This is a genomic window from Leptolyngbya sp. ST-U4, from assembly GCF_039962215.1.
Lineage (GTDB): Bacteria > Cyanobacteriota > Cyanobacteriia > Elainellales > Elainellaceae > Leptolyngbya_A.
The window spans coordinates 1-43,104 of the sequence record NZ_JAMPKZ010000030.1; the positions used below are offsets into that span (position 1 = coordinate 1).

The 43,104-nt window shown below is 50.1% G+C and carries 57 protein-coding genes and 3 pseudogenes; 41 read left to right on the forward strand and 19 right to left on the reverse strand.

Going from position 1 to position 43,104, the window contains the following annotated elements; genetic code table 11:
* Positions 1–151 precede the first annotated feature (151 nt).
* From NDA02_RS23515 to prfA, 17 genes and pseudogenes are all read left to right on the forward strand, one after another.
* Positions 152–1,003: a DUF4365 domain-containing protein gene (locus NDA02_RS23515; RefSeq protein ID WP_348248623.1), complete on the forward strand. Its 852-nt coding sequence runs from the start codon at positions 152–154 to the stop codon at positions 1,001–1,003.
* Between the two features lie 142 nt (positions 1,004–1,145).
* A complete protein-coding gene (locus NDA02_RS23520; RefSeq protein ID WP_199296798.1) occupies positions 1,146–1,661 on the forward strand; it encodes an acetyltransferase in 516 nt (171 codons plus the stop codon).
* Positions 1,658–1,819, forward strand: a complete 162-nt coding sequence (locus tag NDA02_RS23525) for a hypothetical protein (RefSeq protein WP_190794061.1) — start codon at positions 1,658–1,660, stop codon at positions 1,817–1,819. The genes NDA02_RS23520 and NDA02_RS23525 overlap by 4 nt, the downstream gene beginning before the upstream one ends.
* Positions 1,820–2,101: 282 nt before the next feature.
* Positions 2,102–2,434 carry a nucleotidyltransferase family protein gene (locus NDA02_RS23530; protein ID WP_190794060.1) on the forward strand — a complete coding sequence of 111 codons (333 nt, stop codon included), beginning with the start codon at positions 2,102–2,104 and terminating at the stop codon, positions 2,432–2,434.
* Positions 2,406–2,744: a DUF86 domain-containing protein gene (locus NDA02_RS23535; RefSeq protein WP_190794059.1), complete on the forward strand. Its 339-nt coding sequence runs from the start codon at positions 2,406–2,408 to the stop codon at positions 2,742–2,744. The genes NDA02_RS23530 and NDA02_RS23535 overlap by 29 nt, the downstream gene beginning before the upstream one ends.
* Positions 2,745–2,771: 27 nt before the next feature.
* Positions 2,772–3,113, forward strand: a pseudogene (locus NDA02_RS23540) (Uma2 family endonuclease); the annotation flags it as partial.
* Between the two features lie 265 nt (positions 3,114–3,378).
* Positions 3,379–3,603: a translation initiation factor IF-1 gene (infA, locus tag NDA02_RS23545; RefSeq protein WP_036002386.1), complete on the forward strand. Its 225-nt coding sequence runs from the start codon at positions 3,379–3,381 to the stop codon at positions 3,601–3,603.
* 121 nt (positions 3,604–3,724) lie between these two features.
* Complete coding sequence (rpmJ, locus tag NDA02_RS23550; RefSeq protein WP_190794058.1) at positions 3,725–3,838, forward strand: 50S ribosomal protein L36; 114 nt, start codon at positions 3,725–3,727, stop codon at positions 3,836–3,838.
* Positions 3,839–3,953: 115 nt separating this feature from the next.
* On the forward strand, positions 3,954–4,334 hold the full coding sequence (gene rpsM, locus NDA02_RS23555; protein ID WP_190794057.1) for a 30S ribosomal protein S13: 381 nt from the start codon (positions 3,954–3,956) through the stop codon (positions 4,332–4,334).
* Positions 4,335–4,511: 177 nt separating this feature from the next.
* The gene (gene rpsK / locus NDA02_RS23560; RefSeq protein WP_190794056.1) at positions 4,512–4,907 is read left to right on the forward strand and encodes a 30S ribosomal protein S11; all 396 of its coding nucleotides are present in this window, start codon (positions 4,512–4,514) and stop codon (positions 4,905–4,907) included.
* Between the two features lie 122 nt (positions 4,908–5,029).
* A complete protein-coding gene (locus tag NDA02_RS23565) occupies positions 5,030–5,977 on the forward strand; it encodes a DNA-directed RNA polymerase subunit alpha (protein ID WP_190794055.1) in 948 nt (315 codons plus the stop codon).
* Between the two features lie 69 nt (positions 5,978–6,046).
* Complete coding sequence (rplQ, locus tag NDA02_RS23570; protein ID WP_190794054.1) at positions 6,047–6,397, forward strand: 50S ribosomal protein L17; 351 nt, start codon at positions 6,047–6,049, stop codon at positions 6,395–6,397.
* A 21-nt stretch (positions 6,398–6,418) separates the two neighbouring features.
* Positions 6,419–7,342 carry a tRNA pseudouridine(38-40) synthase TruA gene (gene truA, locus NDA02_RS23575; protein WP_348256037.1) on the forward strand — a complete coding sequence of 308 codons (924 nt, stop codon included), beginning with the start codon at positions 6,419–6,421 and terminating at the stop codon, positions 7,340–7,342.
* 11 nt (positions 7,343–7,353) lie between these two features.
* Positions 7,354–7,809: a 50S ribosomal protein L13 gene (gene rplM / locus NDA02_RS23580; protein WP_190794052.1), complete on the forward strand. Its 456-nt coding sequence runs from the start codon at positions 7,354–7,356 to the stop codon at positions 7,807–7,809.
* Positions 7,809–8,222 (forward strand): 30S ribosomal protein S9, encoded by a 414-nt coding sequence (rpsI, locus tag NDA02_RS23585; RefSeq protein ID WP_190794051.1) that lies wholly within the window; start codon positions 7,809–7,811, stop codon positions 8,220–8,222. The genes rplM and rpsI overlap by 1 nt, the downstream gene beginning before the upstream one ends.
* A gap of 270 nt (positions 8,223–8,492) precedes the next feature.
* Positions 8,493–8,738 (forward strand): 50S ribosomal protein L31, encoded by a 246-nt coding sequence (gene rpmE, locus NDA02_RS23590; protein WP_190794050.1) that lies wholly within the window; start codon positions 8,493–8,495, stop codon positions 8,736–8,738.
* Between the two features lie 126 nt (positions 8,739–8,864).
* On the forward strand, positions 8,865–9,971 hold the full coding sequence (gene prfA / locus NDA02_RS23595) for a peptide chain release factor 1 (protein ID WP_190794049.1): 1,107 nt from the start codon (positions 8,865–8,867) through the stop codon (positions 9,969–9,971).
* Positions 9,972–10,070: 99 nt separating this feature from the next.
* Here prfA and NDA02_RS23600 read toward each other — a convergent pair whose 3' ends face one another.
* Both NDA02_RS23600 and NDA02_RS23605 read right to left on the reverse strand, forming a co-directional pair.
* Positions 10,071–11,027 carry a DUF6602 domain-containing protein gene (locus NDA02_RS23600; RefSeq protein WP_348256038.1) on the reverse strand — a complete coding sequence of 319 codons (957 nt, stop codon included), beginning with the start codon at positions 11,025–11,027 and terminating at the stop codon, positions 10,071–10,073.
* Between the two features lie 168 nt (positions 11,028–11,195).
* On the reverse strand, positions 11,196–11,417 hold the full coding sequence (locus NDA02_RS23605; RefSeq protein WP_190794700.1) for a DUF433 domain-containing protein: 222 nt from the start codon (positions 11,415–11,417) through the stop codon (positions 11,196–11,198).
* A 150-nt stretch (positions 11,418–11,567) separates the two neighbouring features.
* Between NDA02_RS23605 and NDA02_RS23610 the strand changes: the two genes are divergently transcribed.
* The 4 genes from NDA02_RS23610 to NDA02_RS23625 all read left to right on the forward strand — a co-directional run bounded on the left by NDA02_RS23610 (position 11,568) and on the right by NDA02_RS23625 (position 14,863).
* The gene (locus NDA02_RS23610; RefSeq protein ID WP_190794699.1) at positions 11,568–12,824 is read left to right on the forward strand and encodes a DNA repair exonuclease; all 1,257 of its coding nucleotides are present in this window, start codon (positions 11,568–11,570) and stop codon (positions 12,822–12,824) included.
* A gap of 65 nt (positions 12,825–12,889) precedes the next feature.
* Entirely contained in the window at positions 12,890–13,726 is an 837-nt protein-coding gene (locus NDA02_RS23615) for a tetratricopeptide repeat protein (protein WP_190794698.1), read from the forward strand.
* A gap of 348 nt (positions 13,727–14,074) precedes the next feature.
* Entirely contained in the window at positions 14,075–14,317 is a 243-nt protein-coding gene (locus NDA02_RS23620) for a hypothetical protein (RefSeq protein WP_190794697.1), read from the forward strand.
* A 402-nt stretch (positions 14,318–14,719) separates the two neighbouring features.
* The gene (locus NDA02_RS23625; protein WP_190794696.1) at positions 14,720–14,863 is read left to right on the forward strand and encodes a hypothetical protein; all 144 of its coding nucleotides are present in this window, start codon (positions 14,720–14,722) and stop codon (positions 14,861–14,863) included.
* On the opposite strand, the gene NDA02_RS23630 is transcribed toward NDA02_RS23625, so the two are convergent.
* Complete coding sequence (locus NDA02_RS23630; protein ID WP_347277936.1) at positions 14,849–15,694, reverse strand: TIGR01548 family HAD-type hydrolase; 846 nt, start codon at positions 15,692–15,694, stop codon at positions 14,849–14,851. The two genes, NDA02_RS23625 and NDA02_RS23630, sit on opposite strands and share 15 nt — an antisense overlap.
* 90 nt (positions 15,695–15,784) lie before the next feature.
* On the opposite strand from NDA02_RS23630, the gene NDA02_RS23635 reads away from it, so the two are divergent.
* A complete protein-coding gene (locus NDA02_RS23635) occupies positions 15,785–16,090 on the forward strand; it encodes a 30S ribosomal protein PSRP-3 (protein WP_190794695.1) in 306 nt (101 codons plus the stop codon).
* A 166-nt stretch (positions 16,091–16,256) separates the two neighbouring features.
* Here NDA02_RS23635 and NDA02_RS23640 read toward each other — a convergent pair whose 3' ends face one another.
* Positions 16,257–17,030 carry an ABC transporter permease gene (locus NDA02_RS23640; protein WP_190794694.1) on the reverse strand — a complete coding sequence of 258 codons (774 nt, stop codon included), beginning with the start codon at positions 17,028–17,030 and terminating at the stop codon, positions 16,257–16,259.
* Between the two features lie 163 nt (positions 17,031–17,193).
* Positions 17,194–17,730, reverse strand: coding sequence for a DUF4870 domain-containing protein (locus NDA02_RS23645; protein WP_190794693.1), 537 nt, complete (start codon positions 17,728–17,730; stop codon positions 17,194–17,196).
* Positions 17,731–17,864: 134 nt separating this feature from the next.
* Here NDA02_RS23645 and NDA02_RS23650 point away from each other — a divergent pair, with 134 nt between their 5' ends.
* From NDA02_RS23650 to NDA02_RS23665, 4 genes are all read left to right on the forward strand, one after another.
* A complete protein-coding gene (locus NDA02_RS23650; RefSeq protein ID WP_348256039.1) occupies positions 17,865–18,155 on the forward strand; it encodes a hypothetical protein in 291 nt (96 codons plus the stop codon).
* 277 nt (positions 18,156–18,432) lie between these two features.
* A complete protein-coding gene (locus NDA02_RS23655; RefSeq protein ID WP_190791350.1) occupies positions 18,433–18,726 on the forward strand; it encodes a hypothetical protein in 294 nt (97 codons plus the stop codon).
* A 112-nt stretch (positions 18,727–18,838) separates the two neighbouring features.
* Positions 18,839–19,273 (forward strand): heavy metal-responsive transcriptional regulator, encoded by a 435-nt coding sequence (locus NDA02_RS23660; RefSeq protein WP_190791349.1) that lies wholly within the window; start codon positions 18,839–18,841, stop codon positions 19,271–19,273.
* A 24-nt stretch (positions 19,274–19,297) separates the two neighbouring features.
* The gene (locus NDA02_RS23665) at positions 19,298–20,116 is read left to right on the forward strand and encodes an A24 family peptidase (RefSeq protein WP_190791348.1); all 819 of its coding nucleotides are present in this window, start codon (positions 19,298–19,300) and stop codon (positions 20,114–20,116) included.
* A gap of 154 nt (positions 20,117–20,270) precedes the next feature.
* Here the strand turns inward: NDA02_RS23665 and NDA02_RS23670 are convergent, their stop codons facing one another.
* Complete coding sequence (locus NDA02_RS23670) at positions 20,271–20,861, reverse strand: GNAT family N-acetyltransferase (RefSeq protein ID WP_190791347.1); 591 nt, start codon at positions 20,859–20,861, stop codon at positions 20,271–20,273.
* Positions 20,862–21,102: 241 nt separating this feature from the next.
* Between NDA02_RS23670 and NDA02_RS23675 the strand changes: the two genes are divergently transcribed.
* The 6 genes from NDA02_RS23675 (at position 21,103) to nadA (ending at position 27,044) form a co-directional block, all read left to right on the forward strand.
* A complete protein-coding gene (locus NDA02_RS23675; protein ID WP_190791346.1) occupies positions 21,103–22,377 on the forward strand; it encodes an MFS transporter in 1,275 nt (424 codons plus the stop codon).
* A gap of 81 nt (positions 22,378–22,458) precedes the next feature.
* The gene (locus tag NDA02_RS23680; RefSeq protein WP_348256040.1) at positions 22,459–23,460 is read left to right on the forward strand and encodes an SGNH/GDSL hydrolase family protein; all 1,002 of its coding nucleotides are present in this window, start codon (positions 22,459–22,461) and stop codon (positions 23,458–23,460) included.
* A gap of 128 nt (positions 23,461–23,588) precedes the next feature.
* A complete protein-coding gene (locus tag NDA02_RS23685) occupies positions 23,589–24,806 on the forward strand; it encodes a 4-hydroxy-3-methylbut-2-enyl diphosphate reductase (RefSeq protein WP_190791345.1) in 1,218 nt (405 codons plus the stop codon).
* Positions 24,806–25,456 (forward strand): TVP38/TMEM64 family protein, encoded by a 651-nt coding sequence (locus NDA02_RS23690; protein WP_190791344.1) that lies wholly within the window; start codon positions 24,806–24,808, stop codon positions 25,454–25,456. The genes NDA02_RS23685 and NDA02_RS23690 overlap by 1 nt, the downstream gene beginning before the upstream one ends.
* Positions 25,457–25,683: 227 nt before the next feature.
* Positions 25,684–25,896 (forward strand): hypothetical protein, encoded by a 213-nt coding sequence (locus NDA02_RS23695; RefSeq protein ID WP_190791343.1) that lies wholly within the window; start codon positions 25,684–25,686, stop codon positions 25,894–25,896.
* A 167-nt stretch (positions 25,897–26,063) separates the two neighbouring features.
* Positions 26,064–27,044 carry a quinolinate synthase NadA gene (gene nadA, locus NDA02_RS23700; protein ID WP_348256041.1) on the forward strand — a complete coding sequence of 327 codons (981 nt, stop codon included), beginning with the start codon at positions 26,064–26,066 and terminating at the stop codon, positions 27,042–27,044.
* A 47-nt stretch (positions 27,045–27,091) separates the two neighbouring features.
* Here the strand turns inward: nadA and NDA02_RS23705 are convergent, their stop codons facing one another.
* Positions 27,092–27,559 (reverse strand): TerB family tellurite resistance protein, encoded by a 468-nt coding sequence (locus NDA02_RS23705; protein ID WP_190792556.1) that lies wholly within the window; start codon positions 27,557–27,559, stop codon positions 27,092–27,094.
* A gap of 153 nt (positions 27,560–27,712) precedes the next feature.
* Between NDA02_RS23705 and NDA02_RS23710 the strand changes: the two genes are divergently transcribed.
* Positions 27,713–28,201 carry a hypothetical protein gene (locus NDA02_RS23710; protein ID WP_190792557.1) on the forward strand — a complete coding sequence of 163 codons (489 nt, stop codon included), beginning with the start codon at positions 27,713–27,715 and terminating at the stop codon, positions 28,199–28,201.
* Positions 28,202–28,237: 36 nt separating this feature from the next.
* Here NDA02_RS23710 and NDA02_RS23715 read toward each other — a convergent pair whose 3' ends face one another.
* Entirely contained in the window at positions 28,238–28,591 is a 354-nt protein-coding gene (locus NDA02_RS23715; protein WP_190792558.1) for a Spx/MgsR family RNA polymerase-binding regulatory protein, read from the reverse strand.
* 330 nt (positions 28,592–28,921) lie between these two features.
* Between NDA02_RS23715 and NDA02_RS23720 the strand changes: the two genes are divergently transcribed.
* From NDA02_RS23720 to NDA02_RS23730, 3 genes are all read left to right on the forward strand, one after another.
* On the forward strand, positions 28,922–29,347 hold the full coding sequence (locus NDA02_RS23720; protein WP_190792559.1) for a hypothetical protein: 426 nt from the start codon (positions 28,922–28,924) through the stop codon (positions 29,345–29,347).
* Between the two features lie 370 nt (positions 29,348–29,717).
* Positions 29,718–29,966: an Asr1405/Asl0597 family protein gene (locus tag NDA02_RS23725; RefSeq protein ID WP_190792560.1), complete on the forward strand. Its 249-nt coding sequence runs from the start codon at positions 29,718–29,720 to the stop codon at positions 29,964–29,966.
* A 104-nt stretch (positions 29,967–30,070) separates the two neighbouring features.
* Positions 30,071–30,757 (forward strand): (2Fe-2S) ferredoxin domain-containing protein, encoded by a 687-nt coding sequence (locus tag NDA02_RS23730; protein ID WP_199296621.1) that lies wholly within the window; start codon positions 30,071–30,073, stop codon positions 30,755–30,757.
* Between the two features lie 274 nt (positions 30,758–31,031).
* Here the strand turns inward: NDA02_RS23730 and NDA02_RS23735 are convergent, their stop codons facing one another.
* The 3 genes from NDA02_RS23735 to NDA02_RS23745 all read right to left on the reverse strand — a co-directional run bounded on the left by NDA02_RS23735 (position 31,032) and on the right by NDA02_RS23745 (position 32,989).
* The gene (locus tag NDA02_RS23735) at positions 31,032–31,475 is read right to left on the reverse strand and encodes a CAAD domain-containing protein (protein WP_348248607.1); all 444 of its coding nucleotides are present in this window, start codon (positions 31,473–31,475) and stop codon (positions 31,032–31,034) included.
* Between the two features lie 321 nt (positions 31,476–31,796).
* Positions 31,797–32,411 carry a glyoxalase-like domain protein gene (locus NDA02_RS23740; RefSeq protein WP_347277887.1) on the reverse strand — a complete coding sequence of 205 codons (615 nt, stop codon included), beginning with the start codon at positions 32,409–32,411 and terminating at the stop codon, positions 31,797–31,799.
* Between the two features lie 152 nt (positions 32,412–32,563).
* Complete coding sequence (locus NDA02_RS23745; protein WP_190792562.1) at positions 32,564–32,989, reverse strand: hypothetical protein; 426 nt, start codon at positions 32,987–32,989, stop codon at positions 32,564–32,566.
* Between the two features lie 770 nt (positions 32,990–33,759).
* On the opposite strand from NDA02_RS23745, the gene NDA02_RS23750 reads away from it, so the two are divergent.
* Positions 33,760–34,452, forward strand: coding sequence for a response regulator transcription factor (locus tag NDA02_RS23750; RefSeq protein WP_190792563.1), 693 nt, complete (start codon positions 33,760–33,762; stop codon positions 34,450–34,452).
* Between the two features lie 26 nt (positions 34,453–34,478).
* On the opposite strand, the gene NDA02_RS23755 is transcribed toward NDA02_RS23750, so the two are convergent.
* The gene (locus NDA02_RS23755; RefSeq protein ID WP_190792564.1) at positions 34,479–36,581 is read right to left on the reverse strand and encodes a serine/threonine-protein kinase; all 2,103 of its coding nucleotides are present in this window, start codon (positions 36,579–36,581) and stop codon (positions 34,479–34,481) included.
* Here NDA02_RS23755 and NDA02_RS23760 point away from each other — a divergent pair.
* On the forward strand, positions 36,580–36,774 hold the full coding sequence (locus tag NDA02_RS23760; protein ID WP_190792565.1) for a hypothetical protein: 195 nt from the start codon (positions 36,580–36,582) through the stop codon (positions 36,772–36,774). The genes NDA02_RS23755 and NDA02_RS23760 overlap by 2 nt on opposite strands.
* Before the next feature lie 47 nt (positions 36,775–36,821).
* Here NDA02_RS23760 and rnc read toward each other — a convergent pair whose 3' ends face one another.
* Both rnc and NDA02_RS23770 read right to left on the reverse strand, forming a co-directional pair.
* Positions 36,822–37,505, reverse strand: coding sequence for a ribonuclease III (gene rnc, locus NDA02_RS23765; RefSeq protein ID WP_190792566.1), 684 nt, complete (start codon positions 37,503–37,505; stop codon positions 36,822–36,824).
* A 69-nt stretch (positions 37,506–37,574) separates the two neighbouring features.
* Positions 37,575–37,790: an HNH endonuclease signature motif containing protein gene (locus NDA02_RS23770; RefSeq protein WP_190792567.1), complete on the reverse strand. Its 216-nt coding sequence runs from the start codon at positions 37,788–37,790 to the stop codon at positions 37,575–37,577.
* 515 nt (positions 37,791–38,305) lie between these two features.
* Here NDA02_RS23770 and NDA02_RS23775 point away from each other — a divergent pair.
* Positions 38,306–39,214: an alpha/beta fold hydrolase gene (locus NDA02_RS23775; RefSeq protein ID WP_348256042.1), complete on the forward strand. Its 909-nt coding sequence runs from the start codon at positions 38,306–38,308 to the stop codon at positions 39,212–39,214.
* Here NDA02_RS23775 and NDA02_RS23780 read toward each other — a convergent pair.
* From NDA02_RS23780 to trxA, 4 genes and pseudogenes are all read right to left on the reverse strand, one after another.
* Positions 39,198–39,451 (reverse strand): annotated as a pseudogene (locus NDA02_RS23780) (Uma2 family endonuclease); the annotation flags it as partial. The gene NDA02_RS23775 and the pseudogene NDA02_RS23780 sit on opposite strands and share 17 nt — an antisense overlap.
* A gap of 47 nt (positions 39,452–39,498) precedes the next feature.
* Positions 39,499–40,278, reverse strand: coding sequence for a class I SAM-dependent methyltransferase (locus NDA02_RS23785; protein ID WP_190791338.1), 780 nt, complete (start codon positions 40,276–40,278; stop codon positions 39,499–39,501).
* A gap of 38 nt (positions 40,279–40,316) precedes the next feature.
* Entirely contained in the window at positions 40,317–40,916 is a 600-nt protein-coding gene (gene dcd, locus NDA02_RS23790; protein ID WP_190791339.1) for a dCTP deaminase, read from the reverse strand.
* 410 nt (positions 40,917–41,326) lie between these two features.
* Complete coding sequence (gene trxA / locus NDA02_RS23795; RefSeq protein WP_190791340.1) at positions 41,327–41,644, reverse strand: thioredoxin; 318 nt, start codon at positions 41,642–41,644, stop codon at positions 41,327–41,329.
* 139 nt (positions 41,645–41,783) lie between these two features.
* On the opposite strand from trxA, the gene fabG reads away from it, so the two are divergent.
* The gene (gene fabG / locus NDA02_RS23800) at positions 41,784–42,548 is read left to right on the forward strand and encodes a 3-oxoacyl-[acyl-carrier-protein] reductase (protein WP_190791341.1); all 765 of its coding nucleotides are present in this window, start codon (positions 41,784–41,786) and stop codon (positions 42,546–42,548) included.
* Between the two features lie 104 nt (positions 42,549–42,652).
* A complete protein-coding gene (locus NDA02_RS23805) occupies positions 42,653–43,027 on the forward strand; it encodes a PepSY-like domain-containing protein (protein WP_190791342.1) in 375 nt (124 codons plus the stop codon).
* On the opposite strand, the pseudogene NDA02_RS23810 reads toward NDA02_RS23805, so the two are convergent.
* Positions 42,999–43,104 (reverse strand): annotated as a pseudogene (locus NDA02_RS23810) (IS630 family transposase); the annotation flags it as partial. The gene NDA02_RS23805 and the pseudogene NDA02_RS23810 sit on opposite strands and share 29 nt — an antisense overlap.

Consider the following 43,104-nt stretch of genomic DNA (forward strand, 5'->3'; position numbering starts at 1 on the left):
ACAGCTACATCGGTGAGCAATAGAGATTGCTTGAGCCGTGTACAGTGAAAGTTGTATGCACGGTTCTGAGGGGAGGGAGAAGGACATATCTAAAACCTTCTCTTTTACCCGACCTCTAGAACATAGTTAGACCTCTGGAACAATTCCTGACATGCCCAAGCGACCACGAGAACACATCATCGAAGACCTTGCTCGCGCGCAACTTCATCAGGTGTTTGCAAGAGCCGGTTGGTCGTCTGAAGATCTCAACCAAGACTATGGAGAGGATGTCCTTATTCGGATTTTCGATAACGGAACCGCCACGCCCTGGTCATTCTTAATTCAATCTAAGGGAACAGACAATCTGGAACGCTACCTTGCGAAGGATGGGAAAAACATCTCATTCCCAATCCGATCTACGCACATCGAACATTGGAATCGTTTTTGGGAGCCCGTCGTTCTCGCCATTTACGATGCAAGCACTGAAATAACCTACTGGGAGGTCATTCAAACTTTCCTTGACTCCATAGAAGATTCAAGCAAACCGAGGAAGTCGATTTCAGTACAGGTACCAACCGACAATCTGCTCAATGCCGAAGGGCTTCAGCGACTCAGAAATCGAACCAAGAATAGGTTTCAACGCTTCGAGGCGCAGAAAGAAGGTGCAAACATATTGATCGATGAACTGCGCAAACAATGGGGGGTCAATATTGAATATGAACCCGAATTCGGAGTTCTGATGTTGCCAAAAGGCGAATTCAAACCAGATCCTTCTAGTGGGCGCACCGTCACTGCGTTTGGTCAATTCGCTGCACAACTCGAACGCTTCAAGGACAAATACGGAATTGACCCGCAGAAGTCCGTCGCCGACAGCATCGATATCATGTATCAAATTATCATGGCCTACAAAGGCGGTGCCAAACTACAAGTACGCGACAAAGATGGAGCGGTTATCAATGAATGGGAGACTCTTGAAGACCTGGAACGCCATGTTGATCGTCAGGCGGAACTTGAGGATGATTGAAATCTAAAACGAGGTCTAACAACCCTGGTGCAGCGGATTTGCTCAAGTCACCTGCCGAGTTTCAAAGACGCTGGCAACCGCTGACCAGGAACGTTATAGGGCCAGAATTTACATGTTGCCAAAGAAGACAAGAGCTTAGAGAATGATGCAACTGCAAGAAGGAATTTCCCCAGTATCTTCCGCAGACTTTCGGCGAGTAGTTGAAGTGTGGGAAGCCTCTGTGCGCGCAACACACTATTTCCTCTCAGAAGCAGACATTCAGTTATTCAAACCGCTAGTGCTCGATGCGCTTCCCCACGTGGCAAAGTTGGACTGCGTGCGAAATGACCAAGGTCAAGTTGTTGGCTTCATCGGCGTGGTTGAGAGCAAAGTCGAGATGTTGTTCATTGACCCATCATGGCGTGGAAAGGGAATTGGATGCCAGCTGCTTAAATATGCTGTCAGGACACTTGGTGCTACAAAAGTTGATGTGAACGAGCAAAATGAGCAGGCAGTAGGGTTTTATCTGCGAATGGGGTTTGAAGTGGAAGGGCGTTCGGAGCTGGATAGCATGGGCAAGCCGTTCCCTTTGTTGCATATGCGGTTAGGGGATTTAGCGCAAGAGCGTGGCTCCGGGAAGGAGGTATATAACAAATCGCTGAACCGGAACGGAGTATGAGCTATCCATTAAGTTGCACAGGTTATCTCCGTCCGGTTATCTCAATCGTTGGACGGTGTGCGCCTTACCTTTACGAGCAAGAAGCTTTACCAGATAACCATGTCACGATTTTGAGAACTGATTTACTCGAATCCGGTTTACCTGTCGATTTACCTTAATAGCATTATTGGCAAGCTATTGGTTGAAAAGCATTTCAAAGGGTCATCCGAGCTGATTGAGCTATATCCCAACGAAATTGCTTAATTTTTAGTTTGGGAAGCGCCTGATTCCGTCCAACAAAAAATTAGAAGCAAGGTTGAAGCCTCTCACCAAAAGCGGGCGCAGTCGAAACAACTGCTAGAAATTGCTAAAACAGGAGTAGAACGGGCGATCGGAACTGATGAAGCGACGGCAGTAACCCGGATAAATCAGCAGTTAGAAGCCTTGGGGGTAGAACTGACATGACGATTAGGGCGATCGAACTACCAATGGAGAAAATTGCTGAGTTTTGTCACAAATGGCAGGTCACGGAACTCGCCCTGTTTGGCTCTGTCGTGCGCAATGACTTCCGACCCGACAGCGATATTGATGTAATGGTGCAATTCCATCCAGATGCTCACCCTACTTTCCGTACCTTAGACCTGATGGAAGCAGAGTTACAAACCATTTTTTGTCGAGAAGTTGACCTGATTACCCGTCAGGGGATTGAAACCAGCCGCAACTACTTACGTCGTTACGAAATCCTTTCCTCTGCCCAGGTAATTTATGCAACGGGATCTTCAATTTCTGCTTGATATGCTGCAATCCGCAGAACTGATCCTGGCTTACACTGCTCAAAGCTCGAAAGATGAGTTCGTTGCAAACGTGCAGCTTCAAGATTCAGTGATTCGACGATTATTGGTCATTGCTGAAGCCGCAAGACGAGTTTCAAACGCGACCCAACAGGCATTACCGAACATCTCTTGGCAAGAAATCAACGGAATGCGAAATCGATTGGTGCATGAATATAATGATGTCAACCTCAACATTGTTTGGGATGTGGTTCAGTTTGAGATACCACCTTTGATTAAAGAACTGAAATCGCAGATTCCTCCAGAACCATGAGGATATTTGGTGGAGGCGATTCTCTCCGAGCTAACCCAAGAACTGCTTTGGTCTGACCAATCCATTCTGACGCTGGGCAGCTCCATTAAATTTGTGGCAGAAGTGGTGAGTCGCAATTGGCAGAATGACTACACCCGGAAGGTTAAGGATTATGCAGTTTTAGGCATTCCTGAATACTGGATCGTAGACTATGCAGGGTTAGCGGGCACTCGATACATCGGCAAGCCCAAATAACCCACGCTCTCGATTTGTACGCGAGTGGATGGCGAGTATGAAATTCAGCAGCTTCGGGGTAATTAGAACCTCGTCTCTCCAACCTTGCCTAATATAAAGGTTATGGCTGAGCAGGTGTTGAAGGCTGGCGTATAGAAGTTTTATAGGTGCAAACGTTCTCCTATTAAAGTAAGTTATTCTCTACACGGGTGTTTGGATTAACCTGAAGATTGATCCAACTGCGTGAAGATTTGTTAGCCTAGAAGAGGAGCGATTGAGCTCTCTTATTTTGCTGCGTTGGTGTTTTGGTGGTAGCGATGTCGATCGGCGAGAAGCGAGACATTGGGCTGACCCTGGCACTAACCTCGATCGAATAAACCTAACAACTGTTAACTGTTGATTTAGAACAGAGGAAGGCTCATTGTCTAAGCAAGACCTAATCGAGATGGAAGGTACAGTCACCGACTCATTGCCCAACGCGATGTTTCGGGTGGATTTAGATAACGGTTTTAACGTCCTGGCGCACATCTCAGGCAAGATCAGACGGAACTATATTAAGATTCTGCCAGGCGATCGGGTGAAGGTTGAGTTGACTCCCTATGACCTGACGAAGGGCAGAATTACCTATCGACTGCGAAAGAAGTAGAGTCGCAGCGAGTTTCAGCGAGATAAAATTTTTTGGCTTCTGCAATTGCAGAAGCATTTTATTGACAAAATCCTTTTAATTTGATAGGATGTCATTTTTGTAGTCTTCAGATTTTTGGGACATGAAAGTCCGGGCATCCGTTCGTCGTATGTGTGAAAAGTGCCGCGTCATCCGTCGTCGCGGCAGAGTCATGGTAATTTGTGCAAATCCGAAGCACAAGCAACGCCAGGGATAATGCTAGTAATCTAGCTCAATTTCAGTTGGATTAGATCCAATTTGGCTTCCCTTCATTAGTGGTTTGTGGTTATCTAAAAGCGCGATCGTTACAGACAAGATTGGAGAATTGAACCGTGGCACGAATTGCCGGAGTAGACCTTCCACGTGAAAAGCGTGTTGAAATTGGTCTGACCTATATCTATGGAATTGGGCTGACCCGCTCAAAAGAAATCCTTGCCAAAACTGGCGTGAATCCAGACACTCGCATTCGGGATCTTTCCGATGCCGACGTGGCTTCCCTGCGGGAAACGGTTGAGGGCGATTATCAGGTTGAAGGTGACCTGCGACGGCTTGAAGGTCTGAACATCAAGCGATTGATGGACATCGGAACCTATCGGGGTCGTCGTCACCGCTTGGGGCTGCCCGTGCGGGGTCAGCGGACGAGAACCAATGCCCGGACGCGCCGTGGTGGTCGTCGTACCGTTGCAGGTAAGAAGAAGGCTCCTAAGAAGTAAACACGGGTGGCGAATTGCTGGGGTGGAGAAGTGCTTCTTCCGATCGCCCCTTCTTGTGCTGTTTAGCCGCAGCCCGGAAGGACAGTGTAAGAAGGGCAATTACCCTACTGCAAGCTGGCTCTCGTTTCTGCGTCATAAATGCTTTCTATGGCTAAATCATAAGGACAGGCAGGTAGCATGGCAAAACAACCTCAAAAAAAGACTGGACCTAAAAAGCAAAAGCGCAACGTTCCAAGCGGCGTTGCCCATATCCAGTCCACGTTTAACAACACGATCGTCACGATTACCGACAACGGTGGCGAAGCGATTTCCTGGGCATCTTCTGGCTCTAGTGGCTTCAAGGGTGCAAAGAAGGGAACTCCGTTCGCAGCTCAGACGGCAGCTGAAAGTGCGGGTCGTCGGGCAGTGGATCAGGGAATGCGCCAGATCGAAGTAATGGTGAGTGGGCCGGGATCGGGTCGGGAAACTGCGATTCGGGCACTTCAGGGAGCGGGGCTGGAAATTACCCTCATTCGGGATGTAACTCCGATTCCGCACAACGGCTGCCGTCCTCCGAAGCGTCGTCGCGTATAGAAATTCATTGGATTTCTACTGAAGATTTTTACCAAAGTTTGAGCGAGTTGGGCGAGTGAGGGCACGGGAAGCCAGTTGGGATAGCAGGTTTCCCTCAGCACAAGGAGAAGGGAGGTTGGATTGTGGCACAGTTTCAGGTTGAGTGCGTTGAGTCTGCTATTCAGGACGATCGCAGCTCATACAGCAAGTTTGTGATTGGACCTCTGGAAAGAGGTCAGGGGATTACAGTTGGAAACGCTTTGCGGCGTGTGCTTCTGTCAAACCTGGAGGGCGCAGCAATTACGGCGGTGCGAATTGCTGGAGTAACGCATGAGTTTATGACGGTTCCCGGCGTGAAGGAGGATGTCCTGGATATCCTGCTGAACATGAAGGAAATCGTACTAAAAAGCTACTCGACCCAACCGCAAATCGGTCGGGTGCGGGTTGAAGGACCCACCACGGTAACGGCTTCCTACTTCGAGCTTCCCTCAGAAGCCGAGGTGATCAACCCTGACCAATACGTTGCAACTCTGGCTCCGGGGGCAACCTTTGAGATGGAGTTTCGCATTGAGAAGGGTGTAGGCTATCGGGCGATCGAGCGGGGACGGGACGAGAATACTGCCCTGGATTTTCTGCAAATCGACTCGGTGTTTATGCCTGTACGGAAGGTCAACTACACCATTGAAAGCGTCAGAGCGGATGGCTCGCTGGAGAAAGATCGCCTGCTGATGGAGATCTGGACAAACGGCAGCTTTACCCCTCAGGAAGCGTTGAGCCAGGCATCAAATATCTTGGTTGAACTCTTTAACCCCCTGCGGGAAATTGACTTTGCGCCGATCGACGATATGGATGATAGCGTCGAAGATCCGGCAAACCAGATTCCGATCGAGGAGCTCCAGCTTTCGGTTCGCGCCTATAACTGCTTGAAGCGAGCACAAATCAACTCGGTTGCCGATCTGCTCGATTACACCCAGGAAGACCTGCTTGAAATCAAAAACTTCGGGGCGAAGTCTGCTGAAGAGGTGATTCAGGCACTTCAGGATCGGCTGGGCATCACGCTACCGCACGATAAATCCTCCAGACCAACTTAGGTTCTGGAATTCATTCAGTTTTTCATTTAGTTCATTATTTAGTTCATCAACTACCGCTATCTGTTAACTATGCGTCACCGTTGTCAAGTCCCTCAGTTGGGCAAGCCAGCCGACCAGCGAAAGGCTCTCCTTCGGGCATTAACCACCGAGCTGATTCGTCATGGTCGCATTACTACGACAAAGATCCGAGCAAAGGCTGTTCGTAGCGAAGCAGAGCGCATGATCTCTCTGGCAAAGGATGGATCGCTTGCCGCTCGTCGTAAAGCTCTGGGCTATATGTACGATAAGCAGCTCGTCCACCGAATGTTTGAGCAGGTGAAGGAGCGTTACGGCGATCGCAATGGCGGTTACACCCGTATCGTTACCACGGTTAACCGCAGAGGCGATAACGCCGAAATGGCAATTATCGAACTCACCTAATTGCGCTTACCTGATCGCCTCATGTCTTCTAGCGAGTTGCCTTCCTCCAAAGCTGGATCGAAAACGGATTTTTCTGGGGACGATCGGCACAGAGTTGCCCTAGTGATTCAATACCTGGGAACCCATTTTCATGGGTGGCAGCGGCAGCCAAACCACCGATCGGTGCAGGAAGTGCTAGAGGACACGATTCGAGATGTGCTGGGTTTTCCAGTGGTCGTGCATGGGGCGGGACGAACTGATTCCGGTGTTCATGCGGCGGCTCAGGTGGCTCATTTTGATGCTCCTGTGCGGATTCCGGGGTATCGTTGGGCAGACATTTTGAACCATCGTTTGCCTGCTGATATCTCGATCCGAGCTTCGGCGATCGTCCCTCCTCACTGGCACGCCCGCTTCTCGGCAAGCTGGAGACGCTACCGCTACACAATCTACACTGAAACCCGTCCGAATCTGTTTGTGCGTCCGTTTGCCTGGCACTACTACCTGGGCGCACTAGACGAAACGTTGATGCAGGCTGCGCTGGAGCCAATGCTGGGGCGACACCATCTGGCAGCGTTTCATCGGGCAGGGTCGAGCCGTCCCCATTCCTGGATTGATATTCAAGCGGCGGAATGTGTTCGTCGCGGGTCGTTTATCCAGATCGAATTGCAGGCAAGCGGCTTTTTGTATGGCATGGTGCGCCTGCTTGTCGGTATGCTAGTTGAGGTGGGTAAGGGCGATCGGTCTCCGCAGGAGTTCACCCAGATCTGGATAGAGCAGAGGCGCGACCTCGTAAGGTATGCTGCACCGCCTCAAGGCTTATGCCTGCTGCGAGTTGACTATCCGGAGTTTCCCTTTCCGCCTGAAATTTGGTACGACACCCAGCCTCAGTTCAATTTACTGACTCCTCTAGATTTTCCTGCCGCTTTAGACCAGGGGCAGCTTGAGAAAAAGACTTTACCTCTGTAGCCACATCTCCCATGACTAAAACCTACCTACCCACAAAAGAGACGCTTGAACAGAAATGGTATGTCGTAGACGCGGCAGACCAACGGCTGGGACGGCTCGCCACTGAGATCGCAATGGTGCTGCGCGGCAAGAATAAGCCGACCTACACGCCCCATATGGACACAGGCGATTACGTTGTTGTGATCAACGCGGAAAAAGTAGCGGTAACTGGCAAGAAGCGATCGCAAAAACTCTATCGCCGCCATTCGGGTCGCCCGGGCGGCATGAAGACTGAGACGTTTGACCAGCTTCAAAACCGCATTCCCGAACGGATTATCGAGCAAGCTGTAAAAGGAATGCTGCCTAAGAACTCGCTTGGTCGCCAGCTTTTCACCAAGCTGAAAGTGTATGTGGGTAACACTCATCCCCACCAGGCACAGCAGCCTGAGATTTTGAACATTAAAACGATTCCGGGAGAGAATAAATAATGCAAGCTACTGATAGAGCCGATCGCGTCACGTATCTGGGCACAGGTCGGCGGAAATCCTCGGTCGCAAGAGTTCGCCTGGTGCCGGGAAGCGGTCAGCTTTTGATCAACGGCAAGCCGGGCGATCTGTACTTGCAGTTCAACCCCAGCTATCTGTCGGTGGCAAAGGCTCCGCTGGAAACGCTGGGACTGGAAGCTGAATACGATATTCTGGTCAACGTTCGCGGTGGCGGATTGACCGGACAGGCAGATTCGATCCGTCTGGGTGTGGCTCGTGCGTTGTGCCAGCTTGACCCGGAAAACCGAAAGCCCCTGAAGGTTGAAGGCTACCTCACCCGCGATCCCCGTGCGAAGGAACGGAAGAAGTACGGTCTGCACAAAGCCCGGAAAGCTCCTCAGTACTCGAAGCGATAACTTCTCTCGCTTGACCTGCCTCCTCTTGAAGGGGGGTGAAAGAGGATTAGTGGTTTTGCATTGCCTTCTAAATTCCTCAATGCTGGAGGACTATGATACAGGAAGACTTCCGATCGTAAAAGGAATGTCTGTAATGGTTCTGGTTCCTTCCCGGATTGGGGCTAGGAAGCGGTTCAGGAAACAATCCTTTTCTAACTTCCTCTTGCGGAAGCTTGTCAGGTGAAGCCGTTAAAATAGATAAAGCAGCCCATCTCTACTGGTTTTGGAATCATGGCGAAAGATATTCATCCTCAATGGTATCCAGAGGCGAAGGTTTACTGTAACGGCGAAGTCGTGATGACCGTCGGTTCGACCAAGCCTGAACTGCACGTTGATGTGTGGTCTGGAAATCACCCCTACTATACCGGAACTCAGAAGATTATTGACACTGAGGGTCGTGTAGAACGCTTCCTGCGGAAGTACGGCATGAGCGACAGTACTGCTGGCACCGAAGACAAGAAAGACAACAAAAAGTAGCCGGAATTCGCTTATATTACCGATCGCCCCTGACACCTAAGTAAAGTCAGGGACGATTTTTGCAATTTAATTTTTTGAGCAGGTATTTGAACGAGAAATCCAGGCAATAGGCTTGTGGAGGCTACGATGGCTGAGTCTTATTTATTAGAAAAACTAAAGTCGGTTGAGCAGACCTTTAACGAGTTAACGAAGCGGCTGGCTGACCCTGACATTGCGCGCGATCCTGGTGAATATCAGAAAGTGGCGAAGGCGCGATCGGGTCTGGAAGAAACGGTTAACACCTTTGAAACGTGGAAGCAAACTCAGCAAGAGCTAGAGGATGCCCGACAAATCTTAAAAGATGCCGCCGGAGATGTTGAACTGCGGGAAATGGCGACAATGGAAGTAGAAGAACTGGCTGAAAAGCTTGATCAGCTTGAGCATCAGCTGATGGTTCTCCTGCTGCCCCGTGACCCAAATGATGACAAGAACATCATGCTGGAAATTCGTGCCGGGACAGGCGGTGATGAGGCAAGCATCTGGGCAGGCGATCTGGTGAGAATGTATTCACGCTACGCGGACGTTCAACGCTGGCGAGTCAAGCTGGTGAGCGAATCCCCTGCCGATATGGGCGGCTTCAAGGAAGCGATTCTGGAGATCCAGGGCAATCAGGTTTACAGCAAGCTGAAGTATGAGGCGGGGGTGCATCGCGTCCAGCGCGTTCCGGCAACGGAGGCAGGCGGACGGGTTCACACTTCAACCGCAACTGTGGCGGTGATGCCAGAAGTAGATGATGTGGAAGTTGAGATCGACCCGAAAGACATTGAACTGACAACGGCGCGATCGGGTGGTGCAGGTGGACAGAACGTGAACAAGGTTGAAACGGCGGTAGACCTGTTCCACAAACCCACTGGAATCCGAATCTTTTGTACCGAGGAACGATCGCAGCTTCAAAACCGAGAGCGAGCCATGCAAATCCTGCGGGCAAAGCTGTACGAAATCAAGCTCCGAGAACAGCAGGAAGCGGTGACATCGATGCGGCGATCGCAGGTCGGAACGGGATCGCGATCGGAAAAAATCCGCACCTATAACTACAAGGACAATCGTGCGACTGATCACCGCCTAGGGCAGAACTTTACGCTCACAGCTATTCTGGAAGGCGAGTTGGAGACTGTGATTCAGTCCTGCATTTCCCAGGATCAGCAGGAGCAGCTTGAGGAATTGGCGGCTTCGACTTCTGGTTCTTCGCTGTAGGGCGATCGGGTTTCTTTTTTGCGGGGTGGGTATTCGCACTCGCCCCATTTTATTCTTCCTAGAAGAACTGTTTTTTAGAATTTGGTAGATAGTCTTGAGCTAGCAACTACTAATCCTGGGTACAAATATTTGATTTTTATCGATGTCCTCATAAAACATACTCTCATGCTCAAGTGATGGAAAAATCATCAAAGATTTAGGTGAAGTGCGAGTTATGTGCATGTTCTTTTTTACAGAAAATAATCCTGGTTGATATGCATACAACAACCCTGGCTTACCATCTGTAGCAAGGTGAGCTTGGAGATCGCTCTCAAAGTATGCATATGTATGATTATGAGTTTCAGAAGCAGTAAGGTAGGCTTGAAAGAAGAATTTTAATGTGTTTTCAAATGACCGAACATCGCGTTTAATTGCGCCTAAAGGTAGGACAAAAATAGCATCAACTGAAAACAATGGATTCCAACAGCTACCCACAGGAACATTTCTACGTGAAAGTTCCATTCTTTCTTCAAGTGATATAATTTCATCTTTGCTGTAACTGTTAGCTATTACTTGCCACAAGCCATCAGGAAATCTAAGTGTTTCTGCAATATCGTATGCAAAAATGTATTTACATATATAATTATGGACAGGATAGGTGGTTGAACAAAATTTTATTAGATAGTCAATATTTAACAAACTTTTCCGTAACTCTTTAGCTGTCAACTTACCTTTAACTTCGACAACTGCTGAACAGGATTCAGGAGGCACAATCACGAACTCTCCATCCCGGAAGATTGGAGCGTAGTTAGCTGAGTCCCAGATAATGATATCTATTTGCCTTGATTTGAGTATTTCACCCTTCCGATTAGAAGCAAGAATAAATCCGGTGCTAACCTCATATTTTCGAGGCAGAATATTAGAAATTAGGCTACGAAGAATAGATTCTTTATAGTTGCCAACGGAGAGCCAGTGATCTCGCCCAATTAATTCATCTAGACGAGATACTTTACTTAAAAGTTCTGCATTGTAAGAAGACAGGAACTTATTAAATACATTGGTCTCGTTAAAATTCAAAGCTCTTATCCTCAGTTGTGCTATAGCTCGTTCATTATATCTAGCTGATATTACTCTAGAATTCGATCGCCCCAACAACAAACCGCAAACCCAAAATTTTCCTTGTCCTAGAAAATGCTGTTTAACAGGGCGCGATCGACAAATGCTCAATTTAACAAGAGGTTTATTTCACAGTTTGGTTGGGAGACGATCGTCCAGATAGGAGGAGACGAAAACTAGAGCTTGCTGAATGTCTTCCTCCTCTAACTCTGGAAACTCCTGCTGTAATTCTTCCCGGTTAGGATAGGTCGCTAATAACTCAATCACCCGGCGCACCGTAAGGCGAAGGTTACGAATGCAGGGCTGTCCATTCATGCCATTAGGATTGCTCGTAATGCGATCGAGTTTCATAACAAATAACCCAGCCTCTTAAAATTAAGAGATTTCACTCCGACAGCATGAGTTCACTTTATCACCGCCATTTGAGAATCAATATTTAGACAATTTAGACAGAATTAGAGGGAACCACTTACAATAACGTCAGTTGCGTCCATTTGTACTATGGCTCGTTTTTTGCATCTAGCTGATATTCATTTGGGGTTCGATCGCTACGACAGCAAACCGCGAACTCAGGATTTTTTCCTGGCATTGGAAAATGCCCTCGAAAAATATGCGATCGCAGAACGAGTCGATTTTGTGGTGATTGCGGGTGATTTGTTTGAGCACCGTAACATTCAGCCTGCCACGCTAAACCAAGCGCAGCACTGTCTTCGGCAGCTGAAACAGGCAGGGATTCCGACTATTGCGATCGAGGGAAACCACGATAATCGCCCTTATGGAGCGCGGACGAACTGGCTCCGCTACCTGGCGGACTGGGAACTGCTAATTTTGCTGGAACCGGGAGACGTGGCAGCGGGTGAACCGCTTTATTCGCACTGGAAAGATGGCTACGGCGGCTATATTGACCTGGACTGCGGCGTGCGAGTGATGGGGTCGCAGTGGTACGGCGCGGCTGCTCCGAAGGCGATCGAGCAAATGAGTCAGGCAATGCAAGACTTACCGCCCAGTCCGGGACAAACTGTTTTTTTGCTGCATCACGGCATGGAGGGACAGATTGCCCGCTATCAGGGGGCGTTGCGCTACTCAGATGTGCTGCCTTTAAAACAGGCGGGAGTCGATTACCTGGCACTGGGACACATTCACAAGAATTACGAGCAGGAAGGCTGGATTTTTAACCCTGGCTCGATCGAGGCAAATAATATTGAGGAATCTCGATTTCGGCGCGGCGTGTATTTGGTGGAGATCAGCGATCGCGGCGTACAGGCAGAACTGAAGACCGGCTACTATCAGCGATCGATTGTTCGTTTGAAATTGAAAACGAAAGGACAGGAAACGCTAGAAGAACTGGAGCAGGCAGCGATTACGTTGGTGCAAACTGCCATTCAGCAGGAGCAGATGAACCCAGCCGATCAGCCGATCGTGGAACTGCGGATCGAAGGGGAGGTGGGATTCGATCGGCTCGATTTTGACGTGCGCCAACTGCAACGACAGCTCCAGCAACTTAGCAATGCGCTGATCTTTTTGCTTAAGTATGACGTGGACAACGTGGCTTACAGTTCGCCTTTGGCTGAAGATGCCAGCCGTTTGCAAATTGAGCAGGAGATTTTCACTGATCTGCTTTCTGGTCATGTGCAGTATCGCAAGCGGGCGGCAGAACTCGCGCATGGGCTAATTGATTTAAAGGATCGGCAGCTTGAGGGGCGATCGGAAGCTGAACTGTTTGAGCTAGTGCAAACGCTGCTGAGTGCGGAGAATTGATCAGTCAGTAAGCTACGGGGCGAGAGGATTTGTCACAAAACTCAATCCCTGGCATGATAATGGGCATGATGCGAAACCTGCTTTTTTCAGTTCTGCTGTCGATCGTCCTCTGGTGTAGCTATTTTGCCCCGGTTCAGGCAAGTCCTCTGGCTTTAATCGTTGCTCAAGTAGAATCTACCAGCATAGAACCTGCGAACGCTGAATCCCTGGCTAATCTGAAAGCAAAAGCCTTTGCTGCCACAAACAAGGGGAACTTTGCCGCCGCAGAAACCTACTGGACTCAGCTCCTTGAAGCTTTCCCCGACGAGCCTGCTGTCTGGAGCAATCGCGGCAATGCTAGAGTGAGCCAAAATAAGCTGGAGTCCGCCATCCAGGATTACAATCGGGCGATCGAGCTGGCTCCTGATGCACCCGACCCGTATCTGAATCGGGGTACGGCTTATGAGGGTTTGGGACAGTACGCAGCGGCGATCGATGACTACAACCGTGTGTTAGTGCTAGACCCAAGTGATCCGGCTGCCTACAATAATCGCGGCAATGCAGAGGCAGGTTTGGGGCAATGGGAGCAGGCAGTTCAGGATTACAAAAAAGCAGCTGGTTTAGTGCCGGACTATGCCTTTGCCAGGGCAAACTATGCCCTCGCCCTTTACCAGACAGGCGAAACAGAGGCAGCGATTCGAGAGATGCGAAATCTAGTGCGGAAGTATCCCCAGTTTGCCGATATGCGAGCAGCTCTTACCGCCGTACTCTGGGTTCAGGGAAAACAGGGCGAAGCAGAAAGTAACTGGGTTGCAGCCGTTGGGCTAGATAAACGCTACAAAGACTTGGACTGGGTTGCCACTGTTCGTCGATGGCCCCCCACAATGGTCGCTGCTCTAGAGAAGTTTTTGACATTGCAATAAATTCTTTGCAACAGATTCTTTCAGAAATGAGATAAGTAAGGCGTTTCGGGCAGCAAAGGTTTCGCAAAAAGCAACTGTACTGCGATGCTCATAATCTGCCATCGTCGAATTTTTTAATCACACGTAGCAACTCACCAAAATTGCAGTGATTTGGCAAATTCTCGAGCTTAGGGAAGCTTCTCCTTAATCTCCTGCAACTTTATATGTATTTTTCATAAAGTATGCAGGAATGATAGTAAAAATTAGGTAAGGTGCACGAGTTCACGGTTGTGGCCGTTTGTATTTATAGAAGTTTATTTTGCTCAATCCGATTGGTAGGAGCAACCCATCAGGGCGAGAAATAGGGTAATGCTGATTCGACTGCTTTTGGTATATCTGCTGGTTTCGCTAGTTGTCTTCATCACGCTGCTTGGAGTTTTTTGGGCTGACCATACTACGCCAAAGTCCGATCGACTCTCTTGGCTGCTAGTTTGCATTGGCTCTTTTATCTGGTTTATCACCATTCCTTTATCAATCATCGAGCTGACACGTAAATTATTTCGTCGAGATATTTTGCCCAAACCAGAATGTCCGTGGAAAACGTGGAACTAAGGTCTAAAGCCAGTTCAAGAGGCAGCTCACAACGGAACAGAATCAGCTCGGATTGACGTGGCGAAGGGGCGTTCTTTCAGTCCTCAGACCGTCTTTCGTGCTCACTTTTGTACTCACTTTTGCACCCAAATCTACTTAGCCTTCAGGTAAGCTATGATACAAGGCCGTGCAGGATGGCGGTGAAATTTTTCCCATCAAAATAGCCCATTGCCTGTGCTTGAAACTCCGCATTAGGCTTGACTTTTGTCGTCGTTCTAAGAAGCAGAGGCAGATTAGTTTTTCGGTTAAGGAGAGCTTCTATATTGTTGTTGTACGGATCTTCATGAGAAATTTATCGCACTAACGCAAGCCGCTACCTAGAATTTTGGTAATTAGACCTGTTAGCGGATTTTTAGTGTCCCTATGAAGATCCCCCACCCCAAATCGACGGCTGGTGAAGGTGGGCAGCTACCGACACCTCAGTGGGTGAGCCAGGTCGGGTTAGAGTGGCTTCACCGTATTGTTGTCCGCTGGTTAACTGCCCAGCAGCATTCAGGAAATCGCTGAACCAACAAGCTGAGCCACCTGGTCAGGATTGAGCTGCTCAATGTTGGGTAGAACGATCGCTGCTCCTGCTTCGGTCAGCTTTTGGCTGTAGGACTGGCGATAATCGGCTGACTGTTCCTGTAGATGGGGTGGCAGAATTCCGACGCCGATCCACGATCGATCGGGCTGCTGAATCTGCGCTTGCTTCATGGTGTGCATATCAGCAACTGTATCCCCGGCGTAGAGAACGGGGAGATTTGCAGTGAGCTGGTCACGAACTTCAAGCTGCCGCACCGCCTGAAATAATCCAGTGGGGTCAGGCTTTCCAGGTGCATCTTCCATTGCAACGAGAATTGGCGGTTTCAGTCCTAGCCGCTTTTCTAGAACATACGTTGCAGACCCTCGCGTTGCCCCGCTAAAAAATCCCCAAGAAATGCCCGACTGGGTTAAGCCTTGCAGATAGGCGGATTGAAGCAGTAAGGGTTCGTGACAAATATAGCCATTCCAGTGAACCGGATCAGTGCCTCGATAGCGACTCTGGAAAAAAGTCACGATCGCCTCATAGTTCACGATCTGCGCGGAGCGATCGATTCCTTGTGCCTCAAAGTAGCGATACACCAGCTCTTGAGAGGCTTCCCAATCGTTGTTCCACGTCCCTTCTGCCTTGAGCGCGTCGATATCTGCCTGGTTGGGTCGATAGGCTCCGTGGGTAAACTGCTCGACTGTATCTGCCAGGGCACGACGATAAGAGTTGCCCACATCGCGGATTACACCATCAATATCAAACACCACGATCGCTGAACTACCCGCAGGCTGCACCAAAATACACTCCTTGCTCAAGCTAAACTGCACGATGTCGCTCTTGCAAATGGCGATCGTGGGAACCTGTAGATTACCATAGAGGATTGTAGAAGTTATGGGAACAACGAAACGATCCGGGAGGTGTTTTTGTCCAAGTTTATTCTGAAAGTTCTTTGGCTCGATCAAAACGTTGCGCTTGCAGTGGATCAGGTCGTGGGCAAAGGAACCAGCCCGCTGACCTCTTATTTCTTCTGGCCCCGCAACGATGCCTGGGAGCAGTTGAAAGGCGAGCTAGAAGCGAAGCACTGGATTTCTGAGTCCGATCGAATTGAGCTGCTCAACAAAGCCACGGAAGTGATCAACTACTGGCAAGAAGAAGGCAGACGGCAACCTTTAGCCGAAGCACAGGCGAAGTTTCCTGATGTCGTGTTCACGGGTAGCACCTGATCGTCAACCAATTAGATCAGCAACCAACTGATTAGAAATTCAGCGTGGGGGCATTCATTGCCCTCATTTTTTTGTGCTCAGTTTCTGGAGGCTGGGCTTGTGCGACGAGGATGGACAGATCTCCAAATCAGCGAATTTTCAAAATCGTAAAGTCATGGTCAAAACATCAATACCCGCCTAGTTTTCCCCGCCGCTTTGTCTCCCGCTCTGACCAGCGAAACAGCGTTAAGCCGATCGTCAGATAAAGCGCACCGTTGAGTAAGGCAATTGTTAAACTTGCCCAGTTTAGCCCTTCGCCCCGTGCCATCACCGATCGCAGCAGTCCTGCACCGGGAGCCATCGGCAAGAGCCAGCCCACAAAGCGCAAACTCCCTGTCCAGGTTTCGACGGGAGTGGTGAACAAAAACAGCAGCGCGAACTGAAACACGCTAAGCAACTGCTGCACTTGCTTCAGCAATAAAGCCAGAGAGCCGATCGAAAATGCCAGCCCATACGCACCCATCAGCACTGCCAGCAGCGGCGGAATCAGTGTCAGCGGAAAGGCAAGCTTACTGCCCGTAATCACAATAATCAGCAGCAGAATCGTCAGGTTAATGCCCAGATTCAGCAGCAGGCTGGCAAGCGCACGGATAAAAAACAGTCGCGACGCACCATAGGGGGTGAGAAACAATTGCTCCAGTGTTCCGGTGCGTGCCTCTTGCTGAAGTCCTCCGGCAATATCGCCCTGAATAAACAGCATCAGCGTCCATAGCACATAGCCAATCACGATCGAATCCAGCCGATCGCCAAGTTGAAACGCCGGACCCGCAATATACTTTGCGCTGAGAAATAGCCCGTAAAAAATTATCGTCGTACCAATAATGCCGCCGATCACTTCTGAAGAATAGCGCCGCAGTTGCAGCCAGCTTCGCTGAAGTTCGGCAAAAAAGAGGGGAAGCATAGAATATGGGAAAAAGACAATCGAATCAATCCTTTTTTATCCTAGCGATTTACTCGATCGAGGTTGAGTCAGCTGTCAAAATCAGAAGCTAGCAGAGCGTTCTGGAGTTTGTCACAATCCTTGTTAAACCTTCAATTAATGACTTCAATTAATGAGAACAGCTCTAACGAACAAACCAACGGATCAAAGCGTGAGAGTGCGATCGTCCTCGACATGCCTGCACAGCAGCAAACAAGATGAAGGGAGCCAGCAACGGCAATGCCCATGCTGACTCTAGTACAATCCAACCGACCACCCAGGAGAACACAAACTGAGTTTTAGGACTTGTATAGTGATGTGCTACATCAGAACAGGCAGGAATAACGAGCAAGGTTGTGAGGATAAAAACGATCGTCAGAAAACATGAGACAGACAGTTGAAAGTTGAGAGCTTTACGTCCTCGCTCATCTATAAATGAATGAATGTTTCGCTGCCTTTGCCACACCCAAAATGTCGCTGGGATGCCTGAATAGACTAGGAGTAGAGTAAAACTCAACAGCGTGATGAGCGACAAAAACTCGGAGGAATCATTGAAAACGACAGTGAGTAAAAGATTGAGACACCCTGCTACAAGCGGCAACAGCGGCAGCCAAGCTAATCCTGCCAGATGGCAGCAGGCAGCACGGAAACGAATAGCGCGACTCAAGGAGGAAGACGGCATAAAAGCACATTCAGTAGGTGAGGAGAAGTCCTGGGAGGCAAACTGAGATTCGGATACCAATCAGTGATGCCAGAAGAATTCCCACACCTTCCGATAGTTGATGCAAAATCTTGTACTGTACTGCGAGGTGCTAATTGCCTGAATTGTTTATCGGACTCTTTGTTCTTGCCCTCTTTGTAGCCCAAATTCTGCTTTACGTCACAACAGCTCGCATTGCCCATCGAAAAGGATATCGCTGGTGTTTTTGGATCTTTGTAGGAAATGGATTGCTGGGACTACCCCTCATGCTCCTCTTACCCGCTGCGAATCAACCGGGATTAGCATTGAAAACTCAACAGCAGCAGCGACAGAAAGGCAATCTGCTCGGAGCCGTACTGACCTGTCTAACCTATGTTTTCGTGCTCTGGTATCGTTCTCGTCGCTAATGGCAAATATGAATGATTTCAGTTAAATAAGGCTTCTTTTGATAAATTCAGTGTGTCTGTTAGGTGTCTTTTAAGATTGTTATATTGATTCTTGAGTGCATATACTCATCTTTGGCGAAGGTTTATCTCAGTGTTTCCTGTTGTATTTTCTAACTTAGATAGCCTACCCCCTGCTGCTACTGTTCAGGAGTAATCGGCTCTGCTTACTTACCTAGCCACACGCTACATTAGATAGGTAAAAGATTCCTCAATTGTTCTCCTGATCAGGAGTCCGACCATGAACTGGACAAGGAAGATTCGATCGCTTTACCGCAAAGAACCCATTACCGGATTCATGCTGACAATAGGCTTGGTTGATGCGATCATTGGCGGAACAAGTGGCTATGAAACGCTGTTGGCGATCGGTCTAGGCACGGTAGGACTGGCGATCGGGGTGCGCTGGAAGCTCATGCAGCAAGTTCGCCAGGAACCAATCCAGCCTCAGCCAAAATCGCAGTCGCGTCACGCGCGCTATTTGCTGGATTCGGATGCTCATCTGGCGACGATCGATGTCGATGCTCGTAAAGTTTGAAAGCCAACGAAATGAACGAGATGCCGTTGGGGATGAGAGGGGTGCAATCTGAGAACCGCCGCATTTTAGATATTTTGCTCAATCAGCAGGAGGGTAAACCTCAACACAAGCCATGATCACAAGCGGGACAACTCAAGCAGAAAAGCTGCTCAAAATTGGGGAAGTGGCATCGGAAAGCGGTCTGCCGATTAAAACGATTCGCTATTACGACGACATTGGCTTGCTGGCTCCCATCGTTGAACGATCGGACACGGGCTATCGTTTATTCAGGGTTGATGTCCTCGATCGCCTGGCATTTATTAGACGGGCGCAGGCTTTGGGACTGCATCTGAACGAAATTCAGCAAATTTTATCGGTTCATGATCAGGGAGAGTTGCCCTGCGGTCAGGTAAAGCAGTATCTAGAACAAAAAGTGGCTGAAATTAGTCGGCAAATTGAATCGCTGCAAGTGCTTCGATCGCAGCTTCAGGGTATTCTGGCTGGGTGGCATGACCCCGCAGAATTGCAGGAAAGCCACACCATTTGTCCGAACCTGCAACCGGAATAAACCTTCGCGCTGGATCGACCGTTTATGGAACTGCTGATTTCAGGTATTTTGAGCCTGCTTGTGTTTGCGATCGGAGCCTGTATCGGCAGTTTTTTGAATGTGGTGATTTACCGAATTCCGGCAGGAGTGTCGCTGCTCTATCCGCCGTCTCGCTGTCCGCGCTGTTTGCATCGGCTGAAACCCTATGACAATGTGCCGATTTTGGGCTGGCTGTGGCTGAAGGGAAAATGCCGTCACTGTCGGACTAAGATTTCGCCGCGCTATCCGGCGATCGAGGCAGTAACCGGAATTTTGTTTGTGCTGGTGTTTTGGGCGTTTAGTTTGCCTCTGCCAGGGTTGGGCTACTGGGCGTTTGTGAGCTGGCTGCTGGCTCTGTCGCTGATTGATTGGGATACGCTGACGCTGCCGAATTCGCTGACTCAATCGGGGCTGATTGCCGGACTTATATTTCAACTCATCGTAGGTTGGGCAAATGCGGGTGTTTCCGGTGCAGCCAATTCCCTCATGATGGGGATTATTGGCGCGGTTGTGGCGATCTGGATTTTCGATATCGTGACCCTCCTTGGATCGATCGCCTTTGGCAAAACCGCAATGGGCGGTGGCGATGCAAAATTAGCAGCAATGATGGGTGCGTGGTTGGGCTGGAAACTGGCTTTATTGGCGGGGTTTCTGGCTTGTGCGATCGGGGCTTTTGCAGGCGGTGGGGCACTGGCGTTGGGATTAATCGATCGTCGTCAGCCGATGCCGTTTGGTCCGTTTTTGGCGATCGGGGCAGGAATTGCCCTGTTTTTTGGGGATGCGATGATTGCTGGGTATCTGCGGCTATTTTTTCCGACGCTGTAAGCTTTAGAAAGAATCGGCAGTGGCTTTCAATTCAGCTGTGTCCCAATCGCTTAGCGATCGAGGAAATTATTCTGATTGATGAGTACAGTCTTGCTAGAGCGTGGGAAGGACAAGTCAGGTTTTTTCCCTGCGCCAAATCCAAAGAAGAACAAGTTTAGGAATACGCCCCTTCCCAGGGTCCGATCGCCCGAATCGGCAATTCTTTAACGACCGTTTCTGTTTTGTAGATTTGAAAGCCGCGAGACTGGTAGTTTTTTAGCGCGAATTCTCCGTCTAGGCTGCACGTATCGACAAAAATGCGAGTTGCGCCCAAGTTCCAAGCACGATCGATGCCAAGGCTGAGCAAATATCCGCCGATGCCCTTTCCGATGAAGGCTTTGAGCAGTCCGAAATAGGCAATTTTAACGCTGTTGTCTGGCTGTACTTCTAATTCGATGTAGCCTGCCGGAGTGCCTTTAAGGGATGCGACCCAGGTTTCGAGTTCGGGGCGATCGAGATACTGCATCCAGCGATCGTAAGTCCAGTGAAGGCGATCGATCCAGTACCAGTCGCCGCCAACACTGGTGTAGAGAAAGCGGCTCAGTTCTGGAGAGGGAATCATTGCCTGTTCGATTTTTAGATCCTCTGGCTGCGATCGACTGGGGCGACACTGCGGATTATCCTCAGAGGAAGAATGCTGTGCTTTGAACAATTCCAGATGCCAGATCGTGATATTTGTTTGGCGGGTAGATGAGGTTGAATTCATATCAAATTCCTGCGGTTGTGCCAGGTCAATGCTGCCAGTTTTTTCAGGGGTTGTCTTTTAAGGCATATCATTACAACCCATCTGTTAATTTTCCAGGTCACGGCATCCAGGTTATGGCAAAGCATGGGTATTCAAACTTTATTACTGTTTTCCAAAACCATTCCCCCATCTCCCCATCTCCTCTCCTACCCACTCCCTTCCTCATCTCCTACACTGACAGAGAACGCTCTACAAATGCTGCATGAACCCAATTTCCCGTAAATTTCAGGCACAGTTGCCCAAGCTCGATCGTGCCGTTTGGATTTTGATGCTGGGCAGACTGCTGTCTCAGGTTGGTACTGGGTTTGTGCTGTTTTATGCGGCGGTGTTTTTTGTGAATGAGGTGGGGCTATCTGCGACGGCAGTGGGAATTGGCATTGGCAGTGAATCGATTTCGGGGGTGTTTGGGCGAATTATAGGTGGGCTAATGTCTGACTCGCCGCGCTGGGGACGACGCAAGACGTTGCTGTTATCGGCAGCATTTTCGGCTGTGGCAGATATTATGCTGGCACTCAGCTACAATTTTCCGACATTTTTGCTGAGCAATTTGCTGATGGGGTTGGGGGTGGGGCTGTATTGGCCCTCAATGGAGTCGGCAGTGGCGGATTTAACGGCGATCGATCAACGCAACGAGGCTTATGCGCTGACCCGGCTTGCAGATAATTTGGGTTTGGCGTTGGGAGTCGTGTTTGGCGGGCTGCTAATTGGCGCGACGGGAGCGTTTCGGCTGCTATTTTGGATTGACGGCATCTCGTTTGTGGTGTTTTTGGGTATTATCCATGGGGCAATTCGGGAAACGCTGAACGTCGATCGCGCGACGAAACAAATCTGGCGGGGTTGGGCTGTGGCTCTGCGAGATCATCCGCTGCGAATCTATGTCGCGGTCAATGTTTTATTTACCACTTATCTGTCGTTGCTGAATACGGCTCTGCCCCTTTACCTGACGAACTTTGTGGGATTCGGACAGCGTTCAGGGCAGGCGGCAAACGGTGAGGCAAATTTTACTGCCCTGAGTTTGCTGTTTACCTGGTATATTGTGCTGGCTGCGCTGCTTCAGCTTCCAGTGGCTCGTTGGCTCAATCGCTATACCCATCCACAAGTGTTGAGTGTGTCGGCGGTGTTTTGGGCGATCGGCTTTTTGCTGGTGTGGCTAACGGGAAGCTTACCGGGAGGAACGGCACTCTGGGCTGGGTTGAGCGTCGCGGTGATGGCAATTGCAACGATCGCTTATACGCCTGCGGCTTCGGCACTGGTGGCAAATCTTGCGCCTGAGTCTATGCGAGGCGTGTACTTATCGATTAATTCGCTTTGCTGGGCAGTGGGCTATTTTATTGGTCCCATCATAGGCGGCTGGGCAATGGGGCAGTCGATCGAGATTGCCCACTCTTTCTGGCTTGTGGGAATTGGGAGTGTGGGGGTGGCGATCGGCATTCTGGTTTACCTCGATCGCTCGCTCAAAAGCCGGGCCTGGAATTAGCTTGATTCCCCTCATCTTGAGTCTGATTGTTGTCAGGAGAAATTAGCACAACAAAGCAGAAAGTTCAGGTTATGATTGGCGATGTCTTTTAGATCGCGTCTGTTAAGGTTCGGCGTGCAAGATAAACATTCCCTGCGACGGGTTAGCCAGCGTCGGCTTCGCGCAGTTCGTCAATTTCTGCTGTTTTCGTCGGTGCGGCTCCGGTGGTCACTGCTGCCGCGTTGGGTATTTTTGTCTCTGGCAATGAATGGGTTTCTGGCGTTTGTGCTGTTGACAATGCTGCGATCGCTCGAGATGCCGCTTCCCTCAGGTGCCCGTGCGAATCAAGCCGCGCAAGCCACCACATCGTCTAGCACCACATTGTCTAGCACCACATCGCCCCGCAATCAGGCATCAACGGTTTCGATGGATTCCTCCACGAGCCTGGAAGCAAACCCTCGACGGCAATTGTCCTATGAGGAGTGGATCGAGCAGCTCGGACGCGAAGCCAAAGCGATCGCCCAGCAAAAACCCAAACGGCTTACCGTCCTGGCAGGCGACTCTATTAGTCTCTGGTTTCCTGTCGAGATGCTGCCGCGAGAGCGAGTCTGGCTGAATCAGGCTATTTCGGGAGAAACGTCTGCGGGTCTGCTTAAGCGTCTGGATTTATTTGAAGAAACCGCGCCCGAAACAATTTTTGTGATGATTGGCATTAACGATGTCATCCGAGGCGTAAACGATCGCACGATTCTCGCCAACCAGCAAGAGATTGTGCGCGACCTGAAAGAGAGCCACCCCAAAGCGCAGATTGTGCTTCAGTCGATCCTGCCCCATGCCGGAGACGCTGCCACCTGGGAAGGACGCGATCGGCTGCTGGCAATTCCAAATCGCCGCATTCAGGAACTCAACGACGAGCTAGAGACGATCGCCCGCGAGGAAGGCGTTTATTTCCTCAACCTTTACCCCATCTTTACCGACTCCGCCGGAGACCTGCGGATGGAATACAGCACAGACGGTCTGCATTTGAATCCTAAAGGCTACGAGATTTGGAGCGTTGCGCTGCAAGTGTATGGGCATGAATTGCTGGAGCCTGAGTTGCAGTAGTCTGTGCAGTAGATAGTTTGTGGGGTAGATAGTTTAGCGGGGTAGATAGTTTGTGCGGCGGAAAGGTCTGGGAGTGAAGGGTAAATCTGATACGCTGAAATTGGCAAGGAGTTTCGCAGCAAGACGGCATGGATACCAAAGCCTTTAAACGATCGCTCAATCAGTCTGAACAGTATCACCGCAAAGGATTTGGTCATGCGGAAGAGGTGTCTGGGCAGATGCAGTCCGAGTATCAGAGCGAGCTGATTCAGCAGATTCGGACAAACCAGTATTCCCTGACGCGGGGCGATGTGACGATTCGACTGGCAGAGGCATTTGGGTTTTGCTGGGGCGTGGAGCGAGCCGTGGCGATGGCGTATGAAACGCGGAGGCACTTCCCCAACGAGCAGATCTGGATTACCAACGAAATCATTCATAACCCGTCGGTGAATCAACGCCTGGGGGAAATGAACGTGGGCTTTATTCCGGTGGAGAAGGGTAACAAGGATTTTTCGGTGGTCGATTCTGGCGATGTGGTAATTCTGCCTGCGTTTGGCGCGAGCGTTCAGGAAATGAAGCTCCTGAGTGAGAAAGGCTGCACGATCGTCGATACGACCTGTCCCTGGGTATCGAAGGTGTGGAACACGGTCGAAAAGCACAAAAAAAGCAGCTACACCTCGATTATTCACGGCAAGTACAACCACGAAGAAACCGTAGCGACCAGCTCTTTTGCCGGAACCTATCTGATCGTGCTAAACCTGGCAGAAGCGCAGTATGTGTGCGACTACATTCTACAGGGCGGCAACCGGGATGAGTTTATAGCAAAGTTTAGCCGCGCCTGCTCTGCGGGATTCGACCCCGATCGCGACCTGCAATCCCTCGGCATTGCCAACCAGACGACAATGCTCAAAGGCGAAACCGAGCAGATCGGCAAACTGTTTGAGCATACACTGATGAAGAAATACGGACCCGATCGCCTGAATCAGCATTTTCTAGCGTTTAACACCATCTGCGACGCCACGCAGGAACGGCAGGACGCGATGTATCAGCTCGTCAAGGAAAAGCTCGACCTGATGGTGGTGATCGGTGGCTACAACTCCTCAAACACTACGCACCTTCAGGAAATCGGCATCGAGTACGACATTCCTTCGTATCACATCGACAGTCCCGATCGCATTGGTCCCGGCAATCAAGTACAGCACAAGCCCCTGCATCAAGACTTGCAGATTGAGGAGAACTGGCTACCCCCTGGCAAGATTACGGTTGGGATTACCTCTGGAGCCTCTACGCCCGATCGCATTGTGGAAGCCGTGATCGAGCGAATTTTTGAGATAAAGGGAGCTGTTCCTGCCCTCACTGAGGCGTAATGCTGGCGGCACTTCCTCTGCAAGAAACCACAAAACATTTGTTGGAGGCGATTCAACAGTCTAACTGGGGAGCAATCCAGTTTATTGTCCTTTATAGCTTGACTACCGTTGCGTTTGTGCCCGGATCGCTGCTGACGCTTGGTGCAGGCGCAGTCTTTGGGCTGGTGTGGGGATCAGTCTGGGCATTCCTGGGGGCAACGATCGGCGCAACGCTGGCATTTCTGATCGGACGCTACGGAGTTCGGGGTTGGGTGAGCCGCCGGATTGCAAACGATTCGCGCTTTCAGGCGATCGATCGGGCGGTAAGTCAGTCGGGGTTTAAAGTTGTACTGTTGTCGCGGCTGTCGCCAATTATTCCGTTTAACCTGCTCAACTATGCGTTGGGCGTGACGGGTGTATCGCTGAAGGATTACGTGCTGGGCAGCGTCGGTATGATTCCGGGAACGGTGCTGTATGTCTACTTAGGGTCGATCGCCGGAAGCCTGGCAAACCTGGGAACGGCTCAGCTAGCCAATTCTAAACTGCAGTGGGCAGTCAGGATTATGGGTTTGATCGCGACGATCGCCGTCACCCTTTACATTAGCCGGATTGCGCGTCAGGCGATTGAAAGTGTGGCTGCGGAAGAAGCTGTTTTAGGCGATCGGCAATGAGCGGAAGTTGGAGACGGAATACCCCTGATCCAAACGACCCTTAATTCAGGAGAAACCCCTTCTCAACTCGCTTTCAAAGCCTCCCAATCTTGGGGAATTTAGGGGGAAATCTAGAAGATTCGAAACTGAATTACGCAACCTAATCACGCAACTGATCAGGCGGCCTCTAAATCGATCGATTCCACCAGACTTAACTTAACCTCTACCAACTGAACAGGGATAACGCCATGAACAGCGACGATTTAGCAAAATATCTAGAAGCAACCGACAGCATCTCAAAGCCCTGGTTACTCGCTCAGTTGCGGCTGCAAAAACTAAAAGAGCGGCGGGAAGACCTGACTCCTGGCGAATACGAGCAAGAACTCACAGACATTCACCAGGATTTGATGAACCTGGGCGAGTGGTGGGTCGGACACGAAGAAGAACAATTCGGTTCGTAGGGAGTTAGTGAGTAGGGAGTCGGTGAGAAAGAGTAGCCCTACCGCGTCAACAGGCGGCAACGGAATTTATCTGGTACTTTTGGTAAAAACAACTATAATTGTTGACATCACTCCTTCAACGAGTGAGCTTTTCAACTGCAAGACCCAGACAAAACTCAGAATTTCCCGTGTTTACAACTGTACTTTCTCACCAAAATTCTGCCGTTTCCCAAAGGGAAAATCGCATTCCGTTTGACCTCGTTGGCACGATCCAGGCGTTGAAGCAAGAGCTAAACGCTGTCATTCTGGCGCACTATTATCAAGACCCAGAGATTCAGGACATTGCTGATTATTTGGGCGACTCGCTAGGACTTTCTCAGGAAGCCGCCAAAACCAGCGCAGATGTGATTGTCTTTGCCGGAGTTCACTTTATGGCAGAGACGGCAAAAATCCTCAATCCCGATAAGCTGGTGCTGCTGCCCGATCTAAACGCAGGCTGTTCGCTGGCAGATAGCTGCCCTCCGGCGGAGTTTGCCCGTTTTAAGGCGGCTCACCCAGACCATTTGGTGGTGTCTTACATCAACTGCACAGCAGAAATTAAGGCGATGAGCGATATCATCTGCACTAGCTCAAACGCTGTCAAAATCGTGTCGCAAATCCCCGCCGATCAGCCGATCATCTTCGCGCCCGATCGCAACCTAGGACGCTATGTAATGGAGCAAACCGGACGAAATCTGGTGCTATGGCAGGGAAGCTGCATCGTGCATGAAACCTTCTCGGAGCGCAAGATTATTCAGCTCAAGATGGAACACCCGCAGGCAAAGGTGATTGCCCACCCTGAATGTGAACCCGCCGTTCTGCAACATGCTGATTATATTGGCTCGACGACGGCTCTGCTGAACTACGCGCTCAAGGGCGAAGCCGATCGCTTTATCGTCGTCACCGAACCCGGCATCATTCACCAGATGCAGAAAGCCGCTCCGCACAAAGAGTTTATTCCCGCTCCGCCACAAAATCAGTGTGCCTGCAACGAGTGCCCCCACATGCGGCTCAACACTTTGGAGAAGATTTACCTGGCAATGAAAAATCGATCGCCTGAAGTCACGCTCACCCCTGAGATTCAGCAGGCGGCTTTGCAGCCGATTCGGCGGATGTTGGAGATGAGTTAGAAGGGCGGAGGGATATTTCAACTGATCCTCCCATCCTTCTTCTGCCTTCAAGCAGAACTCCCCAACCGCTCTGTCAACAAATCAATCAGATCATCTTTTTTATCTAAAGCGTCGATCTCGGACTCGATTTGTTTAACTTTCTCTGAGGGCAGGTTGAGGGAGCTAATCAGTTTTTCGTAAGCAGTGGCTTCTTCCTGGTTGATTTTGGCTTCGCTGGGAACGCGAGAACTCGATCGAATCACTTCGTAGGCTAGGCGCAGCACCAGCTCTTTTTCTTCTTCAGTTTGCAGCTTAGGTAGGAGTTCATCCAGGGGAAGGTTTTGCATCATGTAATCCTGGAGTTCTTGGTGAAGCTGCTGCTGGTGGCTATCGCTGGCAAACAGTTGGCTGAGGCGATCGAGCAGAACATTCACTTCTTCGGTTGTCAGTCCACCATCTGACCAAGCCATTGCGGTGGCAATTCGCAGAATGGTCATTTGTTTAGGGGAAATTGAGGGAGGGGGCGTTTGAACCATGAAAAATTCCTTCTGGTGTCAAAGTAAAAAGTGAGCTTAAACGTGAAGCGAGCATAACAATTGCTCACAGGCTAGCATGAGGAATTTGAGCGATCGTCTGTCTTTAGCTTGTTATTAAAAGCTAAGAAAAGAGTCAGGAAAAGGACACAGGAAATGGTGTGGAAAACGGTGGCGGGTGTGGTTGTTGCAGGGCATCAGATCGCGTCGGGGCGATCGAAGGAGAGTCCTTATCCCAGGGGCAGTATCGAGATGCAGATACCGTTCTTTAAAGAACTAGGCTTAGATTTATCGAGCGATTATCCCGCCACGCTGAATGTGTCGCTGCGCCCGGCTCAGTTTGTTGTGCAAATGCCCCAGTACACATTTCACGGCGTCAAATGGTCGCCCGAACACGCGCCGGAAGATTTCTCCTTTTCGCCCTGTCGCCTGAGCTATTACTCGCGCATTTATGGCGGATGGGTCTATTACCCGCGCCCCGAAACGAAACTGGGTCATTTTCAAGACCCCGGCACGATCGAGCTAATCCTGCCCAGAATTCTAGGCATTCAGTATGGCGATCGGGTAGAGGTCAGCATTCGATCAGAAGAAATTTTGATTGTGCGGGAAGGGGAAGAGTCAGTTTGGAACAACGATCAGCCGTGAACTGGTCTCGCCCCCAAGACCCTTCAAGCAAACCCTTTAAGGCTGGATTCTGGCTCGAATTGCCTCCGCATCGCGAAACCCCACCGCGATCGCCTGACCATCCTGAACGAACAGCGGTCGCTTCAGCAGCATCACATCCTGGGCAAAAGCATCAGTCCACTGTGCCTCTGTCCAGCCATTTTTCTCGTCCCCCAGCGCCCGATAGGCTTGCCCAGAAGTATTTCGCATCGGCTTTGCTCCCAACGCTTGAACCCAGGACGCGATCGCTTCCCGCGAAGGTGGATGCTCTTTGGTATTCACAAACTCGTAGTTGAGCGCGTGATTGTCTAGCCACTGCAAAGCCTTTTTGCAGGTTCCACAAGTAGGAATGCCATAGACGGTAAGCGTCATTGTCTTTCTTCTAAATAAATGGGTGGATAGGGAGATAGGTGGATAGGTGGATAGGTAGTAGGCGAATAAAATTTCTGCTCCCAATACTAAAAGATAGCCTCTTGCCCGACTCAAATCACCCCTCCTGACCCCTTCAACTCCTCATCCGCGCATTCTACCCCTCCACCCCTTCGCCCCTCTCCCACTCCACTTTCGCGCAATTCAGCCTAAGCTGGGAATACTGGGAACAAGGCTTGTCTGACAGTTCAGCAGCCCGTCGCACTGAGAACTATGTGGCAACGGTTGAAAAACTGGAGAAATTGGTACCGGGGATTCAAGGCTTATAGGGCAATGAGTCCAGATTTGCAGGTGCGTCGTCGAGTGCGGCAACAGCTCGATCAGCGTCCTTACCTGATCGAACAGGAATGGATTGAGCAATACTGTCAACCAGAGGGAATTGCTGTACCGATCGCCCTCTTTGCCTATACTCATCTCCAGCAATACTCTGGTTTAGAAATCGGACGAGTGCGGCTCACCGATCGACTGGAAGCAGATCTGCACTGGAGCCAAATCTGCTGGTTTGATTGGATGTTTACCCTCAGTCAGGACTTCTGGCAAAGTTTTGCAATTGATATTGAAGAACTGCTTCACGACTCAGACTTTGACACGGTAGGCGATCTGCTGAGCTTCCTGAGCGATCGCTGGACAGCTCATATAGCCGATACAGAGCAATCAGAGCAAGGGCGAATCGAAAAATTTCCTACTCAGGAAGTCTAAATTGAACCAATGAAGTGAGCAGCACCAAGAGAGCGTATAACAGACGCATCAGGGTGACTTTTCAGGATTTATCGGACTGGTCGAGCGGTTTTGTTGCTTCTAATTGCGAATTGTTTGCAAAAGAAGCGATTGCATCGTACATTAGATGTCAGGAGTTATTGATTAAGATTCTCAATAAGTGCCGCTCGAAGATTTCCTGGATCGGCTTAGTTTGAGGGTGGACTGATCAAAGCTCTGCTGAAAACTTCCTCTTTTAACGGGAGTTTTGCAGAGGAAGATGCTGCGTCCAATCGTCTAACTCCTTTTCTATCCAAGTTAGAAATACGCTTGCACTACGCCGCAAATTTTTATCAGAACGACGCTCACACTCATGGAACAGGCTCATTCCCAAACCGATCACGCTCAGGTCATTTCGTGCGATCGCAGTGCCCGCTGGCAGGTTTGCCACAGGCTTCAGGAACTCGATATTTGCTGTGACTGTTTAGCTGATGGTAGGCTGCGGGTTCTTGCTAACACTCCCGTTGCGCTTATGCAGGTTCGCAGCGTTTTGCAGCAGTGGTCAATGTCGCGTTCTGCACTGGTGGGGCAGCTCGAAAAATGCTGGCAGTGCTCTGGCTAGTGCCGTTAAAAATTTGTGCTAAAACTTTGCAGTTTGAACCTTTTTAAGATCATCACTTTTCAGTCTTTCGACCTAATCTATCCTTTCTCTTCTTTCTACCTAAAATGACTCAGTGCTTTACTTCGCGAACAGTTGATTTTCGGCTTGAAGGGCAATTTCTGGGATTTGCTTTGGGCGATGGTTACAAACTTAAGTATCTGCGGCTGGCAACCGATGACGGAGAGCAGCAGATTAAACTGTCGAAGTCAATTCGTCCCCTGCTGTATCGATCGCTTCTGCCGGGAATGCGAGTTGAAGTATTGGGTAATCAAAAGTGGAACCTTGAGAAAGGCTCGGTGAAGCGCAAAGCCTATCAGGTGAATCCGCTGACGCTGGATGAAAGCTCCTATAGCACGCTGCGCGAGTCTCTTGGTGAGTTAACAGGTACATTGACGGTCAACGGGTCAACTACGGTCGTGAAGCCGATGGAACCACCGATGGAATCATTTGTTCAGCCATCGATTCAACCGCCCACTCCTTCAGAAGCTCCAAAGGCAAAAAATCAAAAGAGCTGTATTTTTGTTTGCGGTAAATCAGATTGCTGCAAAAAAGGAGGACGGGCAGTAATCGCATCGCTTCAGGAAGAATTGAGCGATCGGGGACTAGATCAGGAAATTACGATTAAGCCAACGGGCTGCATGAAACGCTGCAAGGCGGGTCCCAATGTGGTGATGCCGGACAAAACACGCTACAGCAAAATTTCAGCCAAAGAAGTGCCCACGCTCCTAGACAAGCACTTCCCAAACGCATAAGGGCGCTTTGAGGAATTTAGGGTGGGGGATTTAGGGGGCAACGGATGAACTGATGCAACTGCTCAAACGACCCCTGAGAGTGAGTGCCTATCCATCTCGATCGATTCAATAGCAGTACTACACCAATAGTGGCATTACAAACAGAAAGGGGCTTTAGCCCCCTTTTTTTGATCGTTAGAAACCGATCGCTATCTTGTATTGTTTGCTTGTATTGTTTCTCTCTCAAGGCGCGGACCAGGTGGGCAGTACCCACCCCATCAAACTATGAAACTTCCTAGTCAAACTTGCCCAGGACTTGCTCTTTCAGCGCGTTAAAATCTCTGCCCAATTCCTGACGATTGGAGGCTTTCCAGAGATAGCGATAGACAAACCAGGCAGTATAACCCATGCCCACCAGCTCAAACAGAGGAGCCAGCAGGGGAATGTCGTTGATTGCATCCAGAATGGCAAGCAGCAGCTTAGCAGCAACGATCGCGCCAAAAATTAACCCAACCGTGACGATCGGGCGTTTGTATTCCCCGAAGAAGTCAGTCAGGTAGTCAGGCAGATCTGCCAGGAATGCAGAAATCTTCTCCCCAATCTGCCGCCACTGTTCATTGGATGCATCGGTAGAGGAATAGTTTGCCAGCGTGCCTGAGTCGTCGGTGCTAATCGTGACGTTGACGTTTTCAGCACTGTAACCAGGAGATCCAGCTTCTTGCTTCACTTCAGGCTCCATAATGATCCCTTGAACCTAAACAACTTTTATGAGATGTGAGAGGATATCCCTAGCGAGGGTAAGACCTAACTAGCTTACTAAAACTCTTGTCAGGGATGAGTCGCGAATATCAGGATTTAACGAACCTACTAGACACTAAATCAGACTTTCAAGAATTGCAAGTTCCTGAGAGGTATTTTCGGGCATAGATAAGCTTTGCTCACCGATCGATGGATTTAAAATAAACAGGCTCGGCTATTTCAGCCTGTCTCGGTTCTCTATATTGCTCACTCTTTCTCTTAATTGCAGCTTCTCTTAATTACAGCAACGAATCCGGCGAGTTTAGTTAGAGACCTCCGCCATTTCGATGATACGACCGTCGTAGTCCTTCACCAGGAAGTTGAGCGGCTTTTCCCGACGCAGCTTGTATTTCACGCCATAGGATTGAACCCGCATTAAGAGTTGCTCTAGACAGTCGCGGTCGAAGCAGACGTGACGCTGGCGATCTTTTGGTCCGAGTCCTGCCCCCGAAACAATATGGAGCTGGGTGTTTTTGCGAAGCTGATACCACAGCCCTTCGGAGTACTGATAGCTCTCGTTGGATCTGCCCAGGCTCGCGGTTGAGCCATAGAACGGGTCGATGCCTGCGGTTCCGAGCGTCTGCTCGTAGTTGTAGTAGTAGTGCAAGGGCACATCAGCAGCGGGCAGTTCCAGCATTCCCTCATAAAATCGCCGTGCCAGTTCCAGGTCAGACACCATTACGGTGTAAACCTTGGGCGCACTGGTGAGAAACATCCACATTGCTCCTGCATAGGCAACCAGAAGCATGACCATGACCCCCTGCGTGGAGAGCAGACTATCCAGGGGCAATGCGGGCAACAATCCACCAATCAGGGGCACAAATCCGGGCAGGTGATGCAAAGCAGTTTCCCCCACGGGGTAAGCGGCAATGAGCATGGACAAAGAGCTTATTTCTAACAACAGCTTGACGCAGAGATCTGAAAAAGGGATTGGACTTTGTTCCTACCCTTTTCTCCCTAGTCTATCAAGACTATCTTAGTCCCGACTAATTGGATTGAGTTCGCACCGTTGGGAGCTTTACGAATTCTTCAGGCAGCAGTCCAGGCGCGAAGCAGCAACCGTCGGCCCAGTTCAATATCTTTGGGGGCACACTGCCAGTCAGGATGTCCGGTCATCAGCAGGCTATCGAGGGTTTCTTGATCAAACAAATGCCAGACAGGTGCTTTAGAAATCTGAGTTTCGATCGCGTAGCAGTTTGGGCTGATGCAGTGAATTACCAGAGCGTCTGCGGTGCGGGTCAGCGTCATGCGATCGCCCGGTTGCAGGGCACGAAACTGGCGAATCAGCGATTTAAATTCGGTTAAGGAAGGCGCCACAATCCCAGGAATCGCCACAGTTGCTTCCCGCTCACCATTGGTCCAAATCCAGTAGTTCCGCGCCGGGTCGATGCCTTCGAGCCAGGGCAGTTCATCATCTAAGCGATAGCGAGGAGCCAGAGGAAAGTGAGGAGTCATGGTGGGTTGTCCTAGTCCATCGGGAGATTGGAGATGTCCAGAACTGTCTACGCTTGCAGAAATTCGCAGGCTGCAATTTAACGCTTAAGTTTTGGTTTTTACCAGATTCGGGGATCACTTCCCGAAAAATCAATTTAACTTAGTAAAATTTATTGAACCTATGAGTAAAACTGACGATCGTGAAGCAAAGTTCCCCTAATGACTCGCCAGCTTTGGGGCTAAAGCGTAATTCCATCAATCAAACTTTGCTTCTATCGGTTGACTGAAGAGGCTGTTTGAGAAGTATCTGAGGTGCTCCATTGCCCCTTACATTCCCCAATTCTAGAGGACTTTGGGAACGACAACTTTGAGAACGATAATTTTGAGGACGACAAGGAGAGTTACTCTTTTCCAGAGTTTACGGCTGTCTACCCACAAATCTAGACAAATTCAGAATGAGGGAGAATTCCTGATAAAACGTCCCCTAACCTCTCAATTTAGAGACACTAAACCAATCAAGGTCCCCCAGCATTAAGAAATTTAGGGGCTGAACAAACCTGAACAAAGCTCAAACGAAGCGGATTCGACGACTGGTAGAGATTAGGCAGCAGAATTTTAGGCAGTAGAATTTTAGGCAGCAGAATTGAAAGCGGTTTGGGCAACGATCGCGATCGTTCAAAACATTCGCTAACTGGCTTTGGATAGACTCTTAGAACAGGGAAATTCGCTAGAGTGAGAAATATACTGAGTTAGCTCCTCAGTTCGCCCCTTGTGAGTTAGCAAAAGGAACTATGGCAGGTCAGCTTTTGTTGGTAGATGATGAGCCAGGATTGCGTCAGGCAGTGCAGGCATACCTGGAAGATGAAGGCTTTACGGTGCAGACTGCGAGTAATGCCCGCGAAGGCTGGGATTTGCTACAGCGATCGTCCCCCGACCTTGTCATCACAGACATCATGATGCCGCAGGTGGATGGATACCAGTTTCTTCAGCAAATGCGTGATGACCCCCGGTTTGAGACGCTGCCTGTGATTTTTTTGACGGCAAGGGGCATGACGACCGATCGCATTCAGGGCTACAGTGCCGGAGTCGATGCTTATCTCTCGAAGCCGTTTGACCCTGATGAATTGGTGGCTGTGATCACGAATTTGCTGAGCCGCCGGGCAGCCCTCAACAAAGCCGCCTCCGACAGTGAAACGCCTAACATTGCGGACATGGCGAAACAGATTGCCGAAATTCGCGCCATGCTCAACCAGCGCGGCGGCATTGCCCAAACCCCTGCCCCGATCAAGCACGACTTTACGCCCCGCGAACAAAGCGTTTTAGAACTCGTGGCAGAAGGCTTGATGAATAAGGAAATCGCACGTCGCCTTGATACCAGCGTTCGCAATGTTGAAAAATACGTTAGCCGCCTTTTTAGCAAAACAGGAACCAATAGCCGGACAGAACTGGTGCGCTACGCGCTGGAGCATGGGCTGACCCAGTAGCAATCTGAAGTCGCAATCTGAAATTCTTACTGAGTCGCAGGGCGGGGAAACTTCCAGATTTTAATGTCGTGGCTACCGCTGCCGCTGGCGATCGTTTGTCCGTCGGGACTGATGGCAAAATGCCGAACCTCAGAGCCGTAGCCCGTCAGTCTTTGCATTAGCTCTCCAGTCGGGACGTTCCAAATTTGCACCGTGCCCTCTGCACTTCCGCTCACCAGGGTTTGGCCATCGGGACTGAGCCAGAGCGGATTAAAAAAGCTCGTTCCGACCAGGGTGCGAATCGTTTGCCCGTCGCTGAGATTCCAGATCCGAATTGTTTTGTCGGCGCTGCTACTGATTGCTTTTTCTCCGTCTGGCGTGATCACGATCGCATTCACAAATCCCGTGTGTCCGGTGAGGGTTTTTTCGACGGTTCCGGTTGCCAAACTCCATACTTTAAGGGTGCGATCGGTGCTGCCGCTCACCAGGGTTTGACCATCGGGACTGAAAATGACGCTATTGACAAAGCCCGTATGTCCGATCAGGGTACGAGCCAGCTTTGCGGTCGGCAAATCCCAGATTTTGATCGTGCTGTCGGCACTGCTGCTCGCCAGGACTTGTCCATCCGGGCTGACATCAAGCGCATTGACATAGCCTGTATGACCTAGCAGTGTATGCACTAGCTTGCCCGTTGCCAAGTCCCAGATTTTGATGGTGCGATCGGCACTGCCGCTAATCAGGGTTTTGCCGTCGGGGGTGAGGGTGAGGGCGTTGACAAAGCTTGTATGGCCTGCCAGGGTGCGGAGGGTTTGTCCGCTGGTCATATCCCAGATGCGAATGGTGTTGTCAGCACTGCCGCTAATCAAAGTTTTGCCGTCGGGCGCAATCACCTGGGTATTAATAAAGCTGGTGTGACCCTTGAGATCACGATCGACTGTAATTGCCTGTGTCACGGCCGTTGAATGTTGCCGACCTGTCACCTGCCAGATGCCATATCCACCCAGAGCCAGGAGGAGCGCGATCGTGCCGCCCCAGACCCAGCATTTTAAACCTTTTTTACCAGGCAGAATCAGTGAATAGCCCGGAGCCTGAGCTAACACTTGAACCGATCCGCCCGTTGCCATTCCGGGAGTCGTTCCGGGAGTCGTTTCAGGAGTCGTTTCAGGAGTCGTGGGTGCGCTGAATTGCTGCCATGCAGTGGACTGAATGAAAGTTGGACTGGTGGAGTTGACCGGAGTTTGGACAAGCTGATGCAGACTGTCGAGCAAAGCACGGGTATCTCTGGGACGATCGCTTGCTTTGGGGGCAATCAGGCGATCAATAAAGTCAGCAAAGGCGGGCGTGATCTGAGGCGCAAACTGCCGCCAGTGAAACTCGTTGTTCAGCGAATCATACATTCCGCCATCGGTCGGCTGTTTCCCGGTTAATAAATAAATGAAAGTGCAGCCCAGCGCGTAAAAATCTGACTGCGGTACTGCCTGGCCTTTTTCCTGTTCCGGCGGGGTGTATCCGGCAGAGCTGATGCGCGTAATTCCGCCCGTTTTGCCTAACTGCGCCAGGTAGGTATAGGTCATCTCACGCGCTGCGCCAAAATCGACCAGAACCACCTGCCCACTCGATCGCAGCATAATATTTTCGGGCTTAATGTCGCGATGAAAATAGTTGTGCTGATGCACCAAATGCAAAATCTCCGCAAGCTGATGGAGCCACTGTCGCGCCTGCTTTTCGCCGATCGGATGGTTGCCCTGCTGCCGCATCCATTCCCGCAGATTGGGACCGTCGATCTTTTCCATCACAATGCAGTGCAGCACTTCTCCGGTCTGGCGCGGCTTGTACTGAAAGTAGCCATCTGGCTCGATCGATGGAATGCCAGAGTGATGAAGCTGACTCAGCACCACTGCCTCTTGCTGAAACAGGTCAACTGCTTTTTCGTTGTTGCTATAGCTGTCTTTCAGGATTTTGAGAATTTTGGGAACGCTGCGCTCAAACGCTTCGTACACCTTACCAAAGCCACTCTTGTCGCTCAGTAGCCGCATCACTCGATAGCGTCCTTGCAGCACTAACTCTGAGCCACACGCCTGACAGTAATGATTGCCCCCATTCCCAGGATGGTCGGGCTGAGGACAGCGCGGATTAATGCAAAGACTCATGGCAGACCCCCCGAAGACGCATCCACACGATCGCACCCTTAACTCAAAAAATTATCTAAACCCCATTGAACCCAAATTAAGCCAGGTCAGACCACCAGGTCAGGCACAGGAAGCGCGATCGTTCTACTACGATCAAACTATACTCCTCCAGTTGATAGGTCGAGAAGATCACGTCACAGTTGTAGAGAATTGATTCTTCAGTGCATCTTGTTCGCACAATGAAGTTGGGGTTTAAAGATTTCAAATTAACCCTTTCTTTTTAAATTTTCTCAAAGCATCTTCAGCAGCTTCCTTTTCAGCCTCTTTTTTATTGCGTCCCTTTCCCTCGCCGTATGCCCTGTCACCGACATAAACTCTGGCAATAAATTCTGGTGCATGGTCCGTACCGCCAATTTGTTCGGTTTTATATTTAGGTAGAGCGGCTGCACCCGTCGCCTGAACAATTTCCTGCAACTTATTCTTTGAATCCTTTGCAGAACGAGTGATCACGACTTCTTGAGGCACAGAAGTAAACAATTCTTCCACCATCGGACGCACCATCTCAATGACTGAATTCTTATCCAGGTAGTAGGCTCCAACAACCGCTTCAAAAGTGCTGCTCAAAAGATTTGGGTTTTGATAGCCCCCTTCCCGGATGACTCCCTTTCCCAATCGCATCCGCAAATCGATTCCCACTTCGATCGCAAATCGAGCCAATTGTTTTTCATCCACAAGAGCCGATCGCCGCCGTGTCATTTCATCTTCTGCCATCTCTGGAAGAATTCGATAGAGATACTGCCCGCTAATAAAATTAAGGATTGAATCACCAAGAAATTCTAGTCGCTCATTGTGTCCGAGTTCGTCCGGATTTTCATTCATATAAGAGCGATGAGTCAGGGCACGACGAAGCAGTTTTTCATCGTTAAACATTAGAAGCTTATGCATTTCTTTTTCTGGCTAGCTGAAGTTTACAGAATTAACTGGAGAAATGTTCGGAGCAAAATTTGGGATGAGTCATTCAGGTGGATAGAGACTATTTCCGCGAGTTTTATTGCATGGGAGACAGGCAAGCCGGAGGTTCTCCAATGAGTTAGAACCGCCTTTGCTTTTCGGTTTTATGTGATCAAGCGTTAGGCTCTTTGCAGGTAATTGATGCCTGCACCACCAACATTGAGACCCATATTCCCGAATGAGTTGATCTTTCTTTCGCTTTTTCTGTTTTGAAGTCATTGATAGCTGCCCTGGTTATAAATTTGAACAGCATCGAAATATCAAGTACAGAAAATAGGCTGGCTCAAACAAGCCAGTAACCTTCTTTACCCCTGTGGTCAGCGTCTCAAACGCACTACCTCTAAGCCACAAACCAGCGCATATCCAGTATGCTGAGCCAGTATTTGCTGTAGAGAGTTACCCTAAACCTCGACAAATACCAGACCAGAATACTGGACATACATTTGCTTGCGGCTTGGAGGTAGTACCCATGAGACGAACACCAAAGTTTTGATATTCATCTGCTATTTCAATTAAGTCATGGGAATTTTTTGCTGTCAAGATCAGACCAGAATTAGAATTTTCGTCTCCTTTCACTGCAAAGCAAAGATACTTTTTGTGATGTCTTTATAGGGATATCTCTATGAGGGATTGCTCGTCAAAGAATAGGACAATGATTTTCTGTACCCCCAGTTAACTCGATCGCCATTTAGACTGAAATTAATCCGATTCACCTCGCAAATTTCCCGATTGATATGCCGATCAATTCACTTCCCCTTCAGCCACCTCGAATGGGTCTACAGCGCGATTGGATCTGGCGCGGATGGCAGGTGCGCTACAGCTATATTCGATCGCCTCATGCTGAAGCTCATGCTCTGCCGCCGATCTTACTGCTGCATGGGTTCGGGGCATCTTTGACTCAGTGGCAAGAAAACCTGCTGCCGTTGAGCCAGCATCGAACGGTGTACGCGCTGGATCTGGTGGGGTTCGGTGCATCGGAGAAGGCTTCAGCTGCTTATAACGTGGGATTTTGGGTTGATCAGGTTTATGAATTTTGGTGCACGTTTATCAATCGACCGATCGCCTTAATCGGACATTCCCTCGGTGCACTGGTTGCCCTGACGGCGGCGGCTGCCTATCCCGAACTCGCAGAGAATTTGATTTTGATCACGCTGCCTGCCTCCCGGCAGGAGGTTTTGCCGGGATGGCTGCAGCCCACGGTGAGCCGGATTGAGAGCTGGTTTTCGTCGCCGATCGTGATTGGTCCCCTATTTCGGCTGATTGCCCGTCCGCGAGTGGTGCGATCGATTTTGAAGCTGGCGTATGTCAACCATAGCCGCATCACCGAAGAGCTGATCGAAGGCTTTTTGATTGCCGGACGCGATCGAGGCGCAGCTAGAGCCTTTTCTCGATTATCGCAAGCCCGCACCCGCTTTGATTTTTGTCTGGATACACGAGATTTGCTCGATCGGGTGAAGCTGCCGATTTTGGTACTGTGGGGTGAGGGCGATCGGGTGATTCCTTTAACCTGGGGCAGGCAGTTGCCCGATCTGCATCCGAATCTGCGCCTGATCGAAATTCCTGAAGCGGGGCATTGCCCCTACGATGAGGCAAGCGATCGAGTGAATGCCGAGATTCTGGAATGGCTCAGTGCAAATTCGTGAGGGAATCGACTGAGAGTCCGGTGATTTGGTTGACCCGAGCAGCGTCTATTCCGGTTTGCAGCAGAGCCCGGGCAATTTGGAAGACCTGTGATTCGGCGCGATTGGCTCGCTGTCGTTTGGGACGATCGGCTGGTAAGTGCCTTTCTCAAGCTAGAAGCCTGCCCAATCCGCAGGATTAAACGGGTCGTACCAAAAATATTCCGGGACGTGCATTTTATTTTGATAAATCTGCTTCTTGTGTCCTGTGTCTATTGTCGGAATTGAGGGAAAACGATGCTTTGATTTTACTCGCTGTCTCGACTGTCCACGGTCTTTGCCACGTACACCATTGTTCGATAAGAGAGCGTTACTTTGCCGTCGGTTGACCAACGATCGAACAAATCCTGTAAGTCGCCTAAAAGCTGCTCATACGCCTTGCCTTCCTTGGGCATATACGAAGAACTCAGCACTAGCCCGATCAGTGCGTCGCGATCGAGCAGATAGGTGTGAGTAAAACGGTGAGTCTGGAAATTTTCAAACAATTCGCTTTCCGCAAGCCGATCAGGAGACTTTCGCTCGCCCCGGTCAAAGATTTCGCGATCGGCAGCGCGGCACAAAATTTCGCTGTATTCCTCTGTAAAGGGATCATCAGGATCGCGATCGTTCCACATCAGCGCGATCCGTCCCTCTGGCTTGAGAATGCGGTGAAACTCTGTGAGGGCGGCTGCTTTATTGAACCAGTGAAACGACTGGGCGCACAGGACGAGATCGACCGATTGCGTGGGGAGTCCGGTCTGTTCTGCCGTTCCTTCCCGGAAAGTTACGCCCGGATGGGGTTCTGCTGCCGATCGCATTTCCGCATTGGGTTCGATCGCGATCACCGCTGCCCCTCGGTCTGCCAGCAGTCTGGCTGAAATTCCCGTGCCTGCCCCTACATCTGCTGCCGTTACCGAATGCGTGAAACCCTTCAGCAGCAGGTCGATCGCTTCAGGAGGGTAAGTGGGTCGATATTTGGCGTAGTCGGCAGCGCGATTTGAGAACCGATTCGTTGGATCTTTTGTATGCAGGGGAGGCAGTGTGTCCATTGGCAAGAAATCAAGAAGGGGGATTCCCCCCAGTCTATCTAGACTTTTGCCAGCGTTACCCGCTGTGGCTGATCCTGATATTTCCCAAAGCGATCGTCATAGGTGGTTTCGCAGGGTTCGCCTTCCAGGAAGAGAAGCTGTACGACACCTTCATTCGCGTAAATCCGGCAGTCTGCGCTCGATGAGTTGCTAAATTCCAGCGTCAGGTAACCGCGCCAGGACGCTTCTACCGGAGTCAGGTTTGCAATCAAACCGACCCGCGCATAAGAGCTTTTACCAATGCAAATCACCGTAATATTGGGCGGAATATTCAGATGCTCCAGAGCAACACCCAAACCATAGGAATGCGCCGGAATTACAAAATAGTCGCCGTCGCTGTCGGACTGAAGCGGTACAGATTCGAGATTGCCGGGATTAAACCGCTTCGGATTCACGACTGTACCGGGAATATGGCGGAACACCAAAAATTCTGCCGGAGACAGGCGAATGTCATATCCATAGGACGATAAGCCGTAGCTCAAAACTTTGCGGGTCAAGCCATTGCCGTGGACCGAAATCGAGCGAATCAAATGCGGCTCGAAGGGTTCGATCATGCCGTTTTGCGCCTGTTCTAAGATCCAGCGATCGTTTTTCAGCATCGGTTCCATCTCCTGCGACTGAGTACCCAAAATTATAGGATCATTTTTCTGTCCGATCGCTACATCTAGCGGTAAAAGTGTTATAGTTAGATTCAGAACGCTACATTAAGTAGATCCGGCATTAGGGCGATTTCGATCGCCCTTTTTTCTTTGCCTAGTTCCTGGCGATCGAACTTTTGCCGGAATGCCACTTTTAACAGGGCTTTGCCTAAAAGCACTTCCGCACTGACTGCAGATACAGCGAAACGGGCAGAATCAAGTTCAGCCCAATTTCAACATTTTTATTGGGGAATCGCAAGCTTGTAACGGACAGGAGGCGATCGAAGGATCTCAGAAAGGCTTGAGGCGTGTTAGATATCCTGCATTACCCCGTTCGGCGAAGCCTAAATTCCCCTTTTGTGAACTGCCGCCTAAACCCTTTGCTGCAATCGCTGAATCAGCCGCTCCGAGGGTAACACGCCTTCAATTTTGTCGATCGCCTGTCCCTGCTTAAACAGCACCAGTGTTGGCAATGCCTGAACGCCATACTGCGAAGCTAGAGCAGGATATTTATCAGTGTCCACTTTCACGATCCGCAGGCGGTCTTTCATTTGACCATTCACCTGTTCCAGAATGTTTGCCATCATCTGACAGGGACCGCACCACGTCGCGTAAAAGTCCACCAATACGGGCACATCGGAGCCAGAAAGCATTTCTTGGAAGCTGCCAAATTGCTGTTGAGTCGCCATAGGTTCGCTGTCAACGCTTACTCTTCCCGATCGTAATCAACTTTCCTCAAAGTGAGCAGGACGGGAAACCGGAACAGAAATGGCGTAAGATCAAACGTTGGACAAAGTATTAACCCTAAAACTACTCAAAGAGCTTGCTATGACTGCATCTTCAGCCGCTTCTCAACCCTTGCTCGATCGCGTTGCGATTGTCACCGGAGCCTCACGCGGAATCGGACGGGCAACGGCTCTGGCTCTGGCAAGTGCAGGCGCAAAAGTCGTGGTGAATTATGCCAGTTCGAGTAATGCAGCCGAAGCAGTCGTGGCTGAAATTCAGGGAATGGGCAGTCAGGCGATCGCCGTTAAAGCAGACGTGGCACAGGAAGATCAGGTTACGGCTCTGTTTGAGCAAACAATGGAGAAATGGGGTCAGGTCGATGTACTGGTGAACAATGCTGGGATTACCCGCGATGGCTTGCTGCTGCGAATGAAGCTCGACGACTGGCAAGCTGTGATTAACCTCAATCTGACGGGCGTATTTCTCTGCACCAAAGCCGCCAGTAAAATCATGCTGAAGCAGCGATCGGGTCGCATTGTCAACGTTACTTCAGTAGTCGGCGAAACGGGCAACGCGGGACAGGCAAACTACAGCGCAGCAAAAGCTGGAGTGATTGGCTTCACCAAAACGATGGCAAAGGAGCTTGCCAGCCGGGGCATTACGGTGAATGCAGTCGCCCCCGGATTTATAGCCACCGACATGACCGCAGACGTGAAAGGGGAGGAAGTGCTGAAAATGATTCCGCTTAGCCGCTACGGACAGGCAGAAGAAGTCGCGGGGCTGATTCGATTCCTCGCTGCCGATCCTGCTGCCGCCTACATTACCGGGCAGGTGATTAATGTCGATGGCGGAATGGTGATGGCGTGAGTCAGAAGAAATACTGTACCCAGTGACGTGGTCGGGCTGTTAGTTTGAGTGCGGATTCGATCGACATCTGAGCGTTTTTTCTAAAACTGAAGGGTTCTGTCCTAATGGGTAAACCTCACTGGCATACTCAAAGTTCCGCAGCAATCATCCCACAGCTCTCCACTGCATTCATTACCTGCACAGTCCTCCTGCTTGCTAGCTGTAGTACTCAATCGCTCAAACCTCCGGCTGCGGTATCCCAAGCGTTTGCCGCCCGCTATCCCAGCACAACTGCTACCTGGAAGAAGCAGCCCTATGGGTACGAGGGAATTTTTTACCGCAATGGCGTGGAGTATGAAGCCGAGTTCGCCGCTGATGGGCAGTGGCTTGAGACGGAGCATGAAGTGAGCGCAGCGGAATTTTCTCAAGCCGTGATCGATCGCGTCCAACAAGAATATCCCAGCTATAGCTTTACGGATACACGTTCGAACAATGGTTGAAGGCAGCATCGACACAATCGCGAAAGCTATCAAATTCATCCCAGCGTTGACGCATCCAATTCTTGAGCACGAACCAC

Excerpts from the sequence above, each read along its gene's own strand:
- NDA02_RS23605 (WP_190794700.1), bottom strand. The coding sequence starts at position 11,417 with ATGAAACTCGATCGCATTACGAGCAATCCTAATGGCATGAATGGACAG.
- NDA02_RS23740 (WP_347277887.1), bottom strand. The coding sequence starts at position 32,411 with ATGCTCATTGCCGCTTACCCCGTGGGGGAAACTGCTTTGCATCACCTG.
- NDA02_RS23760 (WP_190792565.1), top strand. The coding sequence starts at position 36,580 with ATGGCAGACCCCCCGAAGACGCATCCACACGATCGCACCCTTAACTCA.
- NDA02_RS23645 (WP_190794693.1), bottom strand. The coding sequence starts at position 17,730 with ATGCCGTCTTCCTCCTTGAGTCGCGCTATTCGTTTCCGTGCTGCCTGC.
- NDA02_RS23690 (WP_190791344.1), top strand. The coding sequence starts at position 24,806 with ATGCTGGCGGCACTTCCTCTGCAAGAAACCACAAAACATTTGTTGGAG.
- NDA02_RS23735 (WP_348248607.1), bottom strand. The coding sequence starts at position 31,475 with ATGGAGCCTGAAGTGAAGCAAGAAGCTGGATCTCCTGGTTACAGTGCT.
- NDA02_RS23775 (WP_348256042.1), top strand. The coding sequence starts at position 38,306 with ATGCCGATCAATTCACTTCCCCTTCAGCCACCTCGAATGGGTCTACAG.
- NDA02_RS23745 (WP_190792562.1), bottom strand. The coding sequence starts at position 32,989 with ATGACTCCTCACTTTCCTCTGGCTCCTCGCTATCGCTTAGATGATGAA.
- rnc (WP_190792566.1), bottom strand. The coding sequence starts at position 37,505 with ATGCATAAGCTTCTAATGTTTAACGATGAAAAACTGCTTCGTCGTGCC.
- fabG (WP_190791341.1), top strand. The coding sequence starts at position 41,784 with ATGACTGCATCTTCAGCCGCTTCTCAACCCTTGCTCGATCGCGTTGCG.
- NDA02_RS23785 (WP_190791338.1), bottom strand. The coding sequence starts at position 40,278 with ATGGACACACTGCCTCCCCTGCATACAAAAGATCCAACGAATCGGTTC.
- NDA02_RS23610 (WP_190794699.1), top strand. The coding sequence starts at position 11,568 with ATGGCTCGTTTTTTGCATCTAGCTGATATTCATTTGGGGTTCGATCGC.
- NDA02_RS23755 (WP_190792564.1), bottom strand. The coding sequence starts at position 36,581 with ATGAGTCTTTGCATTAATCCGCGCTGTCCTCAGCCCGACCATCCTGGG.
- NDA02_RS23665 (WP_190791348.1), top strand. The coding sequence starts at position 19,298 with ATGGAACTGCTGATTTCAGGTATTTTGAGCCTGCTTGTGTTTGCGATC.
- NDA02_RS23680 (WP_348256040.1), top strand. The coding sequence starts at position 22,459 with ATGTCTTTTAGATCGCGTCTGTTAAGGTTCGGCGTGCAAGATAAACAT.
- NDA02_RS23725 (WP_190792560.1), top strand. The coding sequence starts at position 29,718 with ATGGAACAGGCTCATTCCCAAACCGATCACGCTCAGGTCATTTCGTGC.
- NDA02_RS23770 (WP_190792567.1), bottom strand. The coding sequence starts at position 37,790 with ATGACTTCAAAACAGAAAAAGCGAAAGAAAGATCAACTCATTCGGGAA.
- NDA02_RS23710 (WP_190792557.1), top strand. The coding sequence starts at position 27,713 with ATGGTGTGGAAAACGGTGGCGGGTGTGGTTGTTGCAGGGCATCAGATC.
- NDA02_RS23730 (WP_199296621.1), top strand. The coding sequence starts at position 30,071 with ATGACTCAGTGCTTTACTTCGCGAACAGTTGATTTTCGGCTTGAAGGG.
- rpmE (WP_190794050.1), top strand. The coding sequence starts at position 8,493 with ATGGCGAAAGATATTCATCCTCAATGGTATCCAGAGGCGAAGGTTTAC.
- NDA02_RS23705 (WP_190792556.1), bottom strand. The coding sequence starts at position 27,559 with ATGGTTCAAACGCCCCCTCCCTCAATTTCCCCTAAACAAATGACCATT.
- rplQ (WP_190794054.1), top strand. The coding sequence starts at position 6,047 with ATGCGTCACCGTTGTCAAGTCCCTCAGTTGGGCAAGCCAGCCGACCAG.
- dcd (WP_190791339.1), bottom strand. The coding sequence starts at position 40,916 with ATGCTGAAAAACGATCGCTGGATCTTAGAACAGGCGCAAAACGGCATG.
- NDA02_RS23675 (WP_190791346.1), top strand. The coding sequence starts at position 21,103 with ATGAACCCAATTTCCCGTAAATTTCAGGCACAGTTGCCCAAGCTCGAT.
- NDA02_RS23625 (WP_190794696.1), top strand. The coding sequence starts at position 14,720 with ATGAAGATCCCCCACCCCAAATCGACGGCTGGTGAAGGTGGGCAGCTA.
- rpmJ (WP_190794058.1), top strand. The coding sequence starts at position 3,725 with ATGAAAGTCCGGGCATCCGTTCGTCGTATGTGTGAAAAGTGCCGCGTC.
- NDA02_RS23720 (WP_190792559.1), top strand. The coding sequence starts at position 28,922 with ATGAGTCCAGATTTGCAGGTGCGTCGTCGAGTGCGGCAACAGCTCGAT.
- NDA02_RS23695 (WP_190791343.1), top strand. The coding sequence starts at position 25,684 with ATGAACAGCGACGATTTAGCAAAATATCTAGAAGCAACCGACAGCATC.
- NDA02_RS23620 (WP_190794697.1), top strand. The coding sequence starts at position 14,075 with ATGCTGATTCGACTGCTTTTGGTATATCTGCTGGTTTCGCTAGTTGTC.
- NDA02_RS23535 (WP_190794059.1), top strand. The coding sequence starts at position 2,406 with ATGCAACGGGATCTTCAATTTCTGCTTGATATGCTGCAATCCGCAGAA.
- NDA02_RS23615 (WP_190794698.1), top strand. The coding sequence starts at position 12,890 with ATGATGCGAAACCTGCTTTTTTCAGTTCTGCTGTCGATCGTCCTCTGG.
- trxA (WP_190791340.1), bottom strand. The coding sequence starts at position 41,644 with ATGGCGACTCAACAGCAATTTGGCAGCTTCCAAGAAATGCTTTCTGGC.
- truA (WP_348256037.1), top strand. The coding sequence starts at position 6,419 with ATGTCTTCTAGCGAGTTGCCTTCCTCCAAAGCTGGATCGAAAACGGAT.
- NDA02_RS23655 (WP_190791350.1), top strand. The coding sequence starts at position 18,433 with ATGAACTGGACAAGGAAGATTCGATCGCTTTACCGCAAAGAACCCATT.
- rplM (WP_190794052.1), top strand. The coding sequence starts at position 7,354 with ATGACTAAAACCTACCTACCCACAAAAGAGACGCTTGAACAGAAATGG.
- prfA (WP_190794049.1), top strand. The coding sequence starts at position 8,865 with ATGGCTGAGTCTTATTTATTAGAAAAACTAAAGTCGGTTGAGCAGACC.
- NDA02_RS23685 (WP_190791345.1), top strand. The coding sequence starts at position 23,589 with ATGGATACCAAAGCCTTTAAACGATCGCTCAATCAGTCTGAACAGTAT.
- NDA02_RS23805 (WP_190791342.1), top strand. The coding sequence starts at position 42,653 with ATGGGTAAACCTCACTGGCATACTCAAAGTTCCGCAGCAATCATCCCA.
- NDA02_RS23670 (WP_190791347.1), bottom strand. The coding sequence starts at position 20,861 with ATGAATTCAACCTCATCTACCCGCCAAACAAATATCACGATCTGGCAT.
- NDA02_RS23660 (WP_190791349.1), top strand. The coding sequence starts at position 18,839 with ATGATCACAAGCGGGACAACTCAAGCAGAAAAGCTGCTCAAAATTGGG.
- NDA02_RS23525 (WP_190794061.1), top strand. The coding sequence starts at position 1,658 with ATGAGCTATCCATTAAGTTGCACAGGTTATCTCCGTCCGGTTATCTCA.
- NDA02_RS23530 (WP_190794060.1), top strand. The coding sequence starts at position 2,102 with ATGACGATTAGGGCGATCGAACTACCAATGGAGAAAATTGCTGAGTTT.
- rpsK (WP_190794056.1), top strand. The coding sequence starts at position 4,512 with ATGGCAAAACAACCTCAAAAAAAGACTGGACCTAAAAAGCAAAAGCGC.
- NDA02_RS23715 (WP_190792558.1), bottom strand. The coding sequence starts at position 28,591 with ATGACGCTTACCGTCTATGGCATTCCTACTTGTGGAACCTGCAAAAAG.
- NDA02_RS23640 (WP_190794694.1), bottom strand. The coding sequence starts at position 17,030 with ATGCTTCCCCTCTTTTTTGCCGAACTTCAGCGAAGCTGGCTGCAACTG.
- NDA02_RS23750 (WP_190792563.1), top strand. The coding sequence starts at position 33,760 with ATGGCAGGTCAGCTTTTGTTGGTAGATGATGAGCCAGGATTGCGTCAG.
- rpsI (WP_190794051.1), top strand. The coding sequence starts at position 7,809 with ATGCAAGCTACTGATAGAGCCGATCGCGTCACGTATCTGGGCACAGGT.
- NDA02_RS23515 (WP_348248623.1), top strand. The coding sequence starts at position 152 with ATGCCCAAGCGACCACGAGAACACATCATCGAAGACCTTGCTCGCGCG.
- NDA02_RS23520 (WP_199296798.1), top strand. The coding sequence starts at position 1,146 with ATGATGCAACTGCAAGAAGGAATTTCCCCAGTATCTTCCGCAGACTTT.